The organism is Brevibacillus nigriterrae, assembly GCF_049846925.1.
Lineage (GTDB): Bacteria > Bacillota > Bacilli > Brevibacillales > Brevibacillaceae > Brevibacillus_H.
Genome location: NZ_JBNCMT010000015.1, coordinates 57,672 through 115,342, shown reverse-complemented (window position 1 = coordinate 115,342; position 57,671 = coordinate 57,672). Strand labels below are relative to the sequence as shown.

Below are 57,671 nucleotides of genomic sequence, written 5' to 3'. Positions count from 1 at the left end.
ACCGGGAAGCGTGAACCATATGGTTGATTCGTATCAGGATCGAGACTTGCCGGTCCTGTAGAGCCATAACAACCTCCCAGAACATTGCTGCACACGACGAAATATTCATTTGTATCGATTGGCATACCGGGCCCGATCAGCCCTTCCCACCAACCAGGACGCTTCTCATCACCTACAGCATACACATCGCCCGTCAGTGCATGGCAAACAAGGATGGCATTCTCCCGTTCAGGATCATAGACACCATATGTTTTGTAACCGATATCTACCTGTTTGAGCACTTCTCCCGATTCCAACTGCAAGTCACCAATTCCTATTTTTTGCAAAGTTATCCCCCCTGACCCGGATGGTACGATTCACACCAAAACGGTATTGACCGTTTTGGTGCCCGCAAGCGGTCGTATCCACTTTTATGATAAACGTCGAGACGTTTTTCACATCCGAAAAAATAAAAAACCCCTCTTCTGCGAAGAGAAGAGGGGGTGTATGTTCCGGTTGGCCAGATACCCGCTCTTATCTTCCAAACGCCATGAATCATGCGCCTGCTGGATTTAGCACCTCTCCGCCGAAGCGGGGTTGCCGGGTTTCATCGGGCCAGTCCCTCCACCACTCTTGATAAGAGTTTTTCAATTGTTTTCATCATACGATTGGGAGGGCTTACCTGTCAATGTAGAAAATAGAGCGGATGTTATACGCCGTGTACTACTGCCTGCTCTGCCACATCCAACCCGAAAGCCGTATGCAGGGTTGTAACAGCAAGGTTGGTATAGGCTGCTGGAATTACACACGAAATTTTGATATCGGAAGTAGAAACCATTTTAATGGAAATTTGTTGTTCGGCCAGTTGACGGAACATCTCGGCAGCAACCCCTGGATTGGTCACCATGCCCGCTCCAACGATCGAAACCTTTGTCAGTTCTTCCTCGTGATCTACACTCTCAAAACCCAGTTCGGTGCGGTTTTGTTCCAACACTTGCAATGTTTTCGCCAGGTCCCCGGAGGCAACTGTAAAGGAAATGTTCGTTACCTTTGCTTCATAGGAGCTTTGGATAATAATATCGACGTTTACCTGTGCAGACGCAAGCGTATTGAACAGCCGGGAAAGTGTGCCTACTTGTGCTGGCATTCCTACCACGGTAATTTTTGCTACATCCTCATCATGTGCTACCCCGCTGATTACTCTTCCTGTTTCCATTGAAGACCCCTCCTCCACATACGTTCCATCTTCTTTTGTAAAGCTTGAGCGAACCACTAGACACACGCTGTACTTCTTGGCAGTCTCCACTGAACGAGGGTGCAGTACCCCTGCCCCAAGATTCGCAAGCTCGAGCATTTCGTCGTAAGAAATCCGGTCCAGTTTTTGCGCAGAAGGCACAACCCGTGGATCAGCGGTAAATACACCTGATACATCCGTAAAGATTTCACATTTATCTGCCTCAAGACTTGCGGCAAGCGCCACTGCGGTCGTATCGGAACCTCCACGACCAAGTGTTGTAATTTCACCATCTGGAGTGAACCCCTGGAATCCGGCAACGATGATGATTTTGCCTTCAGCCAATTCTTTTTTGAGACGTGTATGCTCGATATCCTGAATTCTTGCTCTCGAATGGTAGCTTTCCGTGGTGATTCCTGCTTGCCAGCCCGTGAGCGATACAGCCTCATAGCCCTTAGTTTGTAGTGTCATGGCAAGTAGCGCAATCGATACCTGTTCACCTGTTGAGAGCAGCATATCCATTTCACGCTCAGAAGGCTGCGCAGTAATTTGTTTGGCCATATCAACCAGTACATCCGTTGATTTGCCCATGGCGGAAACGACAACTACCACATCGTTTCCTTGTTCTTTGGTCTCTATGATTCGGTCAGCGACACGCTGCATTCTCTCGATTGTACCTACTGAAGTACCGCCGTATTTCTGAACGATTAATCCCACCTGGTTCCTCTCCCTTATCGTTATCGTTAACCACCCAACTCTGGGGGTCCCCGTACGTTTTAGTAACTCCTAGTAAAGTGTGCAAATCATCATGTATTTATAGCAAAAAAGGCAACGACGAGGATTGACCTGTCGCTGCCCTGATCTTGGACATACCAGTTCCTCCTTCCCTTGGACACGTCGGAGAAAGACTACGTCGAATAAACGCAGTTCTTTCATCCTCGGTGAGATAGCTCTCCATCGCAATATTGGATGTATATGGCGATGACAGTCCTGTGCTTGTTCAACACAGACCCAGCACAGCAGACTTCGGGTAGTCTGTTGCACTTCGGCGAATTCCCCTTTCCCTTGCCCTTCACAGATGCCCGCATCTCGGGGGGTACTCTTGGTTTTCGCGCCTCTACCTCACTCCAATAAAGGGAAGTGAGGTTTCATATTCAATTAGAACGGATTATAGCATGTGATGGCTTGGAAGTTCAATTACTTTTCGCTTTCCAACTTGCGAAGGGTTGAAATGATTTCACGAGCCAGCTTATCGCCGATGCCGAGCTGACGGAAATCTTCCACGCTCGCTTCCCGCATTTTGGCAAACGACCCAAAGTGTTTGAACAGCATTTTGCGCCGCTTTTCACCGATGCCGGGAATATCGTCCAACTGGGAACTAAGCATTGTCTTCCCTCTAGACTGGCGGTGAAACGTAATGGCAAAGCGGTGCACCTCGTCCTGAATCCGTTGCAGGAGATAGAACTCATAGCTGTCTCGCTTCAGCTCGACTGGCTCGGGAGGATCACCAAACAGCAGTTGTGCCGTTTTATGCTTGTCGTCCTTGGCTAATCCACACACGGGAATAAATAACCCCAGCTCATTTTCCAAAATATCCATGGCAGCAGAGATTTGCCCCTTTCCTCCGTCGATGACAACCAGATCGGGGAGCGGTTGATTTTCTTTTAGCAATCTCGTATACCGCCTGCGGATCACTTCACGCATGGAGCCGTAATCATCAGGGCCATCCACGCTTTTGATCTTGAACTTGCGGTACTCCTTCTTATCAGGTTTCCCATCAGTGAATACTACCATGGCGGATACTGGCTCTGTCCCTTGAATGTTGGAGTTATCGAAAGCTTCAATTCGATGCGGCACACCGATTCCCAATGCATGCCCCAGATTGTGAACAGCCTGAATGGTCCGAGCTTCATCTTTGGACATCAGGGCGAATTTCTCTTGCAAGGCGATACGGGCGTTTTCGATTGCCATCAAGACGAGTTCATGTTTTTTGCCTCGTTTCGGAGTTGCCACCTTCACATGCAGCCATTCCGAGAGAAGCTCCGGCTCACTTTGTTCCGGAAGCAATATTTCTTTCGGCAGTGCCTGCTGTTTTTCGTAATAAAACTGGGCAGCGAACGACATGAAGTCCTCGGTCTCATCTCCGTAATACGGAAACATCGACGTCTCTCGTTGGATCATTTTGCCTTTGCGCATATAGAAAACCTGTATACACATCCAGCCCTTTTCCACCGCAAACCCGATAATGTCCCGATCAACGGTATCCGTGAAGGTTACCTTCTGCTTCTCCATAACGGCTTCGATGTTGCGAATCTGGTCACGTAGCTCCTTGGCCCGTTCAAACTCCATCTCTTCTGCGGCCTGCATCATTTTCTCTGTCAGTTGCGTCTTCATCGCTTCGTGCCCGCCGTCAAGAAACTTGCAGATCCCATCAACGATACGCTCGTTTTCTTGGCTTTCCACTTCATAGACGCAAGGTGCCAGACATTGATTAAGATGGTAGTACAGGCAAACCTGCTTCGGCATGGTCTGGCATTTGCGCAGCGGATAGAGACGATCCAGGAGCTTCTTCACCTCTTGGGCTGCCCCCGCATTGGCATACGGCCCAAAATACTTCGCCTTGTCCTTGAGAACCTTGCGAGTAATTTCCAGCCGAGGGTGGGTCTCATTGGTGATTTTGATATATGGGTACGTTTTGTCATCCTTTAGCAGGATATTGTATCTGGGATTGTATTGCTTGATCAGATTGCATTCCAGAATCAAGGCTTCAATCGCAGATGATACAACGATATATTCAAAGTCGGTTATCTCGCTAACCAACAATTGTGTCTTACCGTCATGACTTCCAGTGAAATAGGATCTCACCCGGTTTTTGAGTACTTTGGCTTTACCGACGTAGATGATTTCACCCGTCGCATTTTTCATGAGATAACAGCCAGGTTTGTCCGGGAGAACAGCCAGTTTATCTTTAATTGTCTTCACCCGTTGTCCTCCTCTCAACGATTTACAACCATACATATAGTAGCACAAATGTTCTTCTTCTAGAATACCCACGCAGAAAGAGGGACGAACTGAATCCAGATTTAAGAATATTCAATATATGGTAAAATATACAAAAAACGATACAAGGGAGGGCTTTTTATCAAACGGGCACTCATGCTTTTCTTGTTGCCACTTTTGATGATAATGGTTTATCCAACAACTGCATCAGCATGTATCTGCAAGACTCCAGAAAATCCCCTCAAAGAGTCAACTGCTGCGTTTTCTGGAACAGTTCTCGCTGTGAAAGATTGGAAACAACTGAGGAATCGCTATGAGGTTACGATTGAAGTGAATCAAGTATGGAAAGGCACTCTCGACAACGAAGTAACGGTGTGGACTGATGATTATTCTATGTATTGTGGTCAACGGTTTACGATTGGCTCAAGCTATATCATCTATGGAAGATATACAGGTCAAGAAGGAGCATACCAAACCAATAACTGCACAACTTTGGAAATGCCACAGGCACTCCTGCACTTAATTATCCTGAATAGTAAAACATGGGGAGCCCTTTTGCTCATGGCAATATCGGTCGCTTATTACGTAAAAATGACCTGGAAAAAATAATAAGCAGCATAGCCCGAAAGCTAGCTGCTTGTATGTAGAAATTTGATTATCTTACAGGTGTTTGTTCAACGTAGACATCAACGCTTCTTTTGGTTGGAAGCCCACGATTTTATCAACCGGCTGACCTTCTTTGAACACCAAAAGCGTAGGGATAGACATAACGCCAAAGCGTCCAGCAGAATCAGGATTATCGTCAACGTTTACTTTTACAATTTTCAACTGAGAACCGATTTCTCCATCGATTTGCTCAAGGACAGGAGCGATCATTTTGCAAGGACCACACCAAGGTGCCCAGAAATCAACGAGAACTGTACCACCTTGCTCTACTTCTTGAGCAAAGGATTGATCGGATACATTTACAATTGCCATGATAAAAAGCCTCCCTCATATTCACTTAAACTTATTTCAGGTTAAAGTATACCATCCTGCTTCTGAATTGACCATGACATCAGACACTTTCACAACATATCCCTATTTTGCCCCAATGGCCTGCAGGCAATCCATTACCTTGCTAATAGACCAGCAAGTTCGCTGCTTCTAGCCCAATAAACATTTACCTTACGACTCTTGCGGTTGATTCGTTCTACATAAAGATCGATGCCGTCTTTTGGGAAAATGGCAATGTCCTCTGTAGAGGTTTCAATAAGAATATGCTTGCCTCTGGTAATATCGGCAGCAGAGGCTTTTTGGATAAAAATATCCTCATTAAAACTGGAGAGAATCTCGCTTTGCTGGATATCTGCGTACTTTGTTTGATTCCCTTCCAGCGATAGTGCCACAGATTGCACTTCCTCGATTTTCAATTCTTTATGCTTGGCCACTTTCTTCGCCATCCAGATCAGCGCAAAGCTTGGAAGAGAGAAAGCTACTACCAGGATCATCCCAATACTATGCGAAAGCCAGTTTACCATTGTATCTGACATGAGAAATCACACCTTTGTCTACTATAGATATATTATTTAATCACCGTAATAATAGGATAAAACTATAAAATGATTTTTTCAAATGAAAATTATATGAAAAGAGCGCATCCCGAAAGATACGCTCCTCAAATTATGCTATTATGCTACATTGGGTTGGACGAGCTTTTCTGCTTTCATCCGTTTTGCCAGTCGTTGTCTTGCCCGTTTGGTATACCACATATAGGTTCCTGTCACCATGAGCAAGGTAGGTATCAGTCCACCGATGAAGTAAATGATTTTTGTGAAAATACCACCGAACAATCCGGTATGTAACGGAAACAACCATGTCTGATAGGTTAATCCAGCATCGGTTACTGCATCTTGTTTTGCAATGATCTTTCCACTGTACTGATCAAGCCAAAGCTGTACATTGCCCGCTCCCGCAGGATCATACCCATGAGTCATGCGAATATCAACTGCTCCCTCTGGCTTCCCTTCTTCCGGTTTTGCTGGCATTCTGATTTGCATGAACTTGCCATCTGGCACACTTTGCTGCGCATTTGCGATAAGCTGATCAATTGCCAGTTTGCCACTATCTAACGGCTTCGAGATGAGAAGATCTTTCGCTGGAGAAGTATTTGGCTTCGCACCGAACAAGGCAAAAATCGGTTCATCAAACACAAACAACGCACCTGTTAATGATACAACGAGTAAAAAAGGAACAGAGATAATTCCAAAAACTTTATGATAGTCATAATGAAGTGCATAGCGATTTTTACTATTACGAATAATAAAGCCCTTCGTCCACTTCGCCAAACCTGGCCACCAGAGATAGATCCCTGAAACGGTAATAAACGTAATCACAAAACCAATGATACCAACAATTTCTGCACCGCTGAAATCTTTCAACAGTAAGTATCTGTGCAACTGTAATACCCAACTAAAAAATGATTCGCTTCCTCTTTCTCCTAACACCTTCCCAGTCCCAGGATCTACATAAACATACTTGGTTTCTTTCCCATCCTTTGCTCGGAAGTAGTACACTCCGTAAGCATCTCGAAAATCGGGACCATAGATTCGATCAATCGTTCTTTTCTCATGTCCAGCCTTGACAGCCTCCAATGCTTGCTCAATGGAAACTACCTTGCCTGGCGTAACCTGGAATAGTTCGGGGTGAGTTGCCCTAGTAATTTCCCCTTCAAAAACTAGAATACTGCCTGTCAAACCAATAAGAACGATAAATACACCTGCCACCAAACTCAGCCAGAGATGGAGCTTTTGAATCCCCTTTCGAAACATGAATTTGTTCATCCCACTTTCTCTTTTTATATTGATAATGATTTTCATTATTATTTATAAATGAAAATGATAATCACTGTCAATACGTTGACAAAACAAAAAACCGGGAATAAAATATTTATCCCCGGCATACTTATTCAGATTATATATTTATGCTAATACTTTTTTGAACTCTTCTGTTAAAAGTGGCACTACTTCAAACAGGTCGCCCACAATTCCATAGTCAGCTACCTGGAAGATAGGAGCTTCTGGGTCTTTGTTGATGGCAACAATTACTTTGGAGTTGGACATACCCGCCAAGTGCTGGATTGCTCCAGAGATTCCGCAAGCGATGTACAAATCTGGTGTTACTACTTTTCCTGTTTGACCGATTTGCAGGGCATAGTCGCAGAAATCAGCATCGCAAGCACCACGAGATGCACCTACTGCTGCACCCAATACGTCAGCCAATTCTTCTAGTGGCTTGAAGCCATCTTTGCTTTTTACTCCACGTCCGCCTGAAACAATAACCTTTGCCTCAGAAAGATCCACTTTACCTGAAGTTTTGCGAACGATTTCTTTGATGATCGTACGAAGGTCTTTGATATCAGCGTTGAATGCAACGGCTTCTGCTGTTTTGGAAGTATCCGCTTCATTCACTGGAATGTTGTTTGGACGAATCGTTACGAAGATTTTGCCATCTGTGAAGTTGCGTTTTTGGAACGCTTTACCCGCATAGATCGGACGAGTAAATGTTCCGCCCGCTTCTACACTTGTCACATCGGATACAAGTCCTAGACCAAGACGAGCTGCTACACGAGGTGCGAGGTCACGTCCGATTGCTGTATGTCCCAAGATGATGCCATCTGGATTTACTTCATTAACTACTTGAGCAAGAGCTTGTGTGAAGCCGTCTGGCGTATATTGAGCCAAGGCATCGTTTGCTACCACATATACTTTGGATGCTCCATGAGAAGCGAGTGCGGAAACATAAGCATCTCCACCAGGTCCAAACACAGTAGCTACTACTTCTCCACCATCGGCAATAGTTTTGGCAGCTGCAAGAGCCTCAAAAGATACGTTACGAAGTTGACCGTCACGTGCTTCTGCAAGTACGAGTACTTTTTTCATGTGGAATCCCCTCTCTCCCCTAGATCACTTTTGCTTCATTACGAAGAAGTTGAACTAATTCTGACACTTGGCTGGATGTGTCACCGGACAGTACGCGACCAGCTTGTTTTTTCGGCGGCAAGTATTGGTCTACGATTGCTGTTTTTGCTTTCACATCATCAAGAGATAAACCAAGATCATCAGCGGAGAAGCGATCCAACGGTTTCTTCTTCGCTTTCATAATACCTGGCAGAGAAGGATAACGTGGTTCATTCAAGCCTTGTTGAGCTGTAATGAGTACTGGAAGAGAAGTTTCAACTACTTCCAAATCCCCTTCGATGTCACGCTCAACACGCACGGAAGAACCATTGATTTCTAATTTAACAGCGGTCGATACATGGTTGATGCCGAGTTCTTCAGCAAGACGTGGGCCGCCTTGACCTGCACCGGAATCAACAGCCATTTGTCCGCCAATAATCAAGTCAAAGCCAACTTTTTTCGCAACTGCTGCGAGTACCTTCGCTGTTGTGAACTCATCGCCAAACAGGGATTCATCATCAACAAGCACAGCCTTGTCAGCACCCATTGCAAGTGCAGTGCGCAGGGAATTTTCGGCACGGTCTGGTCCAACAGTAATAACGGTTACTTCGCCACCATGCTCATCGCGAAGCTTGATTGCTTCTTCAACGGCATACTCATCGTACGGGTTAATGATAAATTCAACGCCATCTTCGCTAATTTTGCCATCTTGAATGACAATTTTCTCTTCTGTGTCAAACGTCTGTTTAAGAACTACAAGAATGTTCATACACGTACCTCCTTAGCGATCCTTAAATTGGGGTTTGCGTTTTTCTAAAAAGGCACTTACGCCTTCTTTCATATCTTCAGAACGGAATACCTCTCCGAAAAGAACTGCCTCCTGATGTAGCCCCTCTTCGAATCCCTTTATGTAGCCAGAGTGAACAGCAGCCAGTGCATACTTCATGGCAATGCTGCTTTTCAGAGCGATCGTTGATGCTAATTTTTTGGCTTCATCCAGCAATTGCTCGACCGGATATACGGCTTCCGCCAATCCGATGCGATGCGCTTCTTCGCCACCGATCATCTCAGAGGTTAAAATCATCTTGGTTGCCATCCCACGACCAACCAGTCGAGGAAGTCGTTGTGTTCCACCGTAGCCCGGGATCAGACCAAGATTCAGCTCAGGCAAGCCCAGCTTTGCTTCCGCAGCAACGAGTCGAATATGGCAAGCCATCGCAAGCTCCAGACCTCCACCCAAGCAAGCACCGTTTACCACAGCGATGATTGGTTTGGAAAAGGTCTCGATACGATTGAAGAGGCTTTGGCCTTTTTCCGCCATTTGTTGAGCTTGTGCATCAGATAGAGAAGTAAATTCATTAATGTCCGCACCTGCAATGAAAAAGCGGCCTTCGCCAGTCAATAATATAACCTTGACTTGCTCGTCCTTTTCCAGGTGATCGAGTGCAGCCTGTAATCCTTCCAACGTCGCATGATTCAGAGCGTTCGCAGGCGGATGGTTAATAGATACAACGGCAATTCGTTCTTCTACTGCCACCAATACATTGGAAAATTGCATGTTTCTTTCCCACTCCCCTCGATTTGGCAACCCCCCTAACTGAGCGGTCGCTCAAAAAGGGTGCCAAGATCATTGTATCAAATGGAGAATGCCAAAATAAAGCGTTTTCTCTCGCTATTTTTTCATTAAACCGTGTAGGAAGAGGTTATGAATGGGATCAACGAGAGAAATGAGTTCATACTTACACTGTTTCATTACCCATGATGTAGCTGCTTCGTCTATTGTTCCATACAGCATCATGCGTGCCATGCGAATATCAAGATCATCGCGGAATATTCCCTGCTCTACCCCTTCACGGATCACTTCTTCGATCAAATTGAAGTACCCTTTGAGAACGGAACCAATCCCTTGATTTACATCCGGGTTTGATTGACGCAGCTCGATCTGAGTAACAATTGCCATTTCAGGATTGTTGCCCAAATGGGACAAGTGGTGTTGCACGAGAATATACACTTTCTCTTCCGCTGTCTTCGCTTCTTGAATACGAGCACGACCTGTTTCAATAAACTGCCCCATCTTCTCATTAAATAGAGAAATGAGTATGTCATCCTTGTTCTCAAAATAGAGGTAGATCGTACCGTCCGCTACTTTCGCCTCTTTGGCGATCCGCGATACCTGGGCATTGTGGTACCCGTGTCTCGCAATTACGCGAACAGCCGCATCAATGATGGCTTCATACTTTTCCCCCGTCTTCTTTGCCATACCAAACCTCCGCTATCGTCTCAAGGATCTTAAAATGAATGACTATTCATTCACATCAAGTGTAATACAAGTCATAAAAAAGTGTCAATCCCTATCCTGTGCATACTCTGGTGTCGATTGGAAATACTTACATCAGAGCGCCAAGGAAAGGAGATTTCTGTCAATGACTACTAATCAAGATACATCGTACCGAGCCGTGCGCTACTTGTACTATTCCTCATTCGTCTGGTTGTTACTCGGTATGACTTTCGGACTGATTCTTGCCATCAAATATGTCTGGCCTGACTTTTTAGTGGTAGGCCCTTTGCAGAAATATTTGCAATATGGCCGCATTCGTCCCGTTCATACCAAGATGGTCCTGTATGGCTGGCTGTCAACAGCTCAGGTAGCCGGGTTGTTCTACGTCATACCGAAGTTGACCCGAACACCACTTCAGCACCCCCGGCTGGCGTTAATAGCCGGACACCTCTGGAATGTATTTAACGGGGTTGGCGTCATCACTTTGATGTTGGGCTACACAACAGCAATTGAATACGCTGAATACTTGTGGCCAATTGATATTGTTTTATTCGCTTTGTTTGCAGGGGTGATGTTCATCTGCTTTCGCACCATTGCCAATCGAAAAGAGAAGCAGTTGTACGTCAGTTTGTGGTATTTCATGGGCTCGCTCATCTGGTTCCCGCTTCTGTATCTCGTAGGAAACCTGCCTAATGGTGTGATTTCAGGTATACCGCAAGCGTTGGCTGCCTGGTTTTTTGGTCATAACATAGTTGGTTTATGGTTTACGACAGTGGGTGTCGGTTTCTTATATTACTTACTTCCTAAACTGACCAAAAACCCTCTATACAGTCACAAATTATCTCTCATCGGATTCTGGACGATTGCTACCTTTTATGTGTGGAACGGCCCTCACCATTTACAAAATGGGCCCATTCCCAACTGGATCATGAAGGCAGGAACAATTCCATCCATCCTTCTTATTATCCCAGTTTGGACGGTGCTTGCCAATGTTTTTGGCACGATGAAAGGCAAGTGGCAACTGGTTTCCGATAGCGTTCCACTGAAATTTATGCTTACTGGCTCCCTCTTTTATTTAATTACGTGTCTACAAGGTCCTTTTCAAAGCTTAATGGGCCCCAGTGCCGTCATCAAATTCACGAACTGGATCGTTGGTCATGCTCACATGCCATTATTTGGAGGTTTCACCTTTATCAATTTTGCTCTGATTTATTACGGTGTGAGGGACTGGGCCGGAAGAGAAGTATATAGTAAAAAACTTCAGGAAACCCACTTCTGGTTTTCCGTCATTGGTTTTTTGCTATTTGCTTTCAGCACCTGGACCCAAGGGGTTATGCAAGGTTTCGGGTGGGCAGATGGAAAGCAGTACGGCATTCAATTTGTTGAGTTGATGACTGCTCTTCGTCCATTCTCCATGGTCCGTGGCGTTGGTGGGATATTAATGTTCCTGGGACAAGTCGTGTTTGTTTATAACATTTTCCGTTCCGTACGTGATGGTAAACCTGTTGAAAAGGAAAGCCAGAAAACAGCATAGATTCGATGTTTCTATCGACACTATCGACAAGCGAAAGGAGAGGTAGTCTTTGGCACAAAAAGAGACGAGTATTACCCCTTTCATCATCGGCTCGATGATTCTGTGGATGACTGGTGCTCTTGCAACCGTATATTTGCCATTTTTCGATGAAACCATGGTAAAACCGAATGCCAACGCAGAAGCACGGCACTACAAACCCGATTCAGCAGAATATCGTGGTCGGGAAATCTATATTCGTGAAGGCTGCCACACATGCCATACCCAATACGTCCGTGCAGTTAAAGCAGATACAGCATTAGGCCCTGTATCCGTACCTGAGGATTATTACTATGATTCTCCTGTGATGCAAGGTACGATTCGCACGGGTGGCGATCTCATGTGGGTGGGTAGAAGGACCAGTCCCGAGTGGCATCGAAAGCACCTGGAGAATCCCCGCAGCGTCCTTCCGGGAAGCATTATGCCTTCCTATAATTATTTGACGCCACAGGAAACAGATGACCTAATCGCTTATTTAATGAGTCTTAAACCTGCTCCGTCCACGGCAGGAACCACTTCTCTACCAGCAAATAACGGACGGTGATGATGGATGACGACGGAGAAAGACGATCTACAAAACAAACAGAAAAAGAAGGATTTGACCCACGAGAAATACCACGAGGTTTCTGGCATTCGCATGGGAAATGCAAAAGTTCCCAAATTCCTGATCACCGTGTACATCGTTTTAGGAATCTGGGGCTTGGGGTATGCTACTTTCGCAACTCCCATCAATGATCGCTTGGAAACCAGCGGCCCTGGCGGGAAAACCAATGCACCTTATGATGGTGCTACACTCTTTCAGCAAAATTGCACTTCGTGTCATAACGTTACGAAAGAAAAGCTTGTCGGGCCTGGTCTGGCAGGAGTTTCTCAACGTCTGAATGACGACGAGTTGCAAAAAGTGTTGTTAAACGGGCGTGGCCCGATGCCAGCATTGCCCAATCTTGGCCTGGATAGACAACAGGTAGAAGCGATCTTTAAATATCTTAAAACTCTGTAGGAGGTGTGGCACGGGATGAAACCACATATTATTGCTACCTTCCGGACACCTGATCAGGCAGAGCAATGCTTTTATGCACTGCAAGCCTATGTAAACCGTGAAGATGTATCGATCGTGCAAATGACGGATGACAAGTCCACTTCACGAGATTTAAGCGCTGACACTGTGGCGGATGGAATTGGGTACGGTGCTCTGGTAGGTGGAAGTATCGGACTTGCGATCGGCATGAGCACCCTCTTGATTCCTGGACTTGGGCCTATTTTGGCAGCCGGTCCGATCATCGCTACATTGGCGGGAGGAACAGCGGGCGGAATTGCCGGCGGATTCATTGATCTGGGAATTAATCGTTACAGGGCAGAAGAGATGGCAGCCCATGTGGAAAGAGGATTGGTGGTGCTTACTGTCGCTGTACCAAATCCATCACTGCGTGATTCGATCACCGATACGTTGCGAGTTCATGGTGCTATCGATATTCATGATGAGGATGTCGAGATTTCGGAGGATGTGGAGACTCCACGTCTGTAATCATTTCTCCAGCCATGACGAGGTTACACATGGCAGGATCACCAGTACATAAATAAAACAAGCGGTGTCTCCCGGAGAACACCGCTTTCTTTTTATACTTACTCCGCTTTGGATTGGGCAGAATGTGCCGCTTGTTCTGCCTCCATTTGCTTCTTGCTCTCTTCCTGCAAATGACGCCGCAGCACTTTTCCGACCATTGTTTTCGGCAAGTCTTCACGGAATTCATAGAGGCGAGGCACTTTGTATGCAGCCAGACGTTTGCGACAGAACTGATTCAACTCATCTTCGGTTATGTCAGTATCCTTTTTCTTTACGATAAATGCTTTGACTGTCTCTCCACGGTATGGATCAGGAACACCGACAACCGCTGCTTCTAGTATAGCAGGATGCTCGAACAGAACTTCCTCCACTTCACGTGGATAGATGTTGTAGCCACCTGCAATGATCATGTCTTTTTTACGATCAACAATATAGAAATATCCGTGTTCATCCATATAGGCCATGTCGCCAGTCAACAACCAGCCATCTCGCAAAGTTGCACTGGTCTCTTCTGGACGATTCCAGTAACCAAGCATTACTTGCGGTCCTTTGACAGCCAGCTCGCCGACTTGGCCGAGCGGCAATTCTTCGCCTGATCCCGGATCGACAATTTGGCAATCAGTATCCGGCCATGGCAAGCCGATACTGCCGCTGACACGTTTGCCCCAAATCAGGTTGGCATGCGTAACCGGAGACGATTCAGTCAGTCCGTACCCTTCAACCAGTTTGCCGCCTGTCAGCTCTTCAAAGCGCTGTTGAACTTCCACTGGCAACGGTGCAGAACCGCTGATACAAGCCTCAATGGAGGATAAATTATAATTTTTCAAATCAGGATGGTTAATGAGTGCAATATACATGGTAGGCGCACCCGGGAATAACGTAGGTTTTTCTTTATGAATCGCTTCGAGAATCTGCTTCACGTCAAAACGAGGTATGAGAATGGTTTCACCCGCAAGCAAGATACCCATGTTCATCACCGTGGTCATTCCATACACATGGAAAAACGGCAACGCACCTAGTATTTTTTCTTTTCCTGGTCTCAATTTGTACAAAATCGCCTTGCATTGTGTTGCATTGGCAACGAGGTTTTTGTGGGAAAGCATAACTCCTTTGGCTACACCAGTTGTCCCTCCCGTGTACTGCAGAAGAGCCAGGTCTTTCTCAGGATCAATATCCACCTTCATCGGTGTGGGAGCGCTTTCTTTTACAAGTGAAAGAAAAGATTCAACACCATTCCCGTACTGAACCTGCGGATTTTGTCCCTGTTTGCGTTGAACAAACGGATAGAACAGCTTTTTGATAAAAGGCAAATAATCACCAACACTTGTAACAATGACGTTCTTCACCGCAGTGTCTGGCTTTACCTTCATAACACGATTGAACAAAAGATCGAGTGTAACAATTGTCTCTGCGCCCGAGTCGGCAAGCTGGTGGGTCAATTCCCTTTCCGTGTAAAGCGGATTGGTTTGAACCACAACAGCACCTGCAAACAATGCCCCATAAAAAGCAATCACTGCCTGAGGGCAATTCGGAAGCATGACTGCCACACGGTCACCTTTTTTCACGCCAAGTTTCACTAATGCGTGTGCAAACTGATAGGATTGATTCAACAGTTCTGAAAATGTGAGTCGTTTACCCATGTAATGTAGAGCAATGTTGTTAGGAAACTCCTTTACCGCCTGCTCTAAGAAGTGCGTGAGAGGAACACGGGGGTATTCCAATGACGCTGGGATTTCTTGGGGGTAACTGGCGATCCAAGGCTTGGCAATTGACATAATAATTCCCTCCAATCCTTTGAATAGCTCACTTGTCCCGTACGATACACATTCATAACATCTTCCTACCCTTCATTGTAGTCTAAATATATGAAGTTTTCCAACAAAAAATAGTTTGAAAATGCAAAAAACTCAACATTTCTTTTGAAACGTCGAGTTTTGGAATTTAATCAGCCATTTCCTGTTTGATTCTGGCATGAATTCGTTCTTTTTCCTTATGAGGCACCAGGTAATACCACCCTCGGATTCCATGTCTCCAAATCCGTTCATCCGCACCCTTTAAGGTGTCTGTCTCTAGGTTGTTATCTTTGGGATCATAGTAGGAAATCAGCAAGGAGGCAATCTCCTGTTCGGTCAGATCGGTTTTAACATGCTGTCCCATGACATCCATCAGTTTGAACGCTTTCACGAATGCCTGAACAGAATCTCCTTTGTTTGCCAATGCTCTCATCAATTCCTGCTGCCGGGAAATCCGATGATAGTCGCTGTCGTCTGGCCCGATGTCACTTTTTCGATAGCGTGCATAATCAAGCGCTTGCTTGCCGTTCAAGGTTTGCTGCCCTGGTTTCAGGTCGATATATGTGTCATCGGTCGGATCAGTATATTTCATTCTCTTTTTGACGTTGACTTCTACTCCGCCCAATTCATCGACAATTTTGCGGAAGCCGTCGAAGTCAATTGTCATGTACTTGTCTATCTTGATATGAAAGAAGCTTTCCAATGATTGCTTGACCAGTTTTGGACCACCAAAAGCCATTGCATGGTTTACTTTATCGTACCCTCTTCCTGGCAAATGCATAAAACTGTCTCGAGGAATGGATAGTAGGTAGGCACGCTGCTTGTCCGGATGCACAGTAGCCAAAATCATCGTATCGGATCTGGCCCGCTCCCCGTCCCGACTGTCAATCCCGATCAACAGGAGAGTGAAGGGCTTGAGTGGTGCCGGCTTTTTGAGTAGTTCCAAAATCGGCTGCTTCGTAATGGTGCGAGGTGGTTCTTCTGCCTGAGCTCGCAATGGCTCTGAATTACCTGTGAGCGGTTCATACCAGTCACGAGTCATTTGATTAAATGAAAATGCAGTATAGGCTGCGATGCCAAAAATGGTTAGTCCCACAGACAGGAAGATGTATCCGAGAATACGTCGGGTGCGATTCGAAAAAAATGAACGACTCATTACCAGTAACCAACCTCCCGGATAACGGTAAGTTATAATCAAGTTTAAAAAGGAGGACAAACAGGGCCTCGTAGGTCAAGGCGCGGAAGTCGTGAGGTCGACTAAAGACACCAACGTCCTGTTGGAACGTCGACACTACCACGTCCTGTGGGGCGCACCGGAACGTAGGTAGACTACGTGAGCAGCGGAGCGGCGACGGTCGGCTAAAAGCGCCAACATCCTGTTGGCAATGCCGACACTTGCACATCCTGTACGGCGCAACCGAGATACGACGGCAATGTTTCCCGGACTTTTTAAACTTCCTTCGTAAAAAGGAAAGAAATCCCCATCTTGGCATAGTCCATGATGGGGTCACTTCCATTCTTACCGGATTCGGCAGGTTTTATTCAGTTAATGGATCAAATCACGGACGTTCGAGGATCATTGTCATTCCCATACCGCCGCCCACACATAACGTTGCCAAGCCACGCTGAACATCACGACGTTTCATTTCGTGGAGCAAGGAAACGATAATTCGGCAACCTGTGGAACCAACCGGATGTCCTAATGCGATGCCACTACCATTGACGTTGGTAATTTCACGAGGCAGCTCTAGCAGTTTTTCAACAGCCAAATACTGTGCTGCGAACGCTTCGTTCACTTCAATTAAATCGATATCAGCAAGGGTAAGACCTGCTTTCACCAATGCTTTTTGTGTGGACGGAACGGGGCCGTAACCCATCAATTCTGCTTCTACACCAGCCCAGGCATAGGAAACAATTCGTGCAAGTGGAGTTAGTCCGAGGGCTTGCGCTTTGCTTTCTTTCATTAACATCACAGCAGATGCACCGTCGTTCAGACCAGATGCATTTCCAGCTGTAACAGAACCGTCATCACGGAAAGCGGGGCGAAGTGCAGCCAGACTCTCACGAGTGATGTCTTTGCGAGCATGTTCATCCGTATCAAAGAGGATGGTCTCCTTCCGCTTTTTCAAAGGCACTGGGATGATTTCTTCACGGAACAGCCCGCTTTCGATGGCACGGATGGCATTTTGATGACTGCGGTAGGCAATTTCATCCTGCTCTTCTCTCGTAATGTTGTACTTGTCAACAAGCCGTTCAGCCGTTTCACCCATTAAGATGTTGTGATGCGGATCAGTCAACAGTTCCCACATGGCATCTGTCATTTCCCCGTGCATCAATCTTTTGCCCCAACGAGCATTTTTGAGCACATAGGGAGCATTACTCATGCTCTCTACACCACCAGCTATCACAACCTCAGTGTCACCTAGCAAGATTTGACCAGCTCCGCTTACGATCGCCTGCATCCCGGAGGAGCACTGACGCTGAACTGTGAGTCCGGTTACTTCTTTTCCTAGACCAGCGTCGATAGCAGCCGTTCTTGCAATGTTTGGCTCGTCAGTCCGCTGAATACAATTTCCTAAAATCACTTCGTTGATTTCCGTCGGATCAATGCCTGAGCGTTCAATAACCCCTCGTATAGCCACTTCCGCCAGTTTGCGAGCGCTTACATCTTTGAGCGAGCCACCGAACGTACCAATTGGTGTTCGGCCAGCAGCGACGATTACTACAGAATCCACCTGTCACTCCCCCTATGAAAAACAAATTATTTTTTATTTTCGCACAACCTGGTTACAAGTGTCACCCACTCATCACTTGTCTTTTCATCAAGCAGCTCAAAACCTGCATCACGATAAGCTTTTTCTACCATTTCACGATTCCATGTGACCATTCCTGATAAAATAGCCATTCCGCCTGGTTTCAAGGATTGGAGCACGACGGGAAGCATCGCTACGTCTTCATCTCCACCGATGTTCACCATGACGAGGTCAACCTCTGTTGGGAGCAAAACAGGTTCAACCTCTGAGAGCGGGTCGCCAATTATGATTTCGACTGTTTGTGGAGATAACTGATTTAACTGGAGGTTTTGATTGATTTGCCAGTCTGCTTCCGGATTGATATCCACAGCATAGACAGGAGTTGCCGCCCCCAGCTTGGCACACAAAATCGACAAGATACCCGAGCCTGCTCCGATGTCGAGAACTCGCTTGTGGTTCAGGTTCATTTTTTGCAAAAAGCGCATGATGTCTTGTGTTGTTCCGTGGTAGCCTGTACCAAATGCTGCACCTGGATCGATCCACAGGATGTTTTTTCCCTGTTCCAGCTCATCTTCGGGGGTCCATGAGGGAGCAATGATCCAATCATCTACGGTGACTGATTGGAATTCTGCTTTCCATGACTCATTTTCTTCTTCAACCAGCTCATGTGCTATACAGGCTGCCTGTTCGCCCCATTGGGAAAGAAACTGGCGAAAGCGACTTACTGCTTCTTCCACTGTATCCGAATCAGATAACGGCTCGAAAACAAACCCTAGATACGGCTTGTCTATTCTTGTTGCGTAATCATATCCGTTATCCGTTAAAATGACGTCAAACTGCGGTTCCGTCCACCCCAATGTATAGGAACTTTCCAGTATGGTATAACCAAATTCCTCTTCGATCTCTTGTGCGATGACAACTGTGTATTTTACCCACATTGATGACACGAAACGTTCTCCTTTCGACATTTGGCAGATGGATTTCTTTACTTCCCTATCTTTTTTCTATTATACTTGAGGATGTGCCAACTTGAAATTAAAGCAGAGATTCACGCTGATTTATTGAAGAAAGAAGGTTCTCACATGCCGCGAATTCTCATCTCCGGTTACTATGGTTTCAATAATGCCGGGGACGATGTCGTACTCTATGGAATCATCTCCTCGCTTAGACGGGAACAACCGCATATTTCGCTATCTGTCCTGTCTAATCGCCCGGAACTCACGACATCCTTGTTTGGGATTCCCGCATTTGATCGTTGGAACTTGCGTACGATTGTTCGTGAATTAAAGCGATGTGATTTACTAGTGATGGGTGGAGGCACGTTGATGCAGGATGTGACGAGTCCACGTAGCGTTCTCTATTACTTAGGGATTGTCACGATTGCCAAAATGCTGGGAAAGCCAGTGGTTTTCTATGCACAAGGCTTTGGGCCCATTCTCAAATCGTTCAGTCGCTTTATGATAAAACAAGTTGTCAATCTCGTCGATGTCATCACTGTGCGTGATTATGAGTCAGGAGAAGACTTCAAGCGATGTGGTGTCACTCGTGCTCCTTTGTATGTGACGGCAGATCCGGCCATGACGATTCATCCTTCCGATATACCTGCCGAGAGAGGGAGAGAGCTTCTTCAAGATTTGTTCGACGACCTAACTCGCCCGTTGATTATTTTTTCTGTTCGGGATTGGAAACAGGAGCAAGCTTTCAAATCAGTGATTGCCGATGCTGCTGATTCTTATGTGCAAAAAGGCTGGAATGTCTTGTTCCTTCCTATGCACTATCCTAGTGATGTAGCCCCTTCCCAGGAGATACTTGCTCAAATGAAAGAAAAGGGTGCTGCCATTATCGAAGAGCACATTTCCTTTCACGAGATTATGAGTGTGTTAAAGCATAGCACCTATGTGGTTGGCCTTAGACTCCACTCCTTGATTTTAGCCAGTATGCTGCAGATTCCTTTCACGGGAATATCGTATGACCCCAAGATTGACAGGTTCGTACAGCGTGCGGGTATGCCTTGTGCTGGTCATATTACACAGTTGGATTCCCTTCGCTTTATCACATTGTTGCACGAGCGAACGGACAACCTTTCCCGAGAAAAGCAAATCGTTATTGAAAATTCCAAACTCCTTGCCAGGGAAGCGATGAAAAGCAGTGAGCTTGTCCTGCAAGCATTGGAACAAAAACCAATCAAGTGATTACATTAAGCACTTATCCATCCAGCAAGAGGAGGACGATGGATCTTGTCTTTATCATCGAATTTACTAGTTTCACTCAACAAGCTGTTCCCTCTCCCCGTGCATCCGTTCAATCTGGCGAATGACGGGAGAATGAGCTATACGGAATGGCAGTTTGTCAAAGGAGAACAAACCATTCAGTTCTTCCTTCCCTATCATTCGCAAGAGCAAATGTTCACAGACAAAACGGTCCTCGATATCGGCTGTGGCGGCGGGGGAAAAACCTGCTATTATGCCACATTCCGCCCAAAGAAAATTATCGGGATTGATATTGTGCCACACTATGCAGAAGAAGGAAATGCCTTTGCCCGTGAAAAAGGACTCGCAGATATTGCTGAGTTTATGACGGGTGATGCTTCTCAAATGCCTTTTGCTGATGGAACATTCGATACGATTATCATGAACGATGCCATGGAACACGTCGATCAACCAGAAAAAACGTTGGCTGAATGTTTCCGTGTTTTGAAAAAGGGTGGACATTTGTACATTAATTTCCCGCCTTACTATCATCCGTACGGTGCGCACTTGTCCGATGCGATCGGAATACCGTGGGTCCACTCCCTGTTTTCTGAGCAAGCCATGATTGATGCGTACAAACAGCTTGTCAATCATTTGCCAGACGGTAAGGACCGCATCTCCTTCCGCATTAGCCGTAAAGCCGATGGCCGCGAGTACTTCTCTTATATCAACCGGATGACGATTGCCCGCTTCCGCCGTATTCAAAAAGGCGTAACACAACCAGCCGTTTATCAGCAGGAAGTACCACTTCGTAACGTTGTCGCTGGATTGGCCAAGCTTCCAGGTCTGAGAGAGTATTTTGTGAAAATGGTCATTTGCGTGTATCAAAAACAATAATTGGACGTTTGCTTGTATGACAAAAGAACCGTAGAGAGATTCTACGGTTCTTTTTTTCTATATTGAGAAGACCATTGCTAGTTTTCAAACTTCTGAATCGGTCGAAGTCCGGTATTGGCTAAATGATGGATGATTTTTACGCCAAGCATGGAAGCAAGAACCAGCTTGATACTATCTGGAATGACAAAAGGCACGACACCCCATTGAAAAGCTGTTTCCCACGGTACATTCAACACAATCTTTAGTTGTGAAACGCCACCCGCATAAATGATCAAAAGACCCAACAGATTGGCGAGAAAGGCTTTCCACACCGTAATCCTGCCCTGTTCAAAAATCCAGCCAATCACATAGGCTGCTGGAACAAATGCCAGCAGATAACCTCCCGTCTTCCCGACAATCGCTTGCAGCCCGCCTTGAAAACCGGAAAAAACCGGCGCTCCAAAAGCACCTAGCAGCAGGTAGCCAAGAGCAGATATCGCTCCCCACCTCTTGCCTAATAGCATTCCCATCAGGCTAATAGAAAAAATCTGCAATGTAAAGGGAACAGGTCCTAGCGCTATTCTGATTTGTGCGCAAACTGCGGTGATAGCTACAAAAAGAGCGGCTAGTATCATCATTTTGGTCTGGTCTTTCTGCATGGTTATTTCAACTCCTTTTTGTCAACTTTCTTTGCTTTTTGGTTAACATTTTAAAAATATGTAATAGTAACTCATGGGTTAGTATGGTAGACTGAACAATAAATGTCAACCAATTTTATTTTTAAGTTAACAAATAAAAGGAGGTTCTATCGTGGTGACTGTGGTTTATGCAAGGGATTGGAGTGGACTGGCAAAAGAAGTGATCGGAGGGCGCCCTATTACAAGAGAAGAAGCTTTATCCATTCTTCATTCCCCGGATGAACAGCTTCTTGAAGTATTGCAAGCGGCATATTTGATTCGGAACACCTATTTTGGTAAAAAGGTCAAACTCAATATGATCATTAATGCGAAATCAGGCTTATGCCCTGAGGATTGTGGGTATTGCTCCCAGTCGATTGTATCGGAAACACCAATTGACACCTACTCCTGGCTTACCAAGGAAAAGATTGTAGAAGGAGCTCAGGAAGCGATTCGACGAAAAGCAGGTACATATTGTATTGTGGCATCAGGACGAAGACCCACTGATAAAGAAATTGAGCACGTGATTGGTGCTGTAGAGGAAATCCGTGCTACGACCGATCTGAAAATATGTTGCTGTCTTGGTTTTCTAAATGATACACACGCAGCCAAGCTTGCTGCTGCAGGCGTTCATCGATATAATCACAATCTGAATACGAGTAAAGAGAATTACAAAAACATTTCCTCCACCCACACCTACGAAGACCGAGTAGAAACCGTCATGCAGGTGAAGGAAGCAGGAATATCTCCCTGTTCTGGTGCAATTTTCGGCATGGGAGAGTCAGATGAAGAAGCGATCGACATCGCATTTTCCTTAAGAAATTTGGATACTGATTCGATTCCATGCAATTTTTTACATGCAATTGAAGGAACTCCGCTAGAGAATCGTACAGAATTGAATCCACGTCACTGTTTGCGGCTTTTAGCGATGATGCGATTTGTCAACCCAACGAAGGAAATTCGCATTTCAGGAGGTCGTGAAGTGAATCTGCGATCACTGCAGCCATTGGGTCTATATGCGGCAAATGCTATTTTTGTAGGTGATTATTTGACAACGGAAGGACAGGAGCCTACGAAAGATTGGGGAATGATTGAAGATTTAGGGTTTGAGATTGAGATGTGTGCCCTCTAAACCACTCACAGGCTGTCGTACAGGATCACGGCAGCCTGAAAAAAACATGGGTATTCTGTGGGAAAGACTTTTTTTGCGGACAGTGTTCTGTTATTAATTAGCCGTCAATACACGATAATGATGCTTCGATACGGGAGAAAAGCCAATCTGGCGATATAGATTCACAGCCGCTGTATTATTCTGAATGACCTGAAGAGCCAGGTTGGTTGCTCCTTTCTCCGCCGCCCAATCAGTAAGAGCACATACCAGTTGAAGTCCTACGCCCTTGCGACGATGTGTTGGCGAAACGATGATGTTACTAAGTATTGCCCAGCCTTGATCGACGACAACGGTGCCAAGTCCAATCGTTTCTCCCTTTTCACAAATGCGTACGAAGCTTTTGGCTGCTTCAATTGCCGAGAAAATATGCTGATAGGCTGGAATGCGTACGGAAGGAAAGTCTTCTAATTGGATGAAATCTCGTATCCACTGCTCGTCCGCTTCTTCGGCAAAAACAAAAGTGAACCGATTGTCTTTCTCTATACGGCTTGAAACCTCCGTAGCGTCTGCTGTCATAATGAAGCATTCGAATACTTTTTCGTACCCTTGTGACTCTAGTATGCCGTCCAACTCTTCTGGAGATGAATCACTCACGTAGTAACTAGCAGGGATTTTGCGGCTATGATAAAATTCTTCTATTCTTCGCATCCAATCCATATTATGTGGGAATGGCCCAATCGCATAGACACTGTTTGCTCTCTTGGTGATCCCATAAGTCGCCCTCATCGTCCAAGCATCGAGCGGCACCTGTTCTAATGCTGGCCAAGCTTTCACGCACAAGTCCTCCAGTAACAAAACCTGCTCTCGATCTACTTGCATGTTTCTCCCTCCACCACACTTTTTCTGTGATTATAGCAGTCTCAGCAAAAAAAGTCTGATGAAATTATGCTTGTCCCACGAAAGCAGGGATAATACGCCTGCTTCCTTAAGACAAAGCCTCATTATGTTTAGACCAGAGGCTTTTGAATTAATGTTGCTAATTGAAATCTATGAACATGGCCATCGTTGAATGTTGTTACTCCTTTTGCAAAATGAACATGTTTTCCGTTGCCAACTTGGATAGCTGGTCCTGTAATGATACGAATTCTATGGAAGTGATTCAGAAAGTCTGTTTTCGTTTTTATGATATGCACATGACTGTCGCCTTTTGGAATTACTTGCCCAGTGACTCCAGCAAACCGGTGATTATGCCTGTCAGCACCTTCCTCTGCCAGTTTTGTGCTGCCGAGAAATTCATGTACATGAGTTTGCTGTTTTGAGCATCTCTTTTTAAGTGTCCACTTGAACCTGCAGTTACGAACCATTTGCTCAGCCCCTTCAACTAGGAATTGATACCATCTTATTTATGGGGGCTAAGACAAGTTCTAGGTAGTCGTTTATTTTAATTGGTGATAACGAGCGAAAATATTAAGGCGTTTTATGCAGATTGTTCGTCCACTCATCTTTGGCTGCATTTCATAAAATAGAATATTAACGAATGAGGTGGTGATACCATGTTCTTTGGATGTTGCCGTCGTCGTCGTCGCCGTTGCTGCTGTCGTCCGCGTTGCTGTAACTGGAGTTGTTGTTAATCATTCTTAAGCCAGTCGTCTGTTTTCCCTCATAAGTAAAGAAACAGAAAAGCAGCTTAGTACTTTTTCATTCAAAGTACAAGCTGCTTTTCTACTTTCGGGTGGTGACATAAGCCTGCTTAACGGAACACTCTCAGGTCGAGCCCCTGTCTGAATACCGCATCCATTTATCCATTCGAATAACGGTTAAGCAGCATTCATCGTTTTTGCCTCCACTCTGACTAACTGTTAGTTTATCAATAAATAATATACAATAAAAAAGTTGGTATTTAGCATAATTGAATGGGGGACATCTCTTGAAAAGGTTAGCGGTTTTTTGCGGCTCAAGTTATGGCGCTTCTGACACATATAAAGAAGGTGCAATTCAACTTGGCAAAGTATTGGCAAAAAGAGGAATTACGCTTGTATATGGTGGTGCGAGCGTCGGTATTATGGGGGAAATTGCGAATGCCGTCCTGAAAGAAGGCGGGGAAGTAATCGGTGTAATTCCAAAAATGCTGGAAGATCGTGAAATCTCTCACCGCAACCTGACAGAGCTATTTATTGTAGATTCTATGCATGAGAGAAAGGCAAAGATGGTAGAATTGGCAGACGGATTCATCGCTTTACCTGGCGGGCCTGGTACATTGGAAGAATTCTTTGAAGTGTTCACCTGGGCACAATTAGGAATTCACCAAAAGCCTTGTGGTCTATTAAACATTAATCATTACTATGATCCGCTTGTTACTCTTTTTAACCACATGGCAGACCAGCAATTCTTGCAGGAAAAATACCGCTCCATGGCAGTCGTCGAATCTGATCCAGAAAGACTGATTGAAAAATTTTATACATATGAATCACCTACAGTGAAAACTTGGTAAAAAAAAAAGCAGCTTGCACTTTTCCTTTCAAAAAAGTACAAGCTGTTTTTTTATAGATTATCTCCGTAAACTGACTCCACGTTTTCGCAACGAATCCATTAATTGAAGAAATCTTTGGCCGCTTGGCAGCCACTCTACTTCTTTTCGCTCGATCAAGGGAACAACCAGTACCATTCCCAGATAGAAAATGAGGCCTACCGCTACCCCGGCAATCGTCTCCAAGGCACCGACAATTCGTAGACTCATCTGTCCATGACCGAGCAGGAACGTAACTCCCTCGGTTGTGCCCCATGCCAACAGAAGCATGGCATTGGCTACGATCAAAGGGTAGATAAAATCAAATTTCCAATGGAGTTCCACAGCCACCAGTTTACGAATTGCTCTGATATTCAGATAGCAGACGAATGCTGTTGAGATGAGCCACGACAAAGCCAACCCGTCAATACCCAGAATAGAGGTAAACACCAGCGTTGCAACAACCTTCATGCCAATCCCCCAGGACAAATGGAGTGCTGGCACCTTTTCCTTGCCTAACCCCTGCAAAATTCCATTGGTCGCGAGCAGTAAAGAGAGCGTAATGGCACTCACTCCCAAAATGGCCATTGCTCTCGTGCCTTCCGTATCACCATAAAGCGCAAGATTTGCCCCTTCTGCTACGGCGGTGAGTCCTAAACCAGCCGGTAGACCGATCAGCCAGGCAAACCGATAGGAAATACGAGTCAGAGCCTGAACTTCGCCTGTATCCCCCGACTGCTTCGCTCGAGCGATGGCCGGAACAATAGAAAGCGCAATGGAAGCACCAAACAGACTGGCTAATTGCAGTAACGGGCCACCCCTGCTGTAGATGCCAAACCACGAATCGGCTGTCATCCCGTCCACATGCCAAATATACCGAAAAATATTAATCGCTAAAAAGGAATCTACCAAACTGAATATCGGAATCACAAGCGCACTGACGCAGATCGGCCAGGAAATTTGCCACATTCTGAGATAAAAGGAGCGGTCTCCCCACCAGTCACGGTTACGCCAGCTACCTAGAGCAGGAACCGGATTTTTACGTTGGTGCCACAAGTAAAAGCCGATCAGAAGAAACAAGCTCATGGCTGTACTGATCATCGTACCAAAGTTGACTCCCGTAATGACAGAGTCAGTATCTTCTCCGATTGATACAAGGTACAGGGAAGCAATCAAAATAAAACCTACCCGCAAACTCTGTTCAACTACCTGAGAAACGCCTACCATCATCATCTTCTGATGACCGTAAAAATATCCTCGCAGCACAGCAATGAGCGGTACAAAAAGAAGAGAAAGCGAAATAGCCCGGATTGGTGAAACGAGATGTGGATTTCCCATGGCTAACGCAATCAAAGGAGAGCTAGCGTACAAAATCGTGAACAATACCAGACCGATCACGCCCATCATCAGCATGCTTCTGGCAAGGATTGGTTTCACTTCGCTCTCTCTTCCGTCAGCAAGTACCTCCGCAATCATCCTCGACAATGCGACTGGAACACCTGCTGTAGCCAATATTAAAAAGGTCAAATAGAGCGGATAGACCTCCTGGTACAATCCGAGTCCATTGTTTCCGACTATGCTTTGTAACGGGATCCGGTAAAACATCCCGATGATCTTGGACAATATGCCCGCAGCAGCGAGAATCAGTGCTCCACCAAGAAATTGACTTTTTTTACTCATTCGAAAATGCTCCTTATCCTAGCGTGGAGTTAAACTCCAAGCCCATACTACCCCAATTTTCTGACTGACGCAAGAATGCACCTCTCCCCTGCTTGGAAATACTGGAAACAAACGCCTTTTTCACAGGTAGTTCACCTGCTAGGAGAGATCAAATACTATGTCAGTTCACGGATGGATCATTCGCAATATTCAATGGCCAATTATGGAGAAACGCAAGGGAAATAAAATACGTTACTTCATGAAACAAATCCACCAAAATTCCTCTCGACCTTCACAAGAGCTGGAAAACATTCGCAAGGATAAATTGACAAAGCTGCTTTTACATGCTGCTCGCTCGGTTCCTGCCTATCAACGCTATCAAGATGAGGTGGAACGAGAGGTCAGCCAGCCTCACTGGGACCCATTTCACTATCTGCAAAAACTGCCAGTACTTACGAAAAAAGACTTTAATGCAAGTCCGGAAGAATTCATTACCAGAGGTATCGACAGATCTTCGTTACTTCCCAACCGCACAGGTGGATCGACGGGCGAGCCGACTCGGTTTTATCTGGATCGACACACAGTTGAACATTATGAGGCTGCCCGTTGGGTCGGATTGTCCTGGCACGGGATTCGAATTGGAGATCCTAGCGTCATGATCTGGGGCTCTCCGATTGAATTAAATCAGCAACAATCGGTTCAGTATGCACGCAAAGAACGGCTGCTGAAGAATCGTAAAATGATTCCGGCCTACGATCTTCAGGAAGACAAGCTTGCAGAGTACATTCGCATGCTGGAAGCATACAAACCCGTCTATCTGTACGGCTATGCTTCCGCCATTGCCTTATTTGCCCAACTCATCCGCAAACATCGTTTACAACCCCAACTGAAGTTGAAAGCCGTGATTTCAACAGCCGAAAGTCTGTTACCTGAGCAAAGAACAGTTATTGAGGACGTGTTCGGGTGTCCTGCTGTCAATGAATACGGGGCACGTGATGGTGGAATGATTGCCTATCAATGTCCGAATGGGCACATGCACATGTTTGCTGACCACTGTCTGGTAGAGGTAGTAGACTTGCGGACGAAAGAGCCTGTACCCCCAGGAAAGGACGGACTCATTCTGGTTACAGACCTGAACAATTACTCCATGCCTCGCCTGCGTTACCAGTTAAACGATGTTGTGACGGTATCACCAAAAGCTTGTTCCTGCGGCATGACTTACCCCATTCTCGAAAGAATCGAGGGCAGGGAAGATGATGTGTTTGTCAAACCAAATGGCGAATATGTCCATGGTCATTACTTCAATCATATCGCCAGAAATCTGGAAGGGATTGACCGCTTCCAAATCGTGCAACATGCCCCGGATGTCTTTACCTTGCAGCTTGTGAAACAACCATCGACCTATCGACCAGATGTTGCTGCCCGGTTTATCGATGGCATCAAGCAGTCTTTTGGAGAAGACATTCACGTTAGCGTTGCTTTTACGGATGAAATTCCCCCCGCACCATCAGGGAAAATTCGCTATGCCATTCGTGAATTTCCTTTACCACATGTGTAAGACAGAACGGTTAAGAGGCGCCTGATGCCTGTTTTTTGCGCAGCAGTTTCGCCACTATTTCTTTTAACAAAGGCTCCTTTAGAACAAGTAACGTCAAAAGATAAATTCCTGCACCAACGGTTACGCCAATTAATAAATGTAACCAGACGGGCAGTCCCAAGAGTAAGCTTTCTCCTCCGATGATCGCTGCACCCATCAAAGCGCTTGCGATCAATACTTTTATGGAGGTTACCCAGAAAGATTTGGTCAGGGGCTGTCCTACTTTTTTCCATAAGAATAAGTACAATACTACCGCTTGAAAACAGACCGAGATCGAATAACTGAGAGCAACACCGCCGTGATCCAAATACGGTGTGCTAATTATCGCAGTTAAAAGGTACAACCCAATGCCGAACGCCCCGATGATCACCGGAGTACGTGTATTTTCCAATGCGTAGAAAGCACGGGTTAGCATGTCTTGAGCAGCAAGTGCAAAAATCCCAAAGCTGTACATGACCAATCCCCATGTTGTCAAAGAGACATCCCACTCGTTAAAATTCCCCCCCTCGCGAACAAAGAAGAGGCGAATAATTTGTTCTCCGTACAAAATCATCCCGACTGTCATTGGAAGGAGCAGAATAAACAAGTAGCCAATCCCTTTTTCCAGTACGGCTTTCATTTGCCCAAGTTCTCCACGCTTCACATAACTCGCTAATAAAGGAAAAAGCGGAAGCGTAAATGCTGCTACAAAGAAAACCGTCGGAAGCTGTGCGATCTGTTTGGCATAGGAAAGAGCAGCTACTTTCCCGTCCCCCAGGTCATTCGCCAAAAACCGCTCCAAAAAGGTAGTAGCCTGGCTGATTGCAGAACCGATCAGAATCGGCACGACCCTCTCACCCATGCTGCGCAATATCTCATCATTTTGAAACCGTGTCCCTGTTTTCAACTGATAGCCAAATGAACGCACTGTCGGCAGCATTACGAGTGCCGTTGCCACGAATCCAAGTGTTGTCCCGATGGCAATCCCGTCTATCCCCCAAATAGGCACGAACAGGTAAAAGGCTAGAATAACAATCGCACCATTCGCTACACTGCCAAGCGTCGGTGTGAAAAAATGCTGGTGAGCATTACAAAAACTGGTCCATACCCCTGCTAGTCCAATAAAAATGGCAGATGGCCACATCCAGCGAAGCAGTTCAGTCGCTAAAGCACCTTTGGCTCCAGTAAGTCCCAGTATGGAAATGATCCATGGGGAAGCCCAGATACCGAGGGCAGTCAACGCGATAAACAGAAACGTGATAATGATGAGAAGCTGGTTGTACAGAAGCTTGGCCCTGTTCGTATCCGCTTTTTCCAGCAAGCCGCGCATCGTTGGAATCAACACCGCATTCAGTGCGCCTGGCACAACCAAAAACAATGTCATCGGTATGGTCAACGCAGTGAAATACGCATCCGCTTCCATCCCTGTTCCGTAGTAATCAGACATATAAATCGTCCTGATAAAACCGAGAAACCTGCCAATTACGGTTAATATCAATATCATTGATGCTGTCTTTACGATACCCATTGAAAAAAATCTCCCATCTCTTGCAAAACTATCTGTATCATATAGTATTTTCCGTGTGTCGACCAGTTTTTTAGCCCTTTTCTTGTAGAGACCTTAGTAGATACCGTATAATAGTTGAGTTAAACATTTTACTAGGGGGACGAGTCTTCATGGAACACTCAATGAGACGTCCAAAGAACGGACTTCCAATACAGCAAAGATTGCTATCGCTACTTACCGACTCTACCAATTGGCTCTACTTGCTTCTGTTTTATCCGATCATCGACTTCGTTTTACGGAAAATAATCCCGATTCCCATCGTGTCTTCTTTTTGGGATGACGGCGTGCTAGTTGTCCTCCTTGGCTTCGCTTTGCTCGCCTACTTTGTTAACGAGCGGCCACTTCCAGGGATCAAGCATGTGTTGACAGCCTTTTTTGTTTTGGGGCTCGCTTTGATGGTGAGCGACATGGATAACTTCAAGGTAAGTGTGGAAGGATTCCGTGCCATCTATGAGTACGTGCTTGCCTTTTTTGTCGGCTTTTATCTGATCAAATCTACTGATGACTTGAACAAGTACATCAAAGTACTTACGTTCGTCGGCTTTATTGTTGGTCTGATAGGAGTACTGCAAGTTGCCTTGGGCATTGAAACGACCCAAGGTTGGGTAAATGAAGGCGAAACGATGAAAACCAGGGCTTACTCCATCGTCACAAGCCCGAACGTACTCGGAAGCTATATGGCATTCATTGCTCCGATTGCCATGGGTCTGGTCTTGCAAAGCAAAACAACCAAAGACCGCTTGATTTGGGGCGCAATGGCGTTGATCGTCATCGCTGCTCTGCTCTTTACCGGTTCTCGTGGCGCATGGTTTGCGTTTGCCGCTGTTGTTTTGTTCGGATGCTCTTTGTGGAACCGAAAAATAGCGGTATATCTCTTGATTGCCGGAATGATCGGACTCGCAGCTCTATGGGCGCTGCCAGATAGTACGCCTTTGGTAGGCTCCGTCAAAAATCGAATCGAGACTTTGTTCTCAGCTGATTATTGGACAAAAAGTACGTCTGACGGTCGAATCAAACGATGGACCGATGCCTATAACCAGATGAGACTCGAACCGCTGTTCGGGGCAGGTCTTGGTCATCACGGTGGTGCTGTAGGTTACCGCCATTTTGGAACAATCTATACAGACAGTTATTTCTTTAAATCAATCGCTGAACTTGGGTTGCTTGGAATCGGATTGCTTGTCACGTTAGCTGTCATGATCATTCGCTATTGTCTGGCTTTGGTGCGACGCCTGACGAACACACCACATTACTTCCTGGCATTAGGTGTATTATGCGGCATGTTCGCCGTCTCCTTGCACAACCTGGTCGAAAATATTTTCGAAGTACCGTTCATGCTTATTTACTTCTGGTTGATCGGCGGATTCGTCGCTGGATTAATTGCTGAGAAAACCAAATCCTTTCCAGAAAAAAGGTGAATGCCATGCGCCAGATTTTTAAATTACAAACGCTCTATTGGGCCATTTACGCCCTAGCCTTGTTTCTGATTTATCATTTGATCGTAAAAATCGCCTTCCTTGAGGGCTCGTGGATCGCTCTGCTCATCTTTATTCCGTTGTCCCTGGTTTGCAGCCTCATTGTCAAACGGGATGATCGTAAAGCGTTTCTAGTTTTCACTATCGGGTTTCTTTTGCTTGATCGGTCATTGGTGCGGCTCGACGACAATACGATTGCCTCACTCATCCTGGGTGGAGCTTTCGCCATTCTTGTCATCGCACTGATTGCCCGCTTTTATGGAAAAGTTGCCTGGAATGCGATCCTTGCTCTCGTTTTGGTCGCAGTTGGTGTCAATGCCAGCTTCAATCGGGATAATCTGATGGCGCTCTCCAATTTCTATGTCAAATGGGAATCAGACCGTCTGTACAATGGAACATGGGTCGATTATTTCCCTACGACCTTATACGATGTGGATCACGATGGTCAGATGGAAGTGATTACGTACGGCAATGCCGAGGAACTGCCACTCCCTGAAGAAAAAGTGCCGGAAACAGATGCCGAAAAGAAGGAATTGGCGGAAAAACAAGTCACTTTAGAATCGGAACCCCTCTCTTTATATATTTTCCGTTGGGACGGAAACAAAATGGTGCGCATCCCGACATCTGCAGTGGCAGAAGCTGACCTTGCCAGAATCAAAGAACAGATGCCTGTTGATTACCCAGGATTCCCTTTCTATAAAATGAAAGACAATCAAATGGTTGCTAACGTACAGAGACAACCGTACACAGAAGCCATGCTTCAAACAGGGACAGGACCGCATCGCTCCTTCCTGTTAGACATGGGTAATATCGATCATCTGTTGACTTTGAATCACGGAGCTATGGATCAGCGTCAAAGTTTCCAAAAACCAAGTAAGTTCCAAAACATCCTGATCAAGGACGGAATTCTCTCTGGAACGTACGACACTCAACCGTTCCAGACACCTACTGACGCTACCAAAATTCTCGACACGATGAAGTTGATAGATGGACGAGAAGGGCTAATCGTATTGGGTGAGCATCTTGCTGTCCTAGTAAGTGCCAATGGTGGAATGGAGGAAGTCTACTCGCTCAATCGCAAGCAGGTAAATGGTCTCGCCACGAGTGAAGTGATTGTAGCAGATATCGATCACGATCAAGCCGATGAGCTGCTGATTGCCAACACGCCATCGTATATCCTGAAACCTACAGCGCAAGGAACATTCGAGATTCTGTGGGTTAGTAAAAACACAGAAAATGATTTGGACAAAAGTTTCCGTTTCTCCAATTTTGCAACGATCGGAAACGAAGCTAAGCCAGAGATTGTTGCCAAAGCCAAGAGCTGGGTTAGCGAACACGAACGCAGATACCTGACTGGTTATCAATACACTCCAGAGGGATTGGAGCAAACTTGGAGAATCTACCTCCCACTAATCAATGTTCAAGTCGGCAATATTGACGGTGATCAGGAGAACGAGATTATAGCAACGATTCATAATTCTCACCAACTGCTTGTGTTTGAGCGACATCAAATTCCTGTGCTGCCGATTGTCATTGCTATCTTCGTCGCACTCGTTGGTTACGGTGTGGTAAGGAGGTTTCGTCATGCGTAAGTTACATCTTGGTTTACTTGCTATCACCTCAGCAGCCCTGTTGGTAAGCGGGTGCACGTATGAGCCGGGTGTGAAGAGCTTTGCCAATGAGTTGAAGCCTGAGAAAGCAGAAGCGTCGGTCAATCAAACGGAGTCAGGTCTCGAGTGGTTCAAGGAATCGCTCAAGAACATGGAAACCAATCCGAAAGCACAAAAGTTCTGGTACAAAGGCTATGTGAAAACGACTATCCTCTCTCGTCAGACGAACAGCATGTACGACGGGATTGTTGTAAAGCCAGAAGGGTATCTGGTGAATGGGCGAATTGCTGCTCAGCCGTACCAATACCTTGTGCGTGGCGATAAACGTTTTATCAAAATTAAAGAGAACTGGCTGGTTGCCAAAGAAGAACCAATGCCTGTAAACGTCATGGCTGGCTATGAGGACTGGCTTCCTTTCCTCGATAAAGCAGTGCAGCTTGAGGATGAAAAGGTCTTGGGAACCATGTGCACTCCTTTCCAAATCAAAATGACAGGGGAAGAATGGCTGGCAAAGAGTAACAGTGATTTGTTTGCCCCACTCAAACAACAATTGGGCAATCGCTCTGACTTACAGCAAATCCTGAAAGACTCTACCATCAAGATGACTTTCTGGATTGGCAATGATGAAAAAGATAAAAAAGAAGGAAAAGATCGCTTGATTCATCAGTATCAGACATGGATTATTTTGCCGATTCCGGGCGCAGGCTACATGGATCAGGAAGTGCTGTATACCTTCTTCAAGTATGATGATCCGGGAATTAAACTGACTGAGCTGGATGAAGTAAATAAATATCTGCTGGAGTAAATCGAAATAGATAATTAAAAGGACTGGCAGCAAACAGACCACATTCTGTTTGCACAGTCCTTTCCTTGTTAGAAAAATAAAACGGTCCACTTTGTACAGGGACAGGAGGAAAGAGAGACATGATCCGTTTAATAGCAGTCGATTTGGACGATACCCTGTTGGGGGAAGACAAGCAAATCTCCGAGCGAAACTTTCAAGCCATTCAGGCTGCGAAGCAACAAGGGGTTGAAGTCGTTTTGGCGACGGCCCGGGGGTGGTTTGGAACGAAGAGTTTTTATCAGCAACTGGAGTTAAACAGCCTGGCTGTTTGCGGCTCAGGAACCAAAGTGTACGACAATCATGAAAACTGTGTGAAAAGCTGGTCCATTCCGCTCGAAACGGCTCAGGAGATTCTCGCAATCGCAGAGCAAAACGACATCATGATGATTTGCTCTTTGCCGGACAAGAACCTGTTTAATTTCGTCCGCCCTGATTGGGAAAACAAAATTCGCTCAGGGATTGATATTGTCGTCCCTGATTTAGCCAAAAAGATCACTGACTCCCCCACACAATTATTTGTCAAAGGGGAACGGGAAGTGCAAATTCTGCAAAAAACACTTCCTTCAAGCCACTCCCACTATGCAGTTCACACCCTTCTCTACCAGGACGGCATTCCTGAGATGATGATTATCCATCCGGAAGTGAACAAGGCAAGCGGCGTTGCTTGGGTGTGTCAACAAATGGGAATCGAACAAAGTGAGGTACTGGCTCTGGGTGACAGTGCTAACGATATCTCGATGCTTTCGTGGGCTGGTGTCGGAGTCGCCATGGGCTGGTCCAATGAAACAGTAAAAGCCGCTGCCAACTTCGCCACAGAACATGATGATCTGGACGGAGTCGCAACGGCTATCGAACGATTTGTATTGGGGCGTTAACTCGCCATGGGAACCTGTTTTGTCTCCTTTTGCTTGCGGGCCATTCTCACTCCGCCCAATAGTTCGATATATGGTACAAAGCGGAGTAAATGAGTAGCCAGAACCGTAAAGAGCGTTGTCATCACATAGAGCAGCAACATGCCGGGTGCTCCTTTCCACAAGAAAGAGTATCCGGCTTTTTTCGTAATAATAAGCAGTAAACTTATGACGAGCGGATGGACAAGAAAAATCATAAACGAGTGAACGGCAAGCCAATCCATCCATTTGCTAAACGTATTCGCCATTTCCTTGACGGCAAGTGCTACGACATAAAAGAAAAAATAACTCGTAAAGCAATAAATCATAACAGATGGTTTAATTGACGAGGCATGGGTGAGTGTCAGCTTACTATCTGCAATCAACAGTACGAGACTGCCCAGCCAGACAAACCCGAGTGGAATCACTTTGCCACGGAGTTTTTCTTCCCAACTCGATTTCTTCTGCGCTGCCAGCATGCCAAACGTAAAGTAGAACAACCAGATCGGAAACAGACTGACATAAGGAATACCCAGACTAGGCAGTACCAGCACTTGTATCTGGTGCAGGTAAATCATGGTTTGAGAGAACAAGGTCAAACCAAATGATACGACAATCAGTGACGCAGCATGACGCTCCATCCATTGCTTAAGAAACGGATACAAAATATAAAGCTGCACCGTAATCAGCAGAAAGTAAAGGTGAACATACCCCGTTCCTGTGAGAAGCTGCTTGGAGAATAGTGTAATTGGCTTCAGTGGGTCGTGCTGCAGCCAGCCTGTCCACTCGTTTCGGGTCGAATAGAGGAAATAAATCGCCGTCCAAAGCCCATAGGGAATGACGATCTTGCGAAAGCGTGAGCGGATAAACTGCCCATATGAAATCGGCTCTCTCCCTCTATCAACATAAAACAGCATAAAGCCGGACAGCATGACGAACAGCGGAACAGCGTATCGCATGGTCTGGTTCCAAACGTACCCGATCTCGCTTGTTGTGACATAACCGGCAGTAACATGAATCGCTATTACAGAAAGTGCGGCAAAGGCACGTACCAGGTCAAATTCTCGCAATCGATTTCCCATGTGCAATTTTCTCCAATTCCCTTTTATCTTTTCTCTGTCTATCATCTTTTCTAATAAAGATACAATCATCATATTATAACTCTATTCTATCAAGAGAGACAAAAGAAAAAGCTGCCGAATGTGTCGACAGCCTGAGTTTTCTGTAATACAACTATTCAACGACGACCTTAACCTTTGCCTTCCCAACCTTTCCCTTATCTTCTACCGTCATTTCCAGATTATATGTTCCATTATTAAACATTGGTTCAAAGACAAATAAATGATAGGTTATATACTCGTTTGGTGGTGGAAAAAAATCAACTTGCTTTTCGAATACTCTGTCATGATTCCAACTGATCTTCGCTTCATTCGAAACTTTATGGCATTGAACAACCAGAAAAATAACCTGACCAGATTTCATCGTGGCTTTGTTGGGTGTAACAATTACTTTGATACCTGGCTGGTTCACAGTAAATTTTTTCACTTCAAGGCCTGTATATCCATTCTCTGCTCCTTCCAACATATCCAAGCGAAAAACAAACTCGTGTTCACCACCAACCGTCGGAATGAAATATCCCGTCGTCAAGTAACGGTCTTTTTTGGAAGTTAATACGGTCTTCACGTCAGTTATCTTCCCTACCAGTCCTTTGTGTTTGGTTACGGCAACAATATTGGCCGGATTGAGGATTTCTCCTTTATTGTCGGTATAAATGGAAAAGCGAATTTTTTGCCCGATATCGTAAGGCTGTTTATTCGGCGAAAAGTGGATGGTTGTTTTTGCCGGTTGAATGACTTCCGGCATTTCATCTTCCACAAGCAATGTAATGGTGTCCTCTCCTACCCATGTATCCCCATTCCTACTATCAGTCATCTTGATTTTAAATTGAACTGTAGTGTTACCATGTCCTTCCGCGTACCACTCAGAAGTAAAGATCAATTTATCTCCCTCAACACGTGACTTGTGCTCCAATGGTTCATCTGATCCTCCAATGGTAAAATCGGCCTCAAAGGAGTCGCCAAATTTTTTGGAAACAGCCTGAAAGCTGATTGTTTCCCCCATTCGTACAGGTGAAGAGGTGACAGTCAGGTCTACTTCCAGATCTTCCCCCTCAGGTTCAGATGCAAAAACAGGTTGCAACGACAAACTGAACAACAGCGTAAAAAGAAATAAATACTTAAAAATCTTCATTCAAAACCTCCCAATTAAAGAAACATCTCTATCACTCAAATCCATAAAATCCATAAAACCCATAAAAAACCCTTGACCTGTTCTGGCCAAGGGTTGATGTTAATCGTGTACGTTTGATTGTATTATAGCTCAGGTGCTTCCATTCCAATTGAACTCCACTCTTCACGAGCAGGCCCATATACTCCGGGCACTGTTAAACCAGCTTGACGCATCAGCACGGTCATTTGACCACGGTGATGATTCTGGTGATCGATGAGAATACGAAGCGTCAGACCGTTGGCCCACTGCTCTCCATACATATCCGATGTTTCCGCAAGAGTAGCATCGGTCCATTGTGTTTTAATCGCTTGCAACACGGCTTCACTCGCTTGACGATAGGCGTCAGCGATCTCTTTTGCGGAGGTAGGAACAGGCTGATCATGCTTGGGAGCTTCAAAAGAGAGCCCTGTACGAGTCATCATCTCCTGAATGCTGGTTGCGATATGCCAGGCAATACGACCGAGCGTTCTATCGTGAGGAGAGACCTCTTGTTTTAGCGATTCATCTGTCAATGTGTCGAGAATCTTTTGAGTTGATTTTGATTCATAACCCCAGGTTTGCTCAAAGCCTTGAATCGTCAAAAACATACATAATACCTCCCTTAATGTACTTCATACTAAAATTCTATCCATAGAATGGAAATTCCTACTTAAGAATTACATTTTTTCTTTGCTCATCAACAGTTCCAACTCGATTTTGGCTTCCCCAATGCTGGATGAAGAATTCCGTCATCCAGCCACGATCTTCTGCCGGTACAGCTTGACAGTCAATTTTCATCACTTTTCTCCCCTTTGAAAAAAAATACCATTTTCCCTTTAGGAAGACAATCCATTAACTCGGCAACTTTTCTTTCCGCATTGGCACGTTTTCGTTCCATTTTTCAGCTTATTCATTCTGAAAAAGTGCGGTGCAATCACATGCAATGAATTGGTATGAGTGTTGCATTGTATACGCTTACAAAATAGTTGATAGAGGTGACCGATATGTATCAAGACCAAAAAGTACGCCCTAGCGGCTTAAGCACCACAGCCATTCATGCAGGTACACAATTAGATCCAGCTACCGGAGCGTTGGCTACTCCCATATATCAGACATCTACCTTTACCTTCCCGACCATTGAAGAAGGAGCAAGACGTTTTGCCGGAGAAGCTGATGGATTCATTTATTCACGCCTGGGCAATCCCACAGTTGCTGTCCTGGAACAAAAAATTGCCGCTTTGGAAAAAGCAGAAGCAGGTCTTGCGTTTGCTTCCGGGATGGCTGCCGTTTCAGCCGTAGTAATGGGACTCGTCAAAACAGGAGATCATATCCTCTGCTCCAAGGGACTATACGGTTGTACGTTTGGGTTCCTCAACATGCTTCAGGAGAAGTACAATGTTTCCTATTCCTTATGTGATATGAGTACCGAAGAGAAGCTGGCTGAAGGAATTCGTCCAAACACAAAAGTAATTTATGTAGAGACCCCCATTAATCCTACGATGGAACTGGTGGATCTGTCTCTGGTTGCCAAATGGGCAAAAAAAATCGGCGCATATACCGTAGTGGATAATACATTCCTTTCCCCATATCTCCAACGTCCAATTGAACTGGGGTGTGATGTTGTCATTCACAGTGCAACCAAATACATCGGCGGGCATGGAGATGTCATCGCAGGTGTTGCGGCAGGACCGAAGGCGATTATGGATGAGATTCGTATGACGACCCAAAAAGATATTGGTGGAATTCTTTCCCCATTCGATGCGTACTTGTTAATTCGCGGTTTGAAAACTCTTGCTGTTCGCCTGGATCGTCACTGTGAGAATGCACAGAAAGTAGCAGAGTATCTTGAGCGCCACCCACGAGTAGGCCGTGTCTATTATCCCGGTTTGCCAAGCTTTCCACAGCATGAATTAGCCAAGCGCCAGATGGATAATTTCGGGGGTTTGATCAGCTTCGAGCTGAAAGGCGGTATGACGGAAGCCATCCAGATGATGAACAAGGTGGAGTTGTGTAAAAGAGCGGTTAGTCTGGGTGATGTAGATTCATTGATTCAGCATCCAGCTTCTATGACTCACTCTGTCGTTCCAAAAGAAGAACGTGAAAAAATGGGGATTACGGATGGACTCATTCGCCTCTCCGTTGGTATCGAAGACGTGGAAGATATCATTTATGATCTGGAACAGGCTTTGTCATAAGCACGATGAAGGACGACCGCATGGATCGTCCTTTTTTCTTTGTCTTTATCAAGCTTACCCGTATACAATTAAGTCAGATGCACCTGATCCATTCTGGCGTGATGGGAATTGTCCTCGTCGGTGGTACGGTAAAACCGACTGACTCTTTCAGAGTTGAATTGCCTCCGTCGCCTCATCGCCCTCTCGAACGAGTGTAAGAGCAGTAAAGTGTTTGATCAGGTGAGGAAAGTCGTATATTTCGTTTTTTCCTTTTTCACTAATAGCATACGTCCCCCGTCCCACCTTCTCAAACCATCCATAATAGTTTTTGCTCAGGATGGATAAGGTTTTGTCACCGGTTCCCTTCCTACGCAAGGATTTGGGAGACGTCGGTCCGAATTGATCAAGAAAATAGGCAATTTGGACACAATTTTCTTTGTAGGCGGTCATCAGCTTGGTTTTATTGCTTCCGCCCACATTGTAGTCACCATGCCTGCCGTTAATCTCTGCTACGAGCTTGTTCCGTTTTTTCTTGTTTTGCTGCATACTTTTTAATCGGTCAAACGGCTTGGGTGAAATGGCCTCGATTACTGCTCCATCTCCTTGAAAGGAAACAAGCAGTAACCCTAACTCCAGCCGTTTGACCAAATAACAGATATCGTGCCATTTTTTTGAGTAAAGGCTGTAAGCTGGCTTCGGTATAGCAATATAGACAAGATCTGTTAACCGCTGTCGTTTAGTAGCTTGGATAAGCAGATCTACCGTTAAATGGCGTTTCAATTCTACGATAAGTAACTCATCATCTTTGAGAGCCGTCAGATCGCAGTGGTTGACTTCACCATTCACCTGATACCCTTTTTGTGTTAAAAAGTTTCGGATCGGATCATACAGATCGACCTCGTAAATTTTCACTTTCGCTTTTTTCATGCGGGTCTCCTCAACTATTTGGAAGGTATCTTTTCTTTCATTATCGATTCGAGATCGCATTTTTACAATCTACATTATTTCTATTTACAAACATACGTTCGGTATAATACAATCTGTATGTGGGGAATAATGGTATATGTCCCAACCAAACATTTAGGAGCTGATACATAATGACAGTGAAATTGACTCCCTATTTAATGATGAATGGAAATGCCAAGGAAGCCATTCAATTTTATGAAAAAGCGTTGGAAGCTCAAGTGCTCTTTAGCTCAACTTTCGGTGAAATGCCTGAAAATCCTGAGTTTCCGCTTCCAGAGAGTGCAAAGGACCTTGTTTCTCACGCAATGTTAAAAGTTGGCGAAGCTGAACTTATGTTTTCTGACACCTTTCCAGGTCAACCTGTTCAAAGCGGAAGTCAAGTGACCATTTGTATTGGAACGAATGACGCAGAAAAATCCAAGCAATTCTTTAACGCCTTGCAAGATGGCGGTCAAGTCATAATGCCATTACAAGAAACGTTCTTTAGCCCTGCTTACGGAATCGTAACAGATAAGTTTGGCATTCCCTTCCAAATTTACACTGAGGGCAAAATGTAATTAATAGAATACAAGCCTATGCGGCAAAAGGATAACGGCTCTGTACGCAGCATTTGCGACAGGGTCTTTCTCATATATAATCAAAGAAAAATTGAAAGAAGCGAGTTTTCTAATATCTCCCATCTACTTTTTGATAAAATAGAAGTAGTGAGCCTTTTGAAGGTGGGATAGAGCATCATGAATGTATTTAAAATCCGAACGATTGATCGTGTTGGTATCACGCATGACGTGATCGAGTGTTTTGCTCAGCATCAGTTGGACATCCTTGCCATGGAAGTTGTTCCTCAGACGATATACTTGAAACTGGCTGCACTCACCGAGCTACAACAGCCTGCCATAACGGCAGAGATCAAAAAAGTAATTGGCGTCATCGATGTTGACGTCATCGCCAACCTGCCATCGGAGGAACGGGAATCGCAAATTCAAACGATTCTTACAACCGTATCGGAGGGGATCATCTCAACGGATCGCTCTCTGGTTATTCAAACGATCAATCAAGCGGCCGCTGCCATGTTAGGCGTTGAGAAAGATCAGGTCATCTCTTCCTCTCTTAGCACCATCTGGGGGCATTCCATTGAAGAGGTATGGAGCTGTTTGACTGACGGAACTGAAAAATCACATCTTCCCGTCAAGCTGCTTGTCCCATCATTGGGAGAAACCAAATTTGTTTGCTGCTATCGTCCGATCATTATCCCCCCGCAACCCCGTGCCCAAGGGGTAGTAATTGTCATCCGGGATATGAAGCAGATTCATCAACTGATCGAGACGGTCAAACGTCCGGGAGCCTTCACCTTCGAAGAACTGATTTACGAAGGCAACCCGATGAAACAATGCGTCGAAACAGCGAAACGAGTCAGCAAGAGTCAAGCTACTATCCTGCTCAGCGGCGAGAGCGGAACAGGGAAAGAGCTGTTTGCCAAAGCAATTCATTATGAAAGCGAGCGTTCGTCGCAAGCATTCGTTCCAATTAACTGCGCAGCAATCCCTGATACCTTGCTAGAAAGTGAACTGTTCGGCTATGAAGAAGGCGCATTTACCGGGGCTCGAAAAGGAGGGCATCCCGGCCTTTTCGAGGTAGCACAGGGCGGTACGTTGTTTCTGGATGAAATCGGAGAACTCCCCCTGCAATTGCAAGCCAAGTTGCTTCGTGTACTCGAAGACAGGACGATCCGAAGAATTGGCGGCAAGAAGAGTATTCCTGTGGACGTGCGAATTATAACGGCCTCCAACCGGAATCTCCCTGATATGGTTGCCAAGGGACAATTCAGAGAAGACTTGTTTTATCGCCTGCATGTCATTCCCATTCGGATACCACCCCTGCGTGAACGGAAGCATGACATTCCTTTACTTGCCCAATATTTTGTCACAAAGGTGTGTCAGCAAATCAATCGCCCGACGGCACAATTGTCCGCATCAGCGATCCGTTACCTTCAATCACATCATTGGCCAGGAAATGTTCGGGAATTGCAAAACGTACTGGAGCGAGCGGTTTACCTTACGATTTCCCATGAAATTAATGTAGAGCATGTTACGATTGCCACTCATTACTCGCATCAAGAAACCGTGCATGTAAGCCAACAAAATACGTTGAAACATCAGGTTGATCAATTCGAACGGAATGTATTGATCGAAGCGTTGAAACAATGTACTTCTGCCCGTCAGGCGGCACAGCAACTGGGCATTAGCCATACAGCAGTGTTGAACAAAATGAAGAAATATGGAATCGAAGGCACCCTTTGATGACAAACAAAAACCCTGATGAAATTTGTTCATCAGGGTTGATTCATCTCACTTTTTCGCTGTGTTTCTTGATCAATCATCTCTCGCATGGCCTTGATCATCGGATGGAAAAGGGCGTGACTCCTTCCATAATCAAGGTTGAAGCCGTAATCAAAGTCAGGCGGATTACTGCCTTGATTATGTTGGATGATCGTTTCCATTTTATCGAGCGCTTTAACCAGTTGAGCTTCTTTGGTTTGGCATTGGTTGTATTCCTGCCATAAAGCAAAGAGTTTATTGCGGGTTGGATCAATCAGCGGTTCGGTCAATTGCTGAATGGTTTCTTCTTCTCTTTGGTATTTCTTTTCCTGATCAACGAGAAGTTTCGCTGAAATATCGCCATCATATGCCTCACCCAAGTCGTGGATAAGACATATACGCAGGACTTTGCCAAAATCTAGGTCAGGAAAATATTCTTCCAATACCAAGGCAAACATGGTCAGGCGCCACGAATGTTCAGCGATGCTTTCTTTTCTTCCTTCCTTGGTCCAAGCGGTGCGCGTGTTTTCTTTCAAGCGTTCCAATTCTTGTATGAAGAAAATGATATTGGAAAGCTCTTGTCTATTTACTTCCGTCATTTACTAAAATGCTCCCTTACAAGCGATATTTTTTCAATGAGGTGATTACAAAATGAAGCAAGTATATATCCTTTTAGCCATTGCGGGTGCTGTTTTACCTTACAGCCAATTCGTTCCGTTTTTACAGGAGAATGGTCTGAATATCGCCCTGTTCACTTCACAGCTTTTTGCAACTGACATTTCCTCATTTTTTGCTGTTGATTTTCTTATCTCATGTTTCATTTTCTGGATCTTTCTTTTTGAAGAGACCCGCAGACTGCACATTAAATATTGGTGGTTATGCATCATCGCCACATTAACGATAGGTTTATCCTTCGCGCTTCCCCTGTTTCTTTACATGCGGAGAGTGGCCTTCGAGCGAGATATCACCCGTTCTACAATCGGAAAGTGATTTAATAACTTGTGGAAGTCACCTGCTTCTTCTGTTCTCCAATCAATTCGTCCATCAACAGTGCCAGTTGTCTCGCCTGTTCTTTCCGTTCGTATGGTCTGACTCGCTCAGCAAAGCTTGCCTTGATGGAAGTAGCTGAGTTTTGCTCTGCTGGGGAGCCTTGAGTTGACTTCCACGCCTGATAGAGCTTCAGATACGCCTGTTTCATTTCTGCCTGATCGGTCGGGTTGGCTACCTGCCCCAAGTCGAATTGTTGAATAATGTCGGTTGCCTCACCCGGCATGTTCAGCGCAAGCACCGGGTTTCCAATGCCCATGTACTCATACAGCTTGCCAGGGATATACGCCCCCGCATCTGGTGTCACATCGCCGATCAGCAACAATACATCTGCGCCTTTCATCAAGCCAAGAGCGTCTTTGTGCTTGAGATTGCCCAGGACGTGTACAACATCATCGAGACCCAGTTCCCTTACGCAATCTGCATTTTCGGAATAACCGGGATAATCAAATACGCCTGCGAATGAAAACGAAATGTCGTTGCGATCCACAAGCCCTTCATCGATCAGTACCTTGATTGCTCGAAGTAACAGGCGAGGGTTTCGCTTTTGATAGAGAATGCCTGCATAGACGGCGTGGAACTTCCCTTCTTGCGTCAGAAGTGGTTGCAAATCATCAAAATCGGCTTGGTCGAAGCCATTATAAATCAGTTCCAGGCGTTTTATCGTTTCACCATACTTGGCACGGAAGTTTTTGGCGAAGGTTGCCGTTACGGTTGTGACCGCATCAGCCTGCTTCATTACCTTTGCTTCCATGCGCTCCTCCCATCGGTCACGCCACGCAATCCCGGAGCGGTGCATATTCTGTGTCCACGGGTCACGGAAATCAATAACCCACTTGCTTGCAAACTCTTGGCTAAGAGCCTGTCCGATCAGATGGTTCGTGACCGGTCCTGACGTGGAGAAGATGACATCAATCTTCTCATTCTTCATAATCTCTCGCCCTAGCTTGACCGCACGAGGATACCAAAGAATCTGGTCATCTGGGATCAACAAATGAGGCTTGAGCTTTTTGAGTACGGAGATGACAGTCTGTTTCAACCGGCTAACCAATGAAGGCTTGCCTTGCACCTGCCCAGCAGCAGATGATCGGGTGGCAGTTGAAGTGGCTGCTTGTACTTGAGGGCGAGGCAACAGGTTTACCTCTTTGGCCCGATGAATTTTCACACTTGCTGGCAGTTGGTCCAAAAGTGTTGGATCCGTTGTTACGTGATAGGTAGGATCAACCGTCAGAATATGAACATTCCACCCGAATTCCCCTAAATATTTAGCCATTTTCAGCGGGCGAGGAACTCCCCCACCACCGATTGGCGGAAAGTTATAGCAAATAATCAGAACTGATTTCTTCCTTGTCATAGTACCCTTCCCTTTAGCTGAAATCTCACGAATAACCTTACCATAAACTCAGTGTTATTGCGAATCCATTTGGCATTTGATATAGTAAAAATGGTTTGTTTGGAAAGGTTCGGGTGGATTGCATGAAGACCAAATTACGTATCCTTCATATCATTGGTGGAGGAGAATTCGGTGGAGCTGAACAGCATATTCTACACCTCCTCACGTCCTTTCCGCATGACGAGGTGGAAGCGACGGTAGTCTGCTTTTACGATTCCGTTTTTGCCAGAAAATTACGTGAGGCACATATTCCAGTAATTCCGATGACCCAGTACGGGCGTTTTGATATACGTGTTTTGCGCGGTTTACGACAACTTATGAAACAATTTCAACCAGATGTGGTTCATTCCCACGGAATCAAGGCGAACTTCCTGACACGCCTGGCAGCCTATGGACTACATCCATTTGTTGTGACCACGATACATAGCAACCTGCGTTATGATTATGAAAACCCACTCGTATACACCATTGTCTCTCTCATGGAGAAAAGTACCCGCAGCTTCAATCAGCACACCATCGTTGTGTCCGATGCCTTGAAACAGATCCTGAGCAACGACGGTGTGGCGCCTCAATCAATCAGTACGATTTACAATGGCATTGACCTAACCCCATTCCGAAAACAGGATGAGCGTGAGGCCGATCGTTTGCGACTGCTGACCGAATGGGGTATTCCTGCTGACACTTTTGTGATGGGTTCCGTGGCCAGGCTCGTTGCTGTTAAAGGCCATACCTATCTGTTGGAAGGCTTTGCCCGCTTCCTCGATCGTGTCGAGGCCAAAAATTATCGACTGGTCCTGGTTGGAGATGGACCTGAACGAGCACACTTGGAAAGTTATGCCGTAAAGCTCGGAATCGAGAAATTCGTTCACTTTGCTGGCTTCCGACAGGATATTCCCCAGTGTCTGCATGCCTTTGATCTGTTTGTCCATACGTCTCTCTATGAAGGACTGGGCTTTACGATACTGGAAGCAATGGCATCAGAAGTACCCGTCATTGCAACCATTGCAGGCGGAGTCAAAGAGATTGTTTTTCATGAAAAAACCGGAATCGTTATTGAACAGCAAAATGCAGAGAGCACTGCCTTGGCTATGCTTCGGATGGTGGAACAGCCAGACCTTCGGGAAAAGTTGGTCAGAGAGGCACGTCAATTGGTCGAATCGACCTTCACCATCGAACAAATGGCAGTAAAAACTCTCACTCTATATCGACAGCACACCCAAAAGAAGGTATAGGTTAATGAAAGTGTTGGAGGATATTATGTCTATTCGGAGGCATAAATCCTCCTTTTTTCTATTGTTCATTCAACAGCTTATGAATCGCAACTGGCAGCATTTCCAGCAATGGTTCAAATGCGAACTCGATATCTAATCGCTCAGACCATTTGTGGGCATCCCGCCCTATCGGTCCTAGGTTAAGAACAGGCAGGTTAAGTTCCTCCAACTCCTTTAGAGGAAGAGAATAGCCCTTTTCCCACAACGGCATATTTGTGACCAGGGGTTGCAGAGAGAGTGCACCTTGCTGTAGTCCAGCATAGCTTAAATCGGAAATACCCCCGAAATAATGCTGATTTTTCAAACGTATCTGATGCTGCTCCCAGGCATAACTCATAATTTCTTCGGTTACTTTTTTAATTAAAGGATGGTTTCGGGAACTAATCGCCGGGTAAATGGGCGGGGCAAAAAATAGCACAATCATGGGAGCCAATTCCTTACAAAGAATAGACAGTTCATCCACGAATTGAATCGTAAGATCCCGGTCATCTTTATCCCCTCGATTAGTATCGATGCGTGTAAAGATGTGTTCCACTTCAGCTTTTCCATATTCTCTTTGGGCATAATCCAATAGCTCAGCTACCGTAAAAACATTGACATGGATCGTTTTTGGTGTCGATAATTCCAACTGGGAATAACGTTTTGCTCTTTGATCGTATTGCTCTTCAATTCGTCTGGCTACCTTTTTTGCCATTTGATATAGCTGACCGACGACCTCATCCATTGATTTTTCAAATAAAAACAGATTATATAGGGTTACCGCACGGTGCGGAATTTGAACGGAATAACCTTCCTTCAAATCCTTTTGGATCAGGTTTGTGGGGGGCGGAGTCACTTCTTCATCTACTCGTTCGCAATACTCCGTGTTCAGCTCCCATTCGCAGGTAATCTGGGAACTCATGAAGTTTGCGTTCAATCCTGATAACGGTTCACCTACATGCGTCTCTTTTCCGTAGCATAAAAATCCCGGGAGAACCTTCCCAATCGATCCTGTATAGATATATTTATTCTCATCACCTGGATAGCGCGTAAACATCGGTTCTGAATTGAGGCACGCCTTATAAATCAAGCTATGTTTCTCAGCTAATTCCAATAATATCGGCACAGCAGCCCGCATGCCAACGGAATTCACTTCTTCATCACAGACGGCGAGGAGTAAGATATTTCCGTCAAATACTCCACGGCTGGCTTGCTCCACCATGGACATATGCAAGGTAAGCCCGCATTTCATATCCATCGTTCCCCTGCCGAAGAGCCAGTTCCCCTCCGCCAAGTCCTGCTGAACATCAGAAGGCATGTTGCTTTGTTGTTCCTTTAATATACGGGTCAACTCGATTGGATCAAAAGCATTCTTCTTCCAAATGCCATAATCCTGAACATCGACAACATCAAAATGACTGACTAAAACAATCGTCTTTTTCGTATCATCATTCTTTTTCACCAGAGCGGTTACGATCTTTCTACCATCTCCAGTTGGATGGAGTTGAAGATACTCGGGTTGCTTCTGGAAATACGGCAAAGAATGAAGTTCATGAACGATTTTCTCCGCTACCGAGACTTCAGCTGAAGTACCAGTAATACTCGGGATTTCCACAAGGCTGCACAGCAGCTTTACTAATTGTTCTTTCGTCTGCCATTGGTCATGATTCATTTCTAACATCCACCTTTCCACATTATGAAAACCGTTTCCAAAATCGCTTCAAAAAAATATATGGTTTTTACAAACCATATGATGTTACTCCCAGTTTGTTCGTTATTTCAACTGCCGCTTCTTTTACCTTTTCAATCAGGATCGGAAGTCTTTGTTCATGGAGTCGCGAGCTGGGAAGATTGATACTGATTGCTGCAAGTACCTTCCCATGATGTCCGATAATCGGAGCAGCAACGCAAGCCGTCCCCTCCGTTATTTCCCCATAACTAACCGCATAGTGGTTCATTCTGATTTCGCTGAGCTGTTTCCATAACCCTTGTTGTTCTTCAGGGGACAAGTTCAGTTGGTTCAGCACTTGCTTAATCTCTTGATCTTTCATATGAGCAAGGATCGTCTTGTTCGGTGCACCAATGTTTATTGGAATGCGAATCCCCAGATTCTCTGAAATCCGAAGCTTTAATGGACTGTCTATCTTTTCAATAACAATGGCATCCAGACCTTGGGGCATGTTCAGATAGATGCTTTCTTCGACTTCCATTGCTAACCGTTCCATCACGGGTCTGGCTTCTTTTCGGAAATCAATTTTGTCTATCATTTTAAGTCCCATTTCAACCCATTTATATCCCGGCTTATATTGTTTGCTTTCGGGATCCTGAATGACAAGTGCATGTTTGATTAATGTTTGCAGAATACGATGGAGAGTGCCTAGGGGAAGTGAGGTAGCTTCTGCCAAATCGGATATCGACCAGCCACTCTTGTTGTCATCAGAAACTAGGACATTAATAATTTGAATTGCACGATCAATAGATTGAACCATAAGCAAACCTCTTCTTTAACGGTAAAGTTTTTGCTACTATTTTACCATTTTTCTCTCATACCTTACTACGATAAATTTACATTGCCTTGCTTTGGGGATGAGCTTTTCCCGTCATACGAAAATTGTTTGCGTTTTTTCTTCCCACCCATTCTTGCTTCCAATTTTTCAACCAGATAAGTGAATATCATGACAAGAGCCAAATAATATAAACCGACAACCATGTAAGTATCCAGTTGCTTAAAATTCGATGCTGCTTCGCTTAACCCCGCTCCCCACAGTTCGGACATTCCAACATAAGCGACGAGGGAGGAATCCTTTAACGCAATGATGAATTGATTGCCTAGCGGTGGAATGGCTAATTTGAACGCCTGAGGCAAAATGATTCTTCGCATTGCCAACGGGTAGGACATTCCTAACGAACGAGCTGCTTCCATTTGCCCACGATCAACTGATTGAATGGATCCACGGAATATTTCCGCAATATAAGCCCCGTTATGAATCGCTAACGCCAAGGCCCCTGCCCAAAATTGCGAAAGTGTAACAATATTGGTAATTCCAAAATAAAGGATGGCTATCTGAACGATTAGAGGTGTGCCTCGTACGATAGTTATATACAAGTTGGCCAAATATCGTAACGATTTTCTTTTCGAAATGCGAAAAAATGCGAAGACAAGACCGAATCCACATCCTAACAGCAAAGCGACCAACGTTAATTTCACAGTAAGTAGGGCTGCTACTAAAAACGTTTGATAACTAGAGAGCAAAATTTCTACCATAGCTTTTTCACCCTTCCTTAGGACATGTCAGGGGGTGTTAGCATCAACACCCCCTGATCCCCTATTTTTTCTCGCCAAGGATATTTCGGCCAAACCATTTTTGACTGATCTTGTCATAGGTACCATCACTGATGATTTCAGCGAGCGCTTTATTCAATTTTTCCTTTAATTCAGGATTGTCTTTATTCACAGCAATGGCTTGATCATCGTTTGTCATCGGCTGTCCTACGTCCTTAATCTTCACGGCCCCTTCTTTGATCATCCGAAATCCAACCATCTGATCGGTAATGACGGCATCCAATCGGCCAGAAGGGAGATCCATCAGAGCTGTAATATCGCTATCGTATTCAGCTACATTGTCTTTTCCCGTATACTTCAAGGCTAAGTCTTTATAGTTGCTTGATTTTACTACGCCAATCCGCTTATCCTTCAAATCATCTGGACCCTTTATGCTCGTATTTTGCTCAGCCACAAAAATTTGTGAGCCTGATCGATAGTACGGAGCTGTAAAATCCACTACTTTTTCCCGCTCGGGTGTAATCGTCATACTCCCAATGATGGCATCATATTTTTTGGCTTGGAGCCCTTGAATAATGGTTTCCCACGGGTTTGTTACTGGCATCGGCTTCATTCCCATCTTTTCAGCCAATGCCTTGCCGATTTCGACGTCAAATCCTGCAAGCTCACCGTTTTCCTTAAAGTTAAATGGCTTATACAGCCCACTCATCCCATAACGAAACTCTTGTTGGTTTGATGCTGTCTCGTTCGTAGCTGTTTGCTGTGAGGCGTTTGAGCCGCAACCGGCTAGCATAGCAGAACCAACGAGCAAACCTGTCAGGAATAGGACCATCCAATTTTTCTTCATTCAGAACTCCTCCTTTGTTGTTTTCATTTTTTATAAAATACTGCTTAAGAATTGCCTCGCCCTTTCATGTTGGGGGTTGCTAAAAAATTGCTCGGGAGTCCCCTCTTCCAAAATCTGTCCATCCCCCATGAATACCACACGATCCGCCACCTCACGAGCAAAACCCATCTCATGTGTAACAACAACCATCGTCATGCCTTCTCTAGCCAGTTGCTTCATGACAGCAAGCACTTCCCCCACAAGCTCAGGATCTAGAGCGGAGGTGGGTTCGTCAAATAGCATGACTCGAGGATTCATGGCAAGGGCTCTTGCAATGGCCACTCTCTGTTTTTGTCCTCCGGAAAGCATATCTGGATAGGCATCGGCTCGGTCCCTGAGGCCTACCTTGTCTAGCAAATCGAAGGCAACTTTCTTGGCTTGTTCTTTACTCCATTTTCGAACATGGACAGGAGCCTCAATGATGTTTTCTAGAACGGTTTTATGAGGGAATAGATTAAAATGCTGGAACACCATGCCAACGTCTTGGCGCACTCGGTTAAGCTCCGGCTCGTACGTAGTGATCAACTGATGATCGATCCGAATTTCTCCTTGATCATGAAATTCCAAGAAATTAATGCAACGAAGTAAAGTGGATTTGCCCGAACCGCTTGCACCAATCAGTACAACCACTTCCTTCTCCTTGACAGTCAGATCGATTCCTTTTAAAACCGTTAAGGAATCGAAAGACTTATACAGATTTTTCACTTCGATCATTAACATCCCCCCCGGTCTAATAACGAGTTAGAATATTACCTTTTTTCAGACTATTTTCCTCCCTTTTCTCCCACTTTACATAAAAAGCTGGATCAAACATGTGTGTGTTCTGATTATGTGTGCAATAAAAAGGTTTTTTCCGTATAACGGAAAGCGTTTCCAATTTGTTTTTTCTCATTATATTTTGTCTGAAAATTCCTGTCAATATTTATGCATTGAAATTAATGAATAACTTAATTCTGTGCCAGGCCTTTCATTTTACGATATAATTCTAATAAGTTTTGAAAATCCGGTTTTTACCTTCTTTATTAGAGAATGATGAGTATGGAGGAATGATTCGATGAAACTGTTTATTTCATGTGATATGGAGGGCATATCGGGCATAACAGATCCGACATATATCAATCCCGGAGATAACAATTACGAACGTGGTCGCCAATTTATTATGAATGATCTGAATGCCGTCATTGAAGCTGCGGTGGAAGCCGGAGCAAATGAGATTCTGGTTGCAGACAGCCACAATACGTTTAATAACATCCTGCTTGAACAACTTCACCCAAAGGCAAAGCTTCTTTGTGGAACGCCACGCAATGACTCCATGATGGAGGGACTGGATTCCTCGTTTGATGCTGCCTTCTTCATCGGTTACCATGCCCGTCACGGTTCCCCCGGTGTACTCAGTCATACAATGTCCTCTGTCATCAAAAATATGTACATAAACGGTCAAATCGTAGGCGAATTCGGCTTCAATGCCATTTATGCAGGCCTTTGCGGTGTACCTGTATGCCTGGTCTCAGGTGATGACCGGATTGCCGAAGAAGCAGCACAACTGATTCCCGGAATCCGTACAGCCATTGTGAAGCAGGCCGTCTCTCGCACTTCTGCCATCTGCCTGTCGTTGGAAGGATCTCGAAGCGAATTAAGCCAAAAGACAAAAGAAGCCCTGTCTAATCGACACAGCATCTCGCCTCTTACCACAGAGCGTCCTCTTCAATGCAGAATTGAATTTGCTCATGCTGGTCAGGCAGAGATGGCGTCAATTATTCCAGGAGCTACTTATCATACAGGTAGTACAGAAGTAAGCTATCAGGCACAGGATCAATACGAAATGTATCGAACGATGCGGGCGATGCTGAACCTCGCTGCAACTGTTCCGTTTTGCTAATTTAAAACCCCGTCCGATCAGAGCGTCAGCTTTCGTCGGGCGGGGTTTATTTGATTTAATTAGATTCGAACTACTTTTACCTGTGCATCCAGATCACGAGGAATGCGGTTTTTTGTATCAAACAGAATTGGCGACTTACTCATTTGAGCAATCGTCTGACTCCAGTCAAGTTCAGCAAATTCCTGTTGGAGTGCGGTCAGGAACAACGCATCAGCGCCGTTGACTGCTTCCTCCAATGTTGCTTTTTTGTGATCGTATGGAGTCGGTACAGCAGGGTCAAAAGATACTACCTCTACTCCACGCGATTGGAGAATCTTGATCAAATCATGGACGGGACTCACACGATCATCATTGGAGAAGTCCTTCATGGCAAGTCCAAGAACGGCTACACGAGAACCAGCAAGACTTTTGCCTGCTTCACGGAGCGCTTCCTCCAGCATATTGGTGAGCACATTCGGTACATCATCATTGATCCGGCGAGCCGTTTGCAAGAGGCTCAGGCTCACACCTAGCTCGTTTGCTTTCGGAGACAAATAGTGCAGCGCATTCGGCAAGCAGAACCCGCCTACACCAGGGCCCGGAGTCAACAGATTGACACGTTTATGTGTATTGGCCACTTTAATCAATTCAAATGTGTCGATTTGAAACGCTTCAGCAAAACGGGCAAATTCCTGTACCATCGCAATATTGACATCACGTTGAATATTTTCCATTACCTTTGCTGTTTCAACAACACGGATATCCGAGATTGTGATATCGGATTCGCTGATAAAGGAGAGCAGCTCCTTGCCTTTCTCGGCACTTACTTCGTTCACTCCGCCTAATACGAGCGGGAAGTTAATGAATTCCTCGAAAGCTCGTCCTTCCGCAATGCGTTCTGAGCAATAGGTGAGATAGAAATCTTCCCCGCTCTTCATTCCACTTACTTCTTCCAAAATCGGCAGAATGACTTCCTCAGTAGTACCGGGAACGACCGTGCTGCGAATCATAACGGTATCGCCTTTTTTCAGAACCTTGCCAAGTGTGTGAGCGCAGTTTTTGAGCGGTTGCAGATTCGGGTCTCCGTTATTCACCGGAAGGCCCACAGTCACAATATAGTTATTCACCTTTTGGGCTGCCTCTTCATAGGAAGTAGTTGCTTTGAATCGCCCTGCATCCAGTTGTTCACGCAGGATTTCGGCCAACAACTTGCCTTGATAGCTTTCCAGATGGTGCGAATGGGCAGCATTGATTTCATCTACTACGGCTGGCAATGCGTCAATCCCAACAACCTGTGCACCTTTCATTGCATATGTAAGGGCAAGTGGCAATCCGACGAAGCCAAGACCAATGACAGCGACGTGAATGGGTTGAGTCATTTTCAATCTCCTCTTTTCAACGAAAACTTCTATATCTTATTACTTACTGGCAAATATCCTGTTGGCGGCGGCGTAGCTGGTGTATGTGGTATCTGAGGCAAATACACCATTACATACACAATGCCTGCTGCTACAAACAAAAGACAGACGACAATCAGCACTTTGTAGAGCGTGTCCAAGGTGTTTCCCCCTTAGCTTGGAACAAGATTCAACGTTTTGTTATTGCCAAAGGTTAATTATACTCGCCATCCAGTAAAAAGGGTAGTGGTGAGTTTAAGGCAGAAACACGGTAAGGGGACCATGGACGTACACCTGACAAGTTAGACGGATTCCATTAGCCAACGTTTCATTTCCCAACCGATATCGTTCTGTTTCACTGGCTATATTGGCTGAGCCTGCAGGAATATCCATTTTCATTTGACAGGTCGTACATTTCCCCGTTGTGCACATAAATGTGACTGGATACCCCGCTTGAACCATCGCCATTAATAAATTGTCTCCCTTTCGCACAGGAAAAGAGGTGCAATCGGTTCCTTGAATCACAGTGACAGTGATCAAAACAGGATTTTTTCCTCCGAGATCCTGATTCCCATGGGTTTGCTCCACGCCTCTCCCTCACTTCTCTTTTCTGTACTGGGTTACGTTTTTTACAGCGTTAAACTGGCACCAATTACATATGAAAAACCGATGGAAATCATCATCGACGTAAACCCAACCGCCCGATTGTCGTTGGCAATTTCTTCATCGACATGAATCGTAGGAGTAAGGAATTCAAAGATAAAATAGCTTGCCAAAAGCAGTAAGAACCCGAATCCACCCCAAATGAGCGCCTGACCAATCCGATCATGATGCTCAATGGAGAAGCGAAAAATATTGGCGATCCCAAAAATCTTCCCACCCGTAGCCATGGCAACAGCCATATTTCCCTTTTTGACTTCAGCCCAGACACGGTACTTGGTTACCATCTCAAAAATCGTGAGAAACAGGATCATGGCAAGACCAGTTACAGCAAAATACGCCGTAGTCGCTATATAGGGATTACTCAATAAAACCCGCATCGATTACTCCTCCCACAAACTTACACTTACCGCAGTTCAACAATCGTTGCTCCTACGCCGCCTTCTCCTTGCCCGCCTAACCGGAATGACTTCACATTGCGGTGACCACGCAAGAATTCATGTACTCCTTTGCGCAGTACTCCTGTTCCATGACCGTGAATGATGGATACCGAGTGAAGTCCTGCCATCAATGCTTCGTCCAAATAGCGATCAATCTCGTTAATTCCGTCTTCTACGTTGTATCCTCTGAGGTCCAGTTCCATTTTCACTGTGTCCCGGCGTGCTTTAACTGCTGTATATTGAACGACTGGCTCTTTCTTGGAAGCTTTCACTACCGTCATGTCGTCACGTTTCACTTTCATTTTCATAATGCCAATTTGCACGAGGAATTCCTTGTCCGTCACTTTCTCCAACACGGTTCCTTTTTGACCAAAGGAGTTGACCATCACTTCGTCACCCACTTTGACCTGTGTCGCACGAACGGCTTTGGCTGGTTTTTTTACTTTTTCCTTGTCCAGTTCCATCACCGCGTTGCCTAAACGTTTTTTCGCTTCGATCAGGCGATGCTCTTTAATGTCCATTCCTTCCGTCATCATCTCACGCAATTCACGAATAACGGTGTCTGCCTCTTCCTTGGCAAGCTGCACAGCAATTCTCGCCTCGTCCTCTGCCCGTTCCATGAGACGATTTTTCTCCATGGCGAACTGATTGCGCTCTTCCTCCAATTGTTTACGCAGCTCTTCCGCTTCCTGGCGAAGTTTTTCTGCTTCCTTTCGCTCCATTTCGGCCGTTTTGGTGTTGCGCTCCAGCGAGGCAATCATGGTCTCTACCTGGTTTTCTTCCTCCGAAATGGTTTCTCTGGCCGCTCGAATAATTTCGGTAGGCAGTCCGAGTCTGGAAGCAATGGCAAATGCGTTGGAACGTCCTGGTACACCAATTAACAGCTTGTAGGTAGGGCGAAGTGTCTCCACATTAAATTCTACACTGGCATTGATGACATCCGGACGATCGTATGCGTATGCTTTTAGCTCGCTATAGTGTGTCGTTGCAACGAGGCGTGCTCCTTTTTGCAGGCAATAATCGAGGATCGACATCGCTAGTGCCGCACCTTCTGTCGGATCGGTTCCTGCACCCAACTCATCAAACAGGACAAGGCTTTTCTCATCGAGCTTGCTTAAAATGTCTACAATATTGACCATATGGCTGGAGAAGGTAGACAAGCTCTGTTCGATGGACTGTTCATCCCCGATATCAGCAAAAACATGGGAGAAGACAGTTAGTTCGCTTTCTTCTTCGGCCGGAACATGCAGTCCTGACATAGCCATCAGGGATAGCAGTCCAATCGTTTTGATCGTAACGGTTTTACCCCCTGTATTGGGCCCTGTAATGACGATTCCGGTGTAATGCGATCCCAGTTCTACATCAATAGGAACAACAACGTCCATCGGAATCAACGGATGTCTTGCCTTTTTCATTCGAATGTAGCCCCGGTCATTTAAATGTGGGCTAGTTGCTTTCATACTGTAGGCCAACTGACCTTTGGCAAAAAGAAAATCGAGTTCTGCCAACTGCTCCACATTCACGAGCAAAATGTCTACATTGACAGCTACCAGTTCAGTCAACTGATACAAGATGCGTTCAATTTCCCGCTCTTCCTTCAATCGTACTTCACGCAACTTGTTGTTCATCGAAACGATTACTTCTGGCTCGATAAATAAAGTTGCGCCTGAGGCGGACTGGTCGTGAACGATACCACCGAATACGTGACGATACTCTTGCTTAACCGGGATGACATAACGGTCCGAACGGATGGTCACGATGTTTTCCATCAGCATTTTCTGATAGCTGCTCGAACGGGTCATCGAATCCAGCTTTTCACGAATGCGTGACTCGAGGGAACGGATTTCTTGACGAATCTGGCGCAGTTCCACACTGGCGCTGTCCATCACTTCACCGTTTTCATCAATGCATTGCTTGATTTCCAGTTCGAGGTCACGCAGACCCTCAATTTGTTCACAGTGGTTTTTTAGCACAGTTAAGCCATGCTCGTCACAAATGTCGAGCAGAAATGTCTTGAGACGTCTCCCTGCAAAAATCGTTGATGCAATTTCCACCAGTTCCATCGGTGCAAGCATGGCACCAAGACGTGCCCGTTGAACGGCGGCACGAATATCACGGATCCCTCCAAGAGGGGCATTTCCTTTGAGGCGCAAGACAGTACTCGCTTCATCAGTTCCTTTTAACGCATATCGTACTTCATCTATTCTTGTAAAAGGTGTAAGCTCACTCGCTTTTTCTTTACCTGCTGTCGATGTGGCCTTTTCCGTTAAAAGGTCGATTATTTTACGGTATTCCAATGTTTTCAAAACCCGTTGCTCCACGAAAGAAGCCTCCTTCAGAAGTATATTTCCTTATTATAGCACGACGAATACTTCATTGCCGAATTAGGCACAATGTTATCAAGCTTACCTAAGGAAGGAGAATAAAGATGACAATCATTCGCCATATCGTCCGCTTTGTGGTTGCAGCAATTGTCTTGATGGTTGTGGGCTTCCTTGTTCCTGGCTTCACGGTAAGTAGTTTCTGGACAGCACTGTTCGCTGCTGTTGTGATTGCTGTTATCGGTTGGGTATTGGAAGCGATGCTAGGACAGCGAATTTCTCCATACAATCGAGGAATTATTGGATTTCTCGTCAGTGCCGTCG

Annotated in this window: 57 protein-coding genes and 2 riboswitches (2 of these 59 cut by a window edge); of the genes, 21 read left to right on the top strand and 36 right to left on the bottom strand. The window is 45.4% G+C overall.

The window, feature by feature from the left end:
- From metX to uvrC, 3 genes are all read right to left on the bottom strand, one after another.
- Positions 1–326, bottom strand: partial view of a homoserine O-acetyltransferase MetX gene (gene metX, locus ACPW7N_RS13045; RefSeq protein WP_425651529.1) — the 5' end (the start) only. 763 nt of this gene lie to the left of the window's left edge; only the first 326 of its 1,089 coding nucleotides appear in the window; its start codon is at positions 324–326; the stop codon falls past the left edge of the window.
- A gap of 184 nt (positions 327–510) precedes the next feature.
- Positions 511–622: riboswitch (SAM riboswitch) on the bottom strand.
- 66 nt (positions 623–688) lie between these two features.
- Positions 689–1,930: an aspartate kinase gene (locus tag ACPW7N_RS13040; RefSeq protein ID WP_425651528.1), complete on the bottom strand. Its 1,242-nt coding sequence runs from the start codon at positions 1,928–1,930 to the stop codon at positions 689–691.
- Between the two features lie 222 nt (positions 1,931–2,152).
- A riboswitch (Lysine riboswitch) is annotated at positions 2,153–2,341 on the bottom strand.
- Between the two features lie 69 nt (positions 2,342–2,410).
- Positions 2,411–4,231: an excinuclease ABC subunit UvrC gene (gene uvrC / locus ACPW7N_RS13035; protein ID WP_425651538.1), complete on the bottom strand. Its 1,821-nt coding sequence runs from the start codon at positions 4,229–4,231 to the stop codon at positions 2,411–2,413.
- A gap of 138 nt (positions 4,232–4,369) precedes the next feature.
- Here uvrC and ACPW7N_RS13030 point away from each other — a divergent pair, with 138 nt between their 5' ends.
- Complete coding sequence (locus ACPW7N_RS13030) at positions 4,370–4,822, top strand: hypothetical protein (protein WP_425651527.1); 453 nt, start codon at positions 4,370–4,372, stop codon at positions 4,820–4,822.
- A gap of 51 nt (positions 4,823–4,873) precedes the next feature.
- Here ACPW7N_RS13030 and trxA read toward each other — a convergent pair whose 3' ends face one another.
- The 7 genes from trxA to ACPW7N_RS12995 form a co-directional block, all read right to left on the bottom strand.
- The gene (gene trxA, locus ACPW7N_RS13025) at positions 4,874–5,191 is read right to left on the bottom strand and encodes a thioredoxin (RefSeq protein ID WP_425651526.1); all 318 of its coding nucleotides are present in this window, start codon (positions 5,189–5,191) and stop codon (positions 4,874–4,876) included.
- 134 nt (positions 5,192–5,325) lie between these two features.
- Positions 5,326–5,745 carry a YfmQ family protein gene (locus ACPW7N_RS13020; RefSeq protein WP_425651525.1) on the bottom strand — a complete coding sequence of 140 codons (420 nt, stop codon included), beginning with the start codon at positions 5,743–5,745 and terminating at the stop codon, positions 5,326–5,328.
- A gap of 138 nt (positions 5,746–5,883) precedes the next feature.
- Entirely contained in the window at positions 5,884–7,035 is a 1,152-nt protein-coding gene (locus ACPW7N_RS13015) for a PepSY-associated TM helix domain-containing protein (protein WP_425651524.1), read from the bottom strand.
- A gap of 138 nt (positions 7,036–7,173) precedes the next feature.
- Complete coding sequence (locus ACPW7N_RS13010) at positions 7,174–8,133, bottom strand: electron transfer flavoprotein subunit alpha/FixB family protein (RefSeq protein WP_425651523.1); 960 nt, start codon at positions 8,131–8,133, stop codon at positions 7,174–7,176.
- Between the two features lie 19 nt (positions 8,134–8,152).
- The gene (locus ACPW7N_RS13005; RefSeq protein ID WP_425651522.1) at positions 8,153–8,920 is read right to left on the bottom strand and encodes an electron transfer flavoprotein subunit beta/FixA family protein; all 768 of its coding nucleotides are present in this window, start codon (positions 8,918–8,920) and stop codon (positions 8,153–8,155) included.
- Between the two features lie 12 nt (positions 8,921–8,932).
- On the bottom strand, positions 8,933–9,709 hold the full coding sequence (locus ACPW7N_RS13000) for an enoyl-CoA hydratase (protein WP_425651521.1): 777 nt from the start codon (positions 9,707–9,709) through the stop codon (positions 8,933–8,935).
- 114 nt (positions 9,710–9,823) lie between these two features.
- Positions 9,824–10,411, bottom strand: coding sequence for a TetR/AcrR family transcriptional regulator (locus tag ACPW7N_RS12995; RefSeq protein WP_425651520.1), 588 nt, complete (start codon positions 10,409–10,411; stop codon positions 9,824–9,826).
- A gap of 163 nt (positions 10,412–10,574) precedes the next feature.
- Between ACPW7N_RS12995 and ACPW7N_RS12990 the strand changes: the two genes are divergently transcribed.
- From ACPW7N_RS12990 to ACPW7N_RS12975, 4 genes are read left to right on the top strand one after another with little or no spacing between them, the layout of a single operon-like run.
- Positions 10,575–11,963 carry a cbb3-type cytochrome c oxidase subunit I gene (locus ACPW7N_RS12990; RefSeq protein WP_425651519.1) on the top strand — a complete coding sequence of 463 codons (1,389 nt, stop codon included), beginning with the start codon at positions 10,575–10,577 and terminating at the stop codon, positions 11,961–11,963.
- 49 nt (positions 11,964–12,012) lie between these two features.
- The gene (locus ACPW7N_RS12985) at positions 12,013–12,543 is read left to right on the top strand and encodes a cbb3-type cytochrome c oxidase subunit II (RefSeq protein WP_425651518.1); all 531 of its coding nucleotides are present in this window, start codon (positions 12,013–12,015) and stop codon (positions 12,541–12,543) included.
- Between the two features lie 6 nt (positions 12,544–12,549).
- Complete coding sequence (locus tag ACPW7N_RS12980; protein WP_425651517.1) at positions 12,550–12,999, top strand: c-type cytochrome; 450 nt, start codon at positions 12,550–12,552, stop codon at positions 12,997–12,999.
- 15 nt (positions 13,000–13,014) lie between these two features.
- Positions 13,015–13,524, top strand: a complete 510-nt coding sequence (locus ACPW7N_RS12975; RefSeq protein ID WP_425651516.1) for a hypothetical protein — start codon at positions 13,015–13,017, stop codon at positions 13,522–13,524.
- A 98-nt stretch (positions 13,525–13,622) separates the two neighbouring features.
- Here the strand turns inward: ACPW7N_RS12975 and ACPW7N_RS12970 are convergent, their stop codons facing one another.
- The 4 genes from ACPW7N_RS12970 to ACPW7N_RS12955 form a co-directional block, all read right to left on the bottom strand.
- Positions 13,623–15,338, bottom strand: coding sequence for an AMP-binding protein (locus ACPW7N_RS12970; RefSeq protein WP_425651515.1), 1,716 nt, complete (start codon positions 15,336–15,338; stop codon positions 13,623–13,625).
- 166 nt (positions 15,339–15,504) lie between these two features.
- On the bottom strand, positions 15,505–16,512 hold the full coding sequence (locus tag ACPW7N_RS12965; protein ID WP_425651514.1) for an LCP family protein: 1,008 nt from the start codon (positions 16,510–16,512) through the stop codon (positions 15,505–15,507).
- 403 nt (positions 16,513–16,915) lie between these two features.
- Positions 16,916–18,091 carry a thiolase family protein gene (locus ACPW7N_RS12960; protein ID WP_425651513.1) on the bottom strand — a complete coding sequence of 392 codons (1,176 nt, stop codon included), beginning with the start codon at positions 18,089–18,091 and terminating at the stop codon, positions 16,916–16,918.
- 26 nt (positions 18,092–18,117) lie between these two features.
- Entirely contained in the window at positions 18,118–19,047 is a 930-nt protein-coding gene (locus ACPW7N_RS12955; protein WP_425651537.1) for a 50S ribosomal protein L11 methyltransferase, read from the bottom strand.
- A 144-nt stretch (positions 19,048–19,191) separates the two neighbouring features.
- On the opposite strand from ACPW7N_RS12955, the gene csaB reads away from it, so the two are divergent.
- Together csaB and ACPW7N_RS12945 are read left to right on the top strand one after the other, a co-directional pair.
- Entirely contained in the window at positions 19,192–20,301 is a 1,110-nt protein-coding gene (csaB, locus tag ACPW7N_RS12950) for a polysaccharide pyruvyl transferase CsaB (RefSeq protein ID WP_425651512.1), read from the top strand.
- 45 nt (positions 20,302–20,346) lie between these two features.
- Complete coding sequence (locus ACPW7N_RS12945) at positions 20,347–21,195, top strand: class I SAM-dependent methyltransferase (protein WP_425651511.1); 849 nt, start codon at positions 20,347–20,349, stop codon at positions 21,193–21,195.
- Between the two features lie 77 nt (positions 21,196–21,272).
- Here the strand turns inward: ACPW7N_RS12945 and ACPW7N_RS12940 are convergent, their stop codons facing one another.
- A complete protein-coding gene (locus ACPW7N_RS12940) occupies positions 21,273–21,833 on the bottom strand; it encodes a biotin transporter BioY (RefSeq protein ID WP_425651510.1) in 561 nt (186 codons plus the stop codon).
- 151 nt (positions 21,834–21,984) lie between these two features.
- Between ACPW7N_RS12940 and bioB the strand changes: the two genes are divergently transcribed.
- The gene (gene bioB, locus ACPW7N_RS12935; RefSeq protein ID WP_425651509.1) at positions 21,985–22,983 is read left to right on the top strand and encodes a biotin synthase BioB; all 999 of its coding nucleotides are present in this window, start codon (positions 21,985–21,987) and stop codon (positions 22,981–22,983) included.
- Positions 22,984–23,076: 93 nt separating this feature from the next.
- Here bioB and ACPW7N_RS12930 read toward each other — a convergent pair whose 3' ends face one another.
- Both ACPW7N_RS12930 and ACPW7N_RS12925 read right to left on the bottom strand, forming a co-directional pair.
- Positions 23,077–23,841: a GNAT family N-acetyltransferase gene (locus tag ACPW7N_RS12930; protein ID WP_425651508.1), complete on the bottom strand. Its 765-nt coding sequence runs from the start codon at positions 23,839–23,841 to the stop codon at positions 23,077–23,079.
- 128 nt (positions 23,842–23,969) lie between these two features.
- Positions 23,970–24,326: a YmaF family protein gene (locus tag ACPW7N_RS12925; protein ID WP_425651507.1), complete on the bottom strand. Its 357-nt coding sequence runs from the start codon at positions 24,324–24,326 to the stop codon at positions 23,970–23,972.
- Positions 24,327–24,889: 563 nt separating this feature from the next.
- Between ACPW7N_RS12925 and ACPW7N_RS12920 the strand changes: the two genes are divergently transcribed.
- Positions 24,890–25,453 carry an LOG family protein gene (locus tag ACPW7N_RS12920; protein WP_425651506.1) on the top strand — a complete coding sequence of 188 codons (564 nt, stop codon included), beginning with the start codon at positions 24,890–24,892 and terminating at the stop codon, positions 25,451–25,453.
- Positions 25,454–25,510: 57 nt separating this feature from the next.
- Here ACPW7N_RS12920 and ACPW7N_RS12915 read toward each other — a convergent pair whose 3' ends face one another.
- The gene (locus ACPW7N_RS12915) at positions 25,511–27,148 is read right to left on the bottom strand and encodes a putative polysaccharide biosynthesis protein (protein WP_425651505.1); all 1,638 of its coding nucleotides are present in this window, start codon (positions 27,146–27,148) and stop codon (positions 25,511–25,513) included.
- Between the two features lie 157 nt (positions 27,149–27,305).
- On the opposite strand from ACPW7N_RS12915, the gene ACPW7N_RS12910 reads away from it, so the two are divergent.
- The gene (locus ACPW7N_RS12910) at positions 27,306–28,685 is read left to right on the top strand and encodes a phenylacetate--CoA ligase family protein (protein WP_425651504.1); all 1,380 of its coding nucleotides are present in this window, start codon (positions 27,306–27,308) and stop codon (positions 28,683–28,685) included.
- 10 nt (positions 28,686–28,695) lie between these two features.
- On the opposite strand, the gene murJ is transcribed toward ACPW7N_RS12910, so the two are convergent.
- On the bottom strand, positions 28,696–30,231 hold the full coding sequence (gene murJ / locus ACPW7N_RS12905; RefSeq protein ID WP_425651503.1) for a murein biosynthesis integral membrane protein MurJ: 1,536 nt from the start codon (positions 30,229–30,231) through the stop codon (positions 28,696–28,698).
- A gap of 149 nt (positions 30,232–30,380) precedes the next feature.
- On the opposite strand from murJ, the gene ACPW7N_RS12900 reads away from it, so the two are divergent.
- The 4 genes from ACPW7N_RS12900 (at position 30,381) to ACPW7N_RS12885 (ending at position 35,074) form a co-directional block, all read left to right on the top strand.
- Complete coding sequence (locus ACPW7N_RS12900; RefSeq protein ID WP_425651502.1) at positions 30,381–31,688, top strand: O-antigen ligase family protein; 1,308 nt, start codon at positions 30,381–30,383, stop codon at positions 31,686–31,688.
- Positions 31,689–31,693: 5 nt separating this feature from the next.
- Positions 31,694–33,337 (top strand): hypothetical protein, encoded by a 1,644-nt coding sequence (locus tag ACPW7N_RS12895; protein ID WP_425651501.1) that lies wholly within the window; start codon positions 31,694–31,696, stop codon positions 33,335–33,337.
- Positions 33,330–34,160, top strand: coding sequence for a hypothetical protein (locus ACPW7N_RS12890; protein ID WP_425651500.1), 831 nt, complete (start codon positions 33,330–33,332; stop codon positions 34,158–34,160). The genes ACPW7N_RS12895 and ACPW7N_RS12890 overlap by 8 nt, the downstream gene beginning before the upstream one ends.
- Positions 34,161–34,279: 119 nt before the next feature.
- The gene (locus tag ACPW7N_RS12885) at positions 34,280–35,074 is read left to right on the top strand and encodes a Cof-type HAD-IIB family hydrolase (protein ID WP_425651499.1); all 795 of its coding nucleotides are present in this window, start codon (positions 34,280–34,282) and stop codon (positions 35,072–35,074) included.
- Here ACPW7N_RS12885 and ACPW7N_RS12880 read toward each other — a convergent pair.
- The 4 genes from ACPW7N_RS12880 to ACPW7N_RS12865 form a co-directional block, all read right to left on the bottom strand.
- Positions 35,071–36,171 (bottom strand): acyltransferase, encoded by a 1,101-nt coding sequence (locus tag ACPW7N_RS12880; protein WP_425651498.1) that lies wholly within the window; start codon positions 36,169–36,171, stop codon positions 35,071–35,073. The genes ACPW7N_RS12885 and ACPW7N_RS12880 overlap by 4 nt on opposite strands.
- Positions 36,172–36,322: 151 nt before the next feature.
- Entirely contained in the window at positions 36,323–37,339 is a 1,017-nt protein-coding gene (locus ACPW7N_RS12875) for a hypothetical protein (protein WP_425651497.1), read from the bottom strand.
- Between the two features lie 122 nt (positions 37,340–37,461).
- Positions 37,462–37,965 (bottom strand): DinB family protein, encoded by a 504-nt coding sequence (locus ACPW7N_RS12870; protein WP_425651496.1) that lies wholly within the window; start codon positions 37,963–37,965, stop codon positions 37,462–37,464.
- Positions 37,966–38,023: 58 nt separating this feature from the next.
- Positions 38,024–38,155 (bottom strand): hypothetical protein, encoded by a 132-nt coding sequence (locus ACPW7N_RS12865; RefSeq protein ID WP_425651495.1) that lies wholly within the window; start codon positions 38,153–38,155, stop codon positions 38,024–38,026.
- 206 nt (positions 38,156–38,361) lie between these two features.
- Here ACPW7N_RS12865 and megL point away from each other — a divergent pair, with 206 nt between their 5' ends.
- The gene (gene megL / locus ACPW7N_RS12860) at positions 38,362–39,552 is read left to right on the top strand and encodes a methionine gamma-lyase (protein WP_425651494.1); all 1,191 of its coding nucleotides are present in this window, start codon (positions 38,362–38,364) and stop codon (positions 39,550–39,552) included.
- A gap of 147 nt (positions 39,553–39,699) precedes the next feature.
- Here the strand turns inward: megL and ACPW7N_RS12855 are convergent, their stop codons facing one another.
- Positions 39,700–40,458: a DUF2161 domain-containing phosphodiesterase gene (locus tag ACPW7N_RS12855; protein WP_425651493.1), complete on the bottom strand. Its 759-nt coding sequence runs from the start codon at positions 40,456–40,458 to the stop codon at positions 39,700–39,702.
- Between the two features lie 170 nt (positions 40,459–40,628).
- Here ACPW7N_RS12855 and ACPW7N_RS12850 point away from each other — a divergent pair, with 170 nt between their 5' ends.
- A complete protein-coding gene (locus tag ACPW7N_RS12850; RefSeq protein ID WP_425651492.1) occupies positions 40,629–41,054 on the top strand; it encodes a VOC family protein in 426 nt (141 codons plus the stop codon).
- 177 nt (positions 41,055–41,231) lie between these two features.
- The gene (locus ACPW7N_RS12845; RefSeq protein ID WP_425651491.1) at positions 41,232–42,794 is read left to right on the top strand and encodes a sigma 54-interacting transcriptional regulator; all 1,563 of its coding nucleotides are present in this window, start codon (positions 41,232–41,234) and stop codon (positions 42,792–42,794) included.
- Positions 42,795–42,826: 32 nt separating this feature from the next.
- Here the strand turns inward: ACPW7N_RS12845 and ACPW7N_RS12840 are convergent, their stop codons facing one another.
- Positions 42,827–43,411, bottom strand: coding sequence for an HD domain-containing protein (locus ACPW7N_RS12840; RefSeq protein ID WP_425651490.1), 585 nt, complete (start codon positions 43,409–43,411; stop codon positions 42,827–42,829).
- 52 nt (positions 43,412–43,463) lie between these two features.
- Here ACPW7N_RS12840 and ACPW7N_RS12835 point away from each other — a divergent pair, with 52 nt between their 5' ends.
- Positions 43,464–43,802 (top strand): DUF2834 domain-containing protein, encoded by a 339-nt coding sequence (locus ACPW7N_RS12835; RefSeq protein WP_425651489.1) that lies wholly within the window; start codon positions 43,464–43,466, stop codon positions 43,800–43,802.
- 1 nt (position 43,803) lies between these two features.
- Here the strand turns inward: ACPW7N_RS12835 and ACPW7N_RS12830 are convergent, their stop codons facing one another.
- On the bottom strand, positions 43,804–45,213 hold the full coding sequence (locus tag ACPW7N_RS12830; protein ID WP_425651488.1) for a glycosyltransferase family 4 protein: 1,410 nt from the start codon (positions 45,211–45,213) through the stop codon (positions 43,804–43,806).
- 122 nt (positions 45,214–45,335) lie between these two features.
- Between ACPW7N_RS12830 and ACPW7N_RS12825 the strand changes: the two genes are divergently transcribed.
- Positions 45,336–46,484 carry a glycosyltransferase gene (locus ACPW7N_RS12825; protein WP_425651487.1) on the top strand — a complete coding sequence of 383 codons (1,149 nt, stop codon included), beginning with the start codon at positions 45,336–45,338 and terminating at the stop codon, positions 46,482–46,484.
- Between the two features lie 58 nt (positions 46,485–46,542).
- Here the strand turns inward: ACPW7N_RS12825 and ACPW7N_RS12820 are convergent, their stop codons facing one another.
- The 5 genes from ACPW7N_RS12820 to ACPW7N_RS12800 all read right to left on the bottom strand — a co-directional run bounded on the left by ACPW7N_RS12820 (position 46,543) and on the right by ACPW7N_RS12800 (position 51,385).
- A complete protein-coding gene (locus ACPW7N_RS12820) occupies positions 46,543–48,174 on the bottom strand; it encodes a M20/M25/M40 family metallo-hydrolase (protein WP_425651486.1) in 1,632 nt (543 codons plus the stop codon).
- Positions 48,175–48,241: 67 nt separating this feature from the next.
- Positions 48,242–48,991, bottom strand: coding sequence for an IclR family transcriptional regulator (locus ACPW7N_RS12815; protein WP_425651485.1), 750 nt, complete (start codon positions 48,989–48,991; stop codon positions 48,242–48,244).
- A gap of 65 nt (positions 48,992–49,056) precedes the next feature.
- Positions 49,057–49,767 (bottom strand): amino acid ABC transporter permease, encoded by a 711-nt coding sequence (locus ACPW7N_RS12810; RefSeq protein WP_425651484.1) that lies wholly within the window; start codon positions 49,765–49,767, stop codon positions 49,057–49,059.
- Positions 49,768–49,828: 61 nt separating this feature from the next.
- Complete coding sequence (locus ACPW7N_RS12805; protein WP_425651483.1) at positions 49,829–50,632, bottom strand: ABC transporter substrate-binding protein; 804 nt, start codon at positions 50,630–50,632, stop codon at positions 49,829–49,831.
- Between the two features lie 30 nt (positions 50,633–50,662).
- Entirely contained in the window at positions 50,663–51,385 is a 723-nt protein-coding gene (locus ACPW7N_RS12800) for an amino acid ABC transporter ATP-binding protein (RefSeq protein WP_425651482.1), read from the bottom strand.
- 340 nt (positions 51,386–51,725) lie between these two features.
- Between ACPW7N_RS12800 and ACPW7N_RS12795 the strand changes: the two genes are divergently transcribed.
- Entirely contained in the window at positions 51,726–52,550 is an 825-nt protein-coding gene (locus ACPW7N_RS12795) for a M55 family metallopeptidase (protein ID WP_425651481.1), read from the top strand.
- Positions 52,551–52,609: 59 nt separating this feature from the next.
- Here the strand turns inward: ACPW7N_RS12795 and ACPW7N_RS12790 are convergent, their stop codons facing one another.
- The 5 genes from ACPW7N_RS12790 to ACPW7N_RS12770 all read right to left on the bottom strand — a co-directional run bounded on the left by ACPW7N_RS12790 (position 52,610) and on the right by ACPW7N_RS12770 (position 57,347).
- A complete protein-coding gene (locus tag ACPW7N_RS12790) occupies positions 52,610–53,908 on the bottom strand; it encodes a nucleotide sugar dehydrogenase (RefSeq protein WP_425651480.1) in 1,299 nt (432 codons plus the stop codon).
- Between the two features lie 29 nt (positions 53,909–53,937).
- Positions 53,938–54,087 carry a hypothetical protein gene (locus tag ACPW7N_RS12785; RefSeq protein ID WP_425651479.1) on the bottom strand — a complete coding sequence of 50 codons (150 nt, stop codon included), beginning with the start codon at positions 54,085–54,087 and terminating at the stop codon, positions 53,938–53,940.
- 94 nt (positions 54,088–54,181) lie between these two features.
- Positions 54,182–54,514: a 2Fe-2S iron-sulfur cluster-binding protein gene (locus tag ACPW7N_RS12780; RefSeq protein WP_425651478.1), complete on the bottom strand. Its 333-nt coding sequence runs from the start codon at positions 54,512–54,514 to the stop codon at positions 54,182–54,184.
- A gap of 41 nt (positions 54,515–54,555) precedes the next feature.
- Positions 54,556–54,966, bottom strand: coding sequence for a DUF350 domain-containing protein (locus ACPW7N_RS12775; protein ID WP_425651477.1), 411 nt, complete (start codon positions 54,964–54,966; stop codon positions 54,556–54,558).
- 26 nt (positions 54,967–54,992) lie between these two features.
- Positions 54,993–57,347 (bottom strand): endonuclease MutS2, encoded by a 2,355-nt coding sequence (locus tag ACPW7N_RS12770; RefSeq protein ID WP_425651476.1) that lies wholly within the window; start codon positions 57,345–57,347, stop codon positions 54,993–54,995.
- A gap of 107 nt (positions 57,348–57,454) precedes the next feature.
- Between ACPW7N_RS12770 and ACPW7N_RS12765 the strand changes: the two genes are divergently transcribed.
- Positions 57,455–57,671, top strand: partial view of a phage holin family protein gene (locus ACPW7N_RS12765; RefSeq protein ID WP_425651475.1) — the 5' portion only. Its footprint extends 143 nt past the window's final position; the window shows 217 of its 360 coding nt (coding positions 1–217); its start codon is at positions 57,455–57,457; its stop codon lies off the right edge, out of view.

Coding starts and splice junctions, on each gene's coding strand:
- uvrC (WP_425651538.1), bottom strand. CDS start 4,231: ATGTATGGTTGTAAATCGTTGAGAGGAGGACAACGGGTGAAGACAATT.
- ACPW7N_RS13030 (WP_425651527.1), top strand. CDS start 4,370: ATGCTTTTCTTGTTGCCACTTTTGATGATAATGGTTTATCCAACAACT.
- trxA (WP_425651526.1), bottom strand. CDS start 5,191: ATGGCAATTGTAAATGTATCCGATCAATCCTTTGCTCAAGAAGTAGAG.
- ACPW7N_RS13020 (WP_425651525.1), bottom strand. CDS start 5,745: ATGTCAGATACAATGGTAAACTGGCTTTCGCATAGTATTGGGATGATC.
- ACPW7N_RS13015 (WP_425651524.1), bottom strand. CDS start 7,035: ATGAACAAATTCATGTTTCGAAAGGGGATTCAAAAGCTCCATCTCTGG.
- ACPW7N_RS13010 (WP_425651523.1), bottom strand. CDS start 8,133: ATGAAAAAAGTACTCGTACTTGCAGAAGCACGTGACGGTCAACTTCGT.
- ACPW7N_RS13005 (WP_425651522.1), bottom strand. CDS start 8,920: ATGAACATTCTTGTAGTTCTTAAACAGACGTTTGACACAGAAGAGAAA.
- ACPW7N_RS13000 (WP_425651521.1), bottom strand. CDS start 9,709: ATGCAATTTTCCAATGTATTGGTGGCAGTAGAAGAACGAATTGCCGTT.
- ACPW7N_RS12995 (WP_425651520.1), bottom strand. CDS start 10,411: ATGGCAAAGAAGACGGGGGAAAAGTATGAAGCCATCATTGATGCGGCT.
- ACPW7N_RS12990 (WP_425651519.1), top strand. CDS start 10,575: ATGACTACTAATCAAGATACATCGTACCGAGCCGTGCGCTACTTGTAC.
- ACPW7N_RS12980 (WP_425651517.1), top strand. CDS start 12,550: ATGACGACGGAGAAAGACGATCTACAAAACAAACAGAAAAAGAAGGAT.
- ACPW7N_RS12975 (WP_425651516.1), top strand. CDS start 13,015: ATGAAACCACATATTATTGCTACCTTCCGGACACCTGATCAGGCAGAG.
- ACPW7N_RS12970 (WP_425651515.1), bottom strand. CDS start 15,338: ATGTCAATTGCCAAGCCTTGGATCGCCAGTTACCCCCAAGAAATCCCA.
- ACPW7N_RS12965 (WP_425651514.1), bottom strand. CDS start 16,512: ATGAGTCGTTCATTTTTTTCGAATCGCACCCGACGTATTCTCGGATAC.
- ACPW7N_RS12955 (WP_425651537.1), bottom strand. CDS start 19,047: ATGTGGGTAAAATACACAGTTGTCATCGCACAAGAGATCGAAGAGGAA.
- csaB (WP_425651512.1), top strand. CDS start 19,192: ATGCCGCGAATTCTCATCTCCGGTTACTATGGTTTCAATAATGCCGGG.
- ACPW7N_RS12940 (WP_425651510.1), bottom strand. CDS start 21,833: ATGCAGAAAGACCAGACCAAAATGATGATACTAGCCGCTCTTTTTGTA.
- ACPW7N_RS12930 (WP_425651508.1), bottom strand. CDS start 23,841: ATGCAAGTAGATCGAGAGCAGGTTTTGTTACTGGAGGACTTGTGCGTG.
- ACPW7N_RS12925 (WP_425651507.1), bottom strand. CDS start 24,326: ATGGTTCGTAACTGCAGGTTCAAGTGGACACTTAAAAAGAGATGCTCA.
- ACPW7N_RS12915 (WP_425651505.1), bottom strand. CDS start 27,148: ATGAGTAAAAAAAGTCAATTTCTTGGTGGAGCACTGATTCTCGCTGCT.
- ACPW7N_RS12910 (WP_425651504.1), top strand. CDS start 27,306: ATGTCAGTTCACGGATGGATCATTCGCAATATTCAATGGCCAATTATG.
- murJ (WP_425651503.1), bottom strand. CDS start 30,231: ATGGGTATCGTAAAGACAGCATCAATGATATTGATATTAACCGTAATT.
- ACPW7N_RS12900 (WP_425651502.1), top strand. CDS start 30,381: ATGGAACACTCAATGAGACGTCCAAAGAACGGACTTCCAATACAGCAA.
- ACPW7N_RS12895 (WP_425651501.1), top strand. CDS start 31,694: ATGCGCCAGATTTTTAAATTACAAACGCTCTATTGGGCCATTTACGCC.
- ACPW7N_RS12890 (WP_425651500.1), top strand. CDS start 33,330: ATGCGTAAGTTACATCTTGGTTTACTTGCTATCACCTCAGCAGCCCTG.
- ACPW7N_RS12885 (WP_425651499.1), top strand. CDS start 34,280: ATGATCCGTTTAATAGCAGTCGATTTGGACGATACCCTGTTGGGGGAA.
- ACPW7N_RS12880 (WP_425651498.1), bottom strand. CDS start 36,171: ATGGGAAATCGATTGCGAGAATTTGACCTGGTACGTGCCTTTGCCGCA.
- ACPW7N_RS12875 (WP_425651497.1), bottom strand. CDS start 37,339: ATGAAGATTTTTAAGTATTTATTTCTTTTTACGCTGTTGTTCAGTTTG.
- ACPW7N_RS12870 (WP_425651496.1), bottom strand. CDS start 37,965: ATGTTTTTGACGATTCAAGGCTTTGAGCAAACCTGGGGTTATGAATCA.
- ACPW7N_RS12865 (WP_425651495.1), bottom strand. CDS start 38,155: ATGAAAATTGACTGTCAAGCTGTACCGGCAGAAGATCGTGGCTGGATG.
- megL (WP_425651494.1), top strand. CDS start 38,362: ATGTATCAAGACCAAAAAGTACGCCCTAGCGGCTTAAGCACCACAGCC.
- ACPW7N_RS12855 (WP_425651493.1), bottom strand. CDS start 40,458: ATGAAAAAAGCGAAAGTGAAAATTTACGAGGTCGATCTGTATGATCCG.
- ACPW7N_RS12850 (WP_425651492.1), top strand. CDS start 40,629: ATGACAGTGAAATTGACTCCCTATTTAATGATGAATGGAAATGCCAAG.
- ACPW7N_RS12845 (WP_425651491.1), top strand. CDS start 41,232: ATGAATGTATTTAAAATCCGAACGATTGATCGTGTTGGTATCACGCAT.
- ACPW7N_RS12840 (WP_425651490.1), bottom strand. CDS start 43,411: ATGACGGAAGTAAATAGACAAGAGCTTTCCAATATCATTTTCTTCATA.
- ACPW7N_RS12835 (WP_425651489.1), top strand. CDS start 43,464: ATGAAGCAAGTATATATCCTTTTAGCCATTGCGGGTGCTGTTTTACCT.
- ACPW7N_RS12830 (WP_425651488.1), bottom strand. CDS start 45,213: ATGACAAGGAAGAAATCAGTTCTGATTATTTGCTATAACTTTCCGCCA.
- ACPW7N_RS12825 (WP_425651487.1), top strand. CDS start 45,336: ATGAAGACCAAATTACGTATCCTTCATATCATTGGTGGAGGAGAATTC.
- ACPW7N_RS12820 (WP_425651486.1), bottom strand. CDS start 48,174: ATGAATCATGACCAATGGCAGACGAAAGAACAATTAGTAAAGCTGCTG.
- ACPW7N_RS12815 (WP_425651485.1), bottom strand. CDS start 48,991: ATGGTTCAATCTATTGATCGTGCAATTCAAATTATTAATGTCCTAGTT.
- ACPW7N_RS12810 (WP_425651484.1), bottom strand. CDS start 49,767: ATGGTAGAAATTTTGCTCTCTAGTTATCAAACGTTTTTAGTAGCAGCC.
- ACPW7N_RS12805 (WP_425651483.1), bottom strand. CDS start 50,632: ATGAAGAAAAATTGGATGGTCCTATTCCTGACAGGTTTGCTCGTTGGT.
- ACPW7N_RS12800 (WP_425651482.1), bottom strand. CDS start 51,385: ATGATCGAAGTGAAAAATCTGTATAAGTCTTTCGATTCCTTAACGGTT.
- ACPW7N_RS12795 (WP_425651481.1), top strand. CDS start 51,726: ATGAAACTGTTTATTTCATGTGATATGGAGGGCATATCGGGCATAACA.
- ACPW7N_RS12790 (WP_425651480.1), bottom strand. CDS start 53,908: ATGACTCAACCCATTCACGTCGCTGTCATTGGTCTTGGCTTCGTCGGA.
- ACPW7N_RS12775 (WP_425651477.1), bottom strand. CDS start 54,966: ATGCGGGTTTTATTGAGTAATCCCTATATAGCGACTACGGCGTATTTT.